Raw genomic sequence first — 56,132 nt, 5'->3', positions numbered from 1 at the left:
CCGGGGTACATGTCCGGCAGTGCGCCCATGTCGCATGCGCCCTGAACGTTGTTCTGGCCGCGAACCGGGTTAACGCCAACGTTAGGCTTGCCGAGGTTACCGGTCATTAATGCCAGGCTTGTCAGCGAGCGGACGGTTTCCACGCCCTGGTAGAACTGGGTTACGCCCATGCCCCAAAGGATGGTGGCCGTTTTAGCTTTGGCGTACATACGCGCGGCGGCGCGAATGTCTGCGGCGCTGATGCCGGTTATCTCTTCTACCGACTCAGGCGTATAGCCTTCGACGATTTTGCAATACTCATCAAAACCTTCGGTACGTGAAGCGATAAAGGCGCTGTCGTAGAGTTTCTCTTCAATAATGACGTGGCCCATCGCGTTGAGCAGCGCAATATTAGAGCCGTTCCGCAAGCGTAAATGCATATCGGCGATGCGCGAAGTTTCGATTTTTCGCGGATCGACAACGATAATCTGTGCCCCTTTCTGCTTCGCCTTAATCACACGATTGGCGACGATAGGGTGTGAAACTGCCGGGTTATACCCGAATACAAAGACTAAATCCGTATCCTCAATCTCGACGATTGAGTTACTCATCGCGCCATTTCCGACCGACTGGTGCAGACCTGCAACCGAAGGGCCGTGTCAGACACGCGCGCAGCAATCGACGTTATTGGTTCCAATAACGGCGCGCGCAAATTTTTGCATTACATAGTTGGTTTCATTCCCGGTGCCGCGTGACGAACCGGTCGTCTGGATGGCATTTGGGCCGTATTTTGCTTTGATAGCGCTCAGGCGTGAGCTGACGTAATCCAGGGCTTCATCCCAGGAAACGGCTTCCAGCTTGCCGCCGCGCTCGCGGCGAATCATAGGTGTTTTAAGGCGCGGAGTAAGAATTTTGGTGTCAGTGATAAAATCCCAACCGTAATAGCCTTTCAGGCACAGATCTCCCCGGTTAGTTTTTCCCTGAGCGCCTTCCGCCCTGACGATTTTGCCGTTATCCACCACCAGGTTTATTTTGCAACCCGAGGCGCAATAGGGGCAAACCGTGACGACTTTTTCCATCATGTTGCTCCAGTCAGTGCTGTAATTTGAGTACGACGACGGGAACGCCGTCGCATCCGTGCACCTCTGAATGCATTATCTATGCCACAACAAGTAAAGGGCTATTGGGCGGCTGTTTCGGGGCCGATGGGTTAAAAATATGACGAAAGCAGGCTCGTCGTCAGAAATGACGTGTCGAAGCCCCCGGCATTTGTGACAGTGATAGAAATTTCCACACGCGTTTGTGTTATTTATCCGGCGCGCAATCAACAATCGCTCACACTTAGAAGAACGCTCACCTCCGGAGAAAATAATGAAACCTGCAATCCTGGTGGTGGATGACGATACGGCCATCTGCGACGTACTGCGCGACGTGCTCAATGAGCACGTTTTTGATGTGCTGGTGTGCCACACCGGAAATGAGGCCGTGGAAACCGTTGCCGGGCAGCCTGCCATCGCGCTTATCCTGCTGGATATGATGCTGCCGGACACCAACGGCCTACTGGTGCTCCAGCAGGTACAAAAACTGCGTCCGGCGTTGCCGGTCGTGATGCTTACCGGTATGGGAAGCGAGTCGGATGTGGTGGTAGGGCTGGAAATGGGCGCGGACGACTACATCGCAAAACCGTTTAATGCCCGCGTAGTGGTTGCCCGAGTGAAAGCTGTACTCAGGCGCAGCGGGGCGCTGGCGCTGGAAAGCAGCGGCGCTAAAACCAGCGGCCTGCAATTTAACGGCTGGCGGCTGGACACCGGGCGCTGCCAGCTAATGAACGCTCAACAGCAGCAGGTTGATCTCACCCAGGGCGAATATGGACTGCTGCTGTCGCTGGTGCAGAACGCCCGCAAGGTACTTTCCAGGGAAAGGCTGCTTGAGCTAACCCATAGCGAAAGCCTTGAGGTGTTCGACCGAACCATTGATGTGCTGATTATGCGGCTGCGGCGCAAAATAGAGGTGAATCCTCACCAGCCCACGTTAATCCGCACAATACGCGGAGTCGGATATGTTTTTGCCGCTGATATTATTCATACAGAAAATAACTTAGCGTAATAAGATGGGTGCTTAAGGCGTTCCCGTATTCCCGGCAGGTCGGGCGGAGAAAATAACTCCGCCCGGTTAGTCTTACCGAATAGAGCAGGCAAGCTTGGCTATTATTTCCTGGTTGTCGTTTTTCATTTTCACTTCGCAAAGATCGCTACGTGATAATAAAGTTAGCGCTATTAACGTTATACAAATAATTAACAGGCAGCCGAAAACCAGTTCTCTGTGCTTCATGCCTTTTACTCCTTGCTTTGCAGCGGGTAAGAGGCTAACCTCAACTTGCTGGGTTGAGGGGTAGCCTCGGGTTAACGAAAGTTGCCCGGGGCTTTCTTTTATTCCCTCACTGATATTACTTTGCTCAGGACCGAAAGCCCTAAGCACCCACCTGCTAGTTTACTGTTATTCTTATTTAAATTGCAGATGTAATTTGTTTTGGCGAAATTACATTTTTATGAAACATAACTCGCAAAAAATAATTAATAGATAATTTAAATTAATCCCTTTACCTGTTTCACTCACGACTTATTTAATTTTGTTAAATAAAGTGGCGATATTCATTGCAGAGTAATATTTCCGGCAGCTGATCTTCGCTAAGTGAATTAAAGCGTTCGAGAGGCTCCAGAAAGCGGTTGTCGTGCTCGTCGTCGTTAACCATCGAAACCTCGCCGACCAGCACATCACCGTAGCCTGCCTCGCCCCAGAAACTGTGGTAAATCCCCGGCAACAGGCTGATGCTTTCCCCCGGAGACAAGCGGAGCTGGCTGCCTGCGGCGTGCGTCTGACGGCAACCGTCAATCACTACTTTGATGTCCGACTCTTCGGGTTGTTCAAATGGGTCAGAATTCCACAGTTCGACGATAAGATTCCCGCCGCCTCGGTTGATGATGTCTTCCTGCTTACACCAGTGGAAATGCATCGGCGTAAGCTGATTCTCACGGACGTGCATCACCTTTTCGGCGTAGGGTTTGGCATAAGGCGATCCTTCAGGCGAGCCGTTTCGCAGGGTAAAGAGTGTAAGTCCCATGGTGAGAAAGTCGCTGCCGCCGAAGGCGGTGATGTCCCAGCCCAGTTTCAGGTCGAAAACTTCCTGCCAGCAGAGAGGGTCGAGCTGTTGCCACTTTTGCGGCGTGAAGCTGGCAAACGGAGGAAGCTGAATGTCATGGCGCGCAAAAAATTGGCGAGTTTGATTAAGAAACTGATTAACCTCGGAGCGTTTCATCTGGCCTCCCTTTGATATGGCCCTCACCGCAAGCCAGGAAGGGTTACGGTGAGGGCAGGGGTAAGGGGAAAATTATTTCACCGTCCATCCTTTGTAAGTGCCGATGTTATTCTTATCAATCATCGTCACCGGGATCAGCACCGGGCCTTTCGGCGCGGGTTTGCCCTGCAGAATGTCGTAACCAATCTCTACTGCTTTCGCCGCCATCACCTGTGGATCCTGAGCCGGTGTGGCAACAAAAAGCGAGCCGCCGCCGCGTTTCAGCGCTTCTTCGCCGTCCGGGCTGCCGTCCACGCCGACGATGAAGAATTCATTACGCTGCGCCTGCTTAGCTGCCAGATCGGCACCGATCGCCGTCGGATCGTTAATCGCAAATACGCCGTCGATCTTCGGATTCGCCGCCAGCAGAGAAGTCATCACTTCGAGGCCGCCTTCACGGCTGCCCTTAGCGTTCTGGTTGGAGGAGAGGATCTTAATGTCCGGGTGTTTTTTGAACTCGGTTTCACAGCCTTCAACGCGGTTTTGCACGGCGGAAACTGGCGGCCCGTTGATGATGACTACGTTGCCTTTGTCTTTCAGGCGGTCGGCTATGTATTTACAGGCCATTTGCCCCGCCTGGGTGTTATCCGAGGTGATCGTCGCGTCGGCACCGTCTGCCGCTACGTCAACCGCCACAACCACGATCCCGGCTTCTTTCGCCCGCTTCACTGCCGGGCCGATGCCTTTAGAATCGGCGGCGTTCAGGATAATCATGTCCACCTTCGCGGCGATAAAGTTATCGATCTGCGCCACCTGCTGACCAAGATCGTAGCCGCTGGACACCAGCGTCACTTTCACGTTATCGCCCGCCAGTTTTCGGGCTTCCAGCTCGGCACCTTTGGTTATCTGCACGAAGAACGGGTTGGCCAGATCGCCCACCGTCACGCCGATCGACTTTAACTCTTTCGCCTGAGCGAACGGTGCGCCAGCGATCATCGCACCAGCCAGTAACGCGGTAACTATCGGTTTCAAACGCATGCTGTTTTCCTCACTCGTAGGGTTTTGTTGTTATGCACTTTGATGGTGACGGGTACGGTATTTATCGATCAGCACCGCTATGATGATCACCGCCCCTTTGATCACCAATTGCCAGAAGTAGGAGACGCCCATCAGCGTCATACCGTTATTGAGAGTGGCGATAATCAGCGCCCCCACCAGCGTGCCGGTGATGGTGCCAATGCCGCCCACAAAGCTGGTGCCGCCGAGGATAACCGCGGCAATCGCGTCCAACTCATAACCCATACCGAGGTTGCCGTTGGCACTATAGAGGCGCGAGGCGCTCATCACGCCGCCGAGTCCCGACAGCAGCCCGCTCATGCCGTAAACAAACAGCAGCACCAGCCAGACCTTGATGCCGGTCAGGCGGGCCGCCTGCATATTGCCGCCCACCGCGTAAATATGAACCCCGAGCGTGGTGCGGCGCAGAATAAACCAGCACACCGCAATAACCAGCAAGGCGATGACCACCAGCCACGGGATCGGGCCAAGATAGGCGTTGCCGATCCACTCGAAGTTAATATTGGAGTTGATAACCGTTGTGCCGTCCGCCAGCAGGTAAGCGGCGCCCCGCAGCGCGGTATAGGTGCCCAGCGTGACGATGAACGGCGGCAGCCCGGCCCAGGCCACCAGCATGCCGTTAAACAGGCCAAGCCCGGTTCCCATCAGCAGCGCGGCCGGAATAGAAAGCCCTTCCCAGCCCGGCATCAGCGAAACCACCATCGCGGTGACCGCCGTGGTGCCCAGAATCGACCCCACGGAAAGGTCGATGCCGCCGGTGAGAATAATGAACGTCATCCCTGCGGCCAGCACGATATTGATTGACGACTGTCGGGCGATATTGAGCAGGTTAGACTCGGTAAAGAAGTTTGGCGCGATAAACCCAAAAACGGCGATGATAAGCACCAGAATCGGCAAAATACCGACGGTTTGTAGCAAATCGCCAAACAGCGCCTTCTTCAGCGAGGCGGACTTAGCCGCAGGTTGGGTGCCTGAATTAGTCATGATGAACCTCTTTCTTATGGGCCTCGGTCACGCCGGTAGCCAGCGTCATAATATTTTCCTGAGTAATGTCGTGGCGCAGCAGCTCCCCGGCGATGCTGCCTTCCCGCATGACGTATACCCGGTCGCTCATGCCGACCACTTCGGGCAGCTCGCTGGAAATCATCAGAATGGCAACGCCCTGGCGTGCCAGCTGGTTCATGATGCGATAAATCTCGCTTTTGGCGCCGACGTCAACGCCGCGCGTTGGCTCATCGAGGATCAGAATACGCGGGCCGATGGCGACCCAGCGCGAAATCAATAGCTTCTGCTGGTTCCCGCCGGAAAGGCCGCCGGCCCTTACCTGAGCATGCGGCACGCGGATGTTGAGCAGGCTGATGGCGTCGTCGGAAATGGTTTGTGCTTTTTTACGGTCGAGCATGCCGAAGTGCGCGTCGCGCTCCAGCGTTGCCATGGTGATGTTGTCCTGCGCGGCGAGTTCGAGGAACAGCCCTTGCTCTTTACGGTTTTCGGTCAAAAAACCGATGCCGTGGCGAATCGCCTCGCGTGGAGAGTGAAGGTTGACCGGTTCGCCGTCGATCTCAATCGATCCGCCCGTTGCTTTGCGTACCCCAAAGATCAGCTGCGCCAGCTCCGAACGGCCTGCGCCGACCAGCCCCGCCAGTCCGACGATTTCCCCCGAGCGTACATGCAGGCTGACGGGCTGGACTTTCCCGTTGTCCGTCAGGTGATGGACGTTAAGGCGCGGGCTGCCAAGCGGAATATTGTGTTCTTTATTAAACAAGTCGCTAAGCGGGCGGCCAACCATCATGCGCACCAGCTCGCTGGCGTTGAGATTTTCACGCGTCAGGCTGCCGACATATTGCCCGTCGCGCAGCACGCTCACCCGGTCAGACAGTTCGTAGATTTCGGCCATGCGGTGGCTGATATAGATAATCGCCATGCCCTCATCGCGCAGCCGCAAAATAAGCTCAAACAGGCGGTGCGTTTCCCGTGAAGAGAGCGCAGCGGTGGGCTCATCCATCACCAGAATGCGGCTGTTGCGGTGCAGCGCACGGGCGATTTCGACCTGCTGCTGTTCGGCAATGGTCAGCTTCATTACCAGGTCGCTGGCTTTGAACTGTGCGCCAAGGCGGTCGATAACCGCCTGAGCCTGGATCAGCATCTCTTTACGCTGCACCAGCCCGCCTCGCGCCAGCTCGCTGCCGAGGAAAATGTTCTGTGCAACGGTCAGATTTGGGGCCAGCTGCATCTCCTGGTAGATAAGGGTGATACCGGCCTTCAGCGCGTCTTTTGGGCCTTTGATGGCATAGGGCTGGCCGTCAATCAGCACCTCGCCGCTGGTGGCGATATAGGCCCCGGCGAGGATTTTCATCAGAGTGCTTTTTCCTGCGCCGTTCTCGCCCATCAGAGCGTGGATTTCGCCGGGAAAGACCGTTAAGTCGACGCCTTTTAGCGCATAAAATTTGCCGAAAGATTTGGCAATATTGCGCATTTCCAGAATGGGGACTCTGCTCATAGCGCGCCGCCTGTTGTGATTATCGGGAGTTGCCAGTCAACCACACGCCGGTAAACACAAAATGTCAGCGGCCGTTCATAATTGTCATAGAGTTGAATAGTTAACCTGGATCACATTACCGGTGCGGGAATATTTATCAAAATCCGTGCAATGCTTAACTGGAGTGAATGCTTGACCCTCACCCCGGCCCTCTCCCTGAAAGGGAGAGGGGGAAAAGCGGCGCGCTAATCTTTCTCCACTTCGCCAGGGGAGAGGCAACCTCTTTTTTCCCCTCTCCCCTGGGGGAGAGGGTTAGGGTGAGGGGGCATAAACAACCACGGAGCCTCTATGACCCAACCCCGCACCGCCTTTTTCGCCAGCGCTCGTGGCCGCCTGCTGTTTTTCAATTTGCTGGTGGTAGCGGTGACGCTAATGGTATGTGCGATGGCGGTTCTCGGCTTTGAGCACGCCAGCCGTATTCAGGAGCAGGTGCAGGGGCAAACGCTGAGCGATATGTCGGGCAGCATGGAGCTGGCGCGTGATACGGCAAACGTGGCGACGGCGGCGGTACGGCTGTCTCAGGTTGTGGGCGCGCTGGAATACCAAAGCGAGGCCGCAAGCCTGAAGCAAACCCAGCTGGCGCTGCAAAACTCGCTTTCTCATTTAGCCAACGCACCGCTTGCCGCCCGCGAGCCGCAGCTGGTTAGCCGCATTATCGAACGCAGCAACGAGCTGGAAAGCAGCGTCACCAATATGCTGGTGATGGGCCATCGCCGCCATTTGCAGCGCAACCTGCTGCTGAGTGCGCTGTATCAAAACCAGAGCTATCTTGAGCATCTTCAGGAGATTAACGAGCGTGAAGGGCTGAATGTACCCGATGCCGACCTGCTGAAACAGATGGATCGCCTGCTGCTGGTAGCGATTCAATCTTCATCCCCGAGGCCCGCCGTGCGGCAGCTCAGCGAGGTCATGCGGCAACTGCCCGAGCAGGCGTCGTACCCGCTGGCGGACAAAATTCTTCAGCAGTTCAGCGCCGGTCTGCGCGAGCTGCCGCCGCTTTCGGCCCAGCTTGAGGAGAGCGACTTAGGCATCGCCTGGCATATGTACCACATCAAGGCGCTGGTGGCGTTTCTAAATCAGGACATCAACCTGTACGTGCAAAAAGTCGGGGAGGAGTCGCAGCAGCGCAGCCAGCAGAGCCATAAAGATTTGCAGTCTATTATCGCCTTTATCGGCCTGTTTGCCCTGCTGGCGCTGGTGATAACCGGGTTTGCAGGCTGGTATATCTACCGCAACCTTGGTTCTAACTTAACGGCGATTTCCCAGGCCATGACGCGCCTGGCAAAGGGCGAGAAAGAGGTGAGCGTGCCCGCCCAGCAGCGCCGCGACGAGCTTGGCGAGTTGGCCAGAGCGTTTAACGTTTTTGCCCGCAACACGGCTTCGCTGGAGCACACATCCCGGCTGTTAAAAGAGAAAAGCACCCTGCTGGAAACCACGTTCCATGCCATGCGTGACGGTTTTGCCTTGTTCGACAGCGAGGGTTTTTTGGTGGTCTGGAATCAGCAATATCCGCTGCTGCTGGGGCTTGAACCCCACCGGCTACAGCGTGGGCAGCACTATCTTGGCTTGCTCAAACAGGTGAGGCCGCTTCAGGAGCATATTCTGGGGAATCTCTCGCGGCCGCTGCCAAAACCGCAGGAGTTAAGGCTGGAGGATGATCGTACCATTGAGCTACGCTTCAGCCCGGTTCCAGGGCGGGGTATGGTCAATGTGGTGCTTGAGCGCAGCGAACGCAAAGCGCTGGAAGAGGCGCTGGTTCATAGCCAAAAAATGAAGGCCGTGGGGCAGCTTACCGGCGGGCTGGCGCACGATTTTAATAACCTGCTGGCGGTCATTATCGGCAGCCTGGAGCTGACCGCTACCGATTCACCTGATGCGGTGCGCATTTCACGGGCGCTCAAAGCCGCCGAGCGTGGCGCGCAGCTCACCCAAAGGTTGCTGGCCTTCTCCCGCAAACAGTCGCTTCACCCGCGAGCAGTGGCGATGAAAAGCCTGCTAGATAATCTTGACCCGTTGATGCGTCACTCGCTGCCCTCTCAGTTAACGCTAACGATTGAAGCCCAGCAGCCCGCCTGGCCCGCGTGGATAGACGTTAACCAGCTGGAAAACGCGATTATTAATCTGGTGATGAACGCCCGAGATGCGATGGAAGGGCGCAGCGGCGAAATTAAAATTCGCACCTGGAACCAGCGTGTGGTGCGGGGAGAAGGGCGCAAGCAGGACATGGTTGTGCTGGAGGTCGCAGACAGCGGCCACGGCATGACCGCGGAGGTAAAGGCTCAGGTATTTGAACCGTTCTTTACCACCAAGCAAACCGGGAGCGGAAGCGGGCTGGGGCTGTCGATGGTTTACGGCTTCGTGCGTCAGTCCGGCGGGCGGGTGCAAATAGATAGCGAACCGGGCAAAGGCACACAGGTTCGGCTGCAACTGCCGCGTGCGCCTTCTCTTGAGCTGGCGGAAGCGTTGCCCGCGCCGGGCAGGCTGGACGATATTTCCGACCAACTTGTGATGGTGCTGGAAGACGAGCCCGACGTGCGCCAGACCCTCTGCGAGCAGCTGCACCAGCTCGGCTACCTGACGCTGGAAGCGGGCGATAGCCAGCAGGCGCTGCGGCTGATGGCCGAAGTGCCGGACATCAGTATTGTTATCAGCGATTTAATGTTGCCCGGCGAGCTTAGCGGGGCCGATGTGCTCCACTCGGCCCGCGTCGCTCATCCCCATCTGAGCCTGTTGTTGATAAGCGGCCAGGATCTACGGCGCAGCGAGAAGCGGCTGCCCGACGTGGAACTCTTGCGTAAGCCCTTTACCCGAGCGCAGCTTGCTGAGGCGCTACATAAAGCGCGGGCAGGAAGCAGGAGCGGGCAAGCGTAGCCGCGCCCTGAGCGCCGTTAAACGACGACGATGAAGCATCAATAAAACACACGGAGTCGTGAGGCAGCGGGCGGCGCAAATGTTGTTTGATTTGTGCGACCAGCGCTTCGCGAGGGAAAGCGGGCATATCCATTACGCCGCCGCCGAGGATAACCGCGTCCGGGTCAAACAAGTTGACGCTGGTGGCGATAGCGCGTGCGGCGTGAGCCAGCAGGGCAATGACAAAAGGCTCCTGCTGCGCGTGGTTAAACAGCTCGCCAATTTCATAGCTGCGCGGGCTGGCATCGTACCAGCGCTTAAGCGCAATCCCGGAGCAAACCGTCTCCAGGCAACCTGCATTACCGCAGCCGCAGGTTAACTGCATATCGCCCTGCGGAATATGCCCCAGCTCCCCGGCCACGCCGTGCGCTCCGGTCCAGGGCGCGCCGTTAAGCCAGATGGCAAAACCCATGCCGGTGCCGAGATAAGCGCCAAGTACCTGCTGGTGCTGAAGGCCATTCTGCGCGACGTCAAACGAGAGCTGCAGGTTCACATCACGTGAAAATTCAACCGGACAGCCGAGGGCATCCTCAAGCTTACCGGCCAGCTCACCAAGTTCTGCGGGGCTAAGCGGCAGGTTGGGCGTGGAAATAATCGTGCGCCTGTCTTTGCCAACCAGCGCCGGAAACCCCATCACCATTCCCCGGCAGCGGGCGTTCAGCCTGTCGAGCTGAGCCCCCAACAGTTTAGCTATTCCGCACACCACGCCGCCCGCGATCACTTCTGCGGTACGCAGCTTTTCGCAGTGCAGCACCTCTCCGGCTTCATCTTGCAGGCAGAGCCGGATATGGGTGGCGCCCATATCCACTCCGGCCACCACGTTAAGCGGTTTTGGCATGGGGCATAACCTCGTTTTTGGCCGCCAGGATCTGCTCGCTCATCACCTGCCAGGCCTCGTCGATATCCCGGGCGTGGTTAAACAGCCCGGAGGTACCAACGATAAACACATCTGCCCCGGCGGCCATGAGTCGTTCATAGGTTGCCGCGTTGCAGGAGCCGTCAATCTCAATCTCGTAGCTCAGCCCTTCGCGCTCGCGCCAGGCCTTTAGCTCGGCCACCTTTTCCAGCATTTCAGGGATAAACGGCTGGCCGGCAAATCCTGGATCAACGGTCATCACCGTCACCTTGTCTGCCTTATGAATATAATATTTCATCGCCTCGACAGGGGTTTCCGGGTTCAAAATAAGGCCGACTTTCATGCCGTGGCGGCGGATCTCTTCGATCAGGCGGAAGGCCTGGCCGTTAATGGTTTCCGGGTGCAGGGTAATAATGTCCGCCCCGGCCTGCGCCAGCTGGCTGATGTAATCCTGCGGGCGGGTCACCATTAAATGGCAGTCAAGCGGCTTGCTGGCAAGCTTCTTAACCTGGCCGACGAAGAACGGTGACAGCGTCAGGTTGGGGACAAAATGGCCGTCCATAATGTCGATGTGGAAGTAGTCCGCGTGCTGGTCAATAAAAGCGATCTGTTCCTGGAATTTCGCCAGATCCATGCACATCAAAGAGGGGGAAATTTTCACTATAAGCTCCTGTAATTCTATGGATTTCGGACGACAGAAAGGCGGCCAGCCTGCGAGTCCCCAGGAGCATAGCTAACTATGTGACTGGGGTGAGCTGATGCAGCCAACGCATCTGCCGTTCGAAAGACGACGAATTTACTTGCTGATTAACCGATCCAGGGCCACCGCGGCGATGATCAGCCCCCCCATCACCACCAGCTGGTAATAGGTTTGTACCTGGAGAATATTGAGGCCGTTGTTGATGGTGCCGATGATCAGGCCTCCTATCACCACCGAGAAGATGCGCCCTTTGCCGCCGAAGAAACTGGTGCCGCCGATGATGGCGCTGGCGATGGCATAGGTTTCAAAGCCCATCCCCGCCAGCGGCTCGGCCGCACCGAGGCGTGCCGTCGACACCACGCCAGCCAGTCCGGCGCAGATGCCGGAGATGATAAACACCACCAGCATGTGAAACTTCACGTCGATGCCGGAGTAGAAGGCCGAGTTTTTATTGCCGCCGAGAGCGTAAATATTGCGGCCAAGACGTGTTCGGGTGGTCAGGAACCAGAGAATGGCCGCGACTATCAAAGAGAAAATAACCGGCACCGGAATGCCCAGCGGCGTGGCGGCAAAGAAGTTCACGAAGCCAAACGAGAAGCCATAAACCGAGTTGGCATCAGAGATAACCAGCGTAATACCGCGGAAGATGGCGTTGGTGCCGAGCGTGATGATGAACGGATGCAGGCCGGTCCAGTTCACCAGGCAGCCGTTAATCGCCCCCAAAAGCCCGCCAACCAGTACGCCGCCGATTAATGCGGCCAGGAATGGGTCAACGCCCGCCAGCATCAGTTTGGCCGTCACCATGCCGGACAGCGCCAGAATCGCGCCCACCGACAGATCAATACCCGCCACTAAAATCGCAAAAAACTCGCCCATGCCAATCAGCACCGTGACCGAGCTTTGCACGAAGATGGCGCTGATATTGCTGGCCGTCAGGAAATATTCCGCCGACAGCGTGCCGAAGATACTGACGATGATCGCAAGGATGAAAAAGGTGCCGTACTTGTCCCAGAACTGCACGAAATTAAACGGCTTTTTCTCGCTTTCGTCGCGCTTCATTCTTGTGGTAATGCCCATGCCATAATCTCCTCTTCGCTGATATCGTCGCGATTGCTCAGGATTTGCGTCAGTCGCCCTTCGCAGAACACGGCAATGCGGTCGCAGACGGCGATAATTTCGGGAAGTTCGGATGACACCATCAGGATGACTTTTCCGTCATCGGCCAGCTGGCGCATCACTTTGTAAATTTCAGCCTTGGCGCCCACGTCGATGCCGCGCGTTGGCTCATCGAAAATGAGAACCTCCGGGTTGCAGCACAACCACTTGGAAATCAGCACCTTCTGCTGGTTACCGCCGGAAAGTTCGGTGATATTTTGATCTACGCTGTGGCACTTCAGCGCCAGCAGCAGCCGCTGTGCTTCGGCGGTTTTACGCTCCTCGGCTTCTCTGAATAGCCCCATCGCGCCTTTGTAGCCGCCGTGCTTGAGGCTGCGGCTGATAGCCATATTTTGGGCTATCGAAAAGTTGGCGAAGAAACCGTTGTCGCGGCGGCTTTCGGTGATGTAGCCCATGCCTTTTTTCAGCGCATCCATCGGCGAGCGGGGCGAAATATTGTTGCCGTTAAGCAGAATTTCCCCGGATGAGCGTTTATCCACGCCAAACAGGCAGTCCATCAGCTCGGTACGCCCGGAGCCGACCAGCCCCGAGAAGCCCAGGATTTCGCCCCGGTTGACGCTGAATGAAATGTCTTTCACCTTTTTACGGTCGCGGCTGGTGACGTTTTTCACCTCAAACACCGTGTCGCGCTCAACGTTTCCGGCGCTTTCTTTTATGGCGTTGAAGCGGTTTTGCAGCTCGCGTCCCACCATCAGGCGTACGATATCGTCGTTGGAAACGTCGCTGACCATGCCGCTGCACACGCTGCTGCCGTCTTTCATTACCGTGTAGCGGTCGCAGATGCGGCGGATCTCTGCCAGCTTGTGGGAGATATAAACAATCGCCGCTCCCTCTTTACGCAGCTGATTCATTATCAGGAAGAGATAATCCACCTCTTTATTGGTTAAAGAAGAAGTGGGCTCATCCATAATAATGACTTTGGCATCAAGCATTAAGGTCTTGGCTATTTCCAGCATCTGCTTATGGCTTATGGATAAATTTGCTACCTTTTCATCAAGGCTGACTTTTAACCCCACGCGCAATAACATCATTGCGGCGCGAATACGCATTTCATTCCAGTCCACAACATTGATGCCAAAAACTTTTTTGGTCGCGTGGCGGCCAATATAAAGATTCTCCAGCACGGTTAATTCATCAATAACGCTGAGTTCCTGATAAATAATGCCAATGCCGAGTTTTGCTGCCAGCTTATGGTCGAGTTTATCGTAATTAACTTCATTAATAACAATAGTGCCTTTGCTCGGCTCATGAATACCCGACAGGACTTTCATTAAGGTTGATTTACCTGCACCATTTTCCCCGAGTAAAGCATGGATCTCGCCGGGGAATATTGTTAAATCAACCGATTTTAATGCGTGAACCGGACCAAAGGATTTGCCGATCCCCGCCATTGCAATGTATGGCGTGACCATGACGAGCCTCAATCATTTTTAGCGAAGGTTTCCCCTCACCCTAACTCTCTCCCCTGTGGGAGAGGGCTACCTTTTTCTCCCTCTCTCTGTGGGAGAGGGCCGGGGTGAGGGCATCAGGCCACAACTATTTCGTTACCAGCACCGAATCCACCAGGCTGAACTGCGGCGCTTTATCCAGCGTAATCACCTTGCCAGTTTTTGCCGCGTCAACCAGCAGCTTCAGGCCCGTGGCGCCAATATCCGCCGGGTTCTGGGCGACGGTGGCGGTCATCTGCCCGGCATCAATCATTTTGCGTGCTTCCGGGATGCCGTCGGTGCCGACTACCAGCACTTTCCCGGCTTTTCCGGCATTGGCAACCGCCTGGGCAACGCCCATTGCCATCGTGTCATTCGCGCAGTAGAAGGCTTTCAGGTTTGGGTTGCGTTGCAAAACGTTAGTGGCAACGTCGAGCGCTTTGATACGGTCCCAGTCGGCAGGCTGGCTGGCGACCAGCTTTATCTGACCCGCTTTTTTGAAGGCGTCGCTGGCACCTGTGCGGCGCGCTTCACCGGACGCGTTGCCCGCTTTACCTTCGATAATCGCCACTTCGCCGCCCTGGGCGCCGAGCTTGTCGATGATAAAGCCTGCACCTTTTGCCCCGACCGCGACGTTATCGGTGGTAACAAATGCTTCCACATTGCCGCCGGCTTTTTTCAGGTTATCCATATCGATCTTTTCATCGAGGTTGACCAGATAAATGCCTTTTTTCCAGGCGTTGGCAACCGGCACTACCAGGTTAACGGAAGAGAGCGGTGCAAAGGCGATGCCTTTATATTTTTTATTACCGAGATCTTCGAAAAGCTGTAGCTGGGACTGAAAATCACCTTCCGAAGGCGAAGCAAAAATATCGACGCTGACGCCCAGCGTTTTTGCTTCATCTTCTATCCCTTTTTTCATATCGACCCAGTAAGGGTTGGATAATGTTTTTAATATCACCGCATAATCGGCCGCTGCAAAAGCGCTGGTGGATAACATCAGGCCCATAGCAGCGCCGCTGAATATTTTCAGATATTTATTCATAATAATATTCTCAGTGTAGGGTACAGTCAGATCCCGTGATAACGGGATCTGTTATTTTTACTTCAGTGCGCCAGGTGAAAAGAAATCCACAATAGCGCCGGTCTTTTGCATATTTAAAGTTGCCTGCTCAATGTTTTGCTGGGCTACAGAAACAAAAAGTGCATCTAATAATGTTAGTTGTAATATACGCGCGGAAGCGTTTCTGCCCAGTAAAGGCGTCTCTGGTGCTGGCGAACAAATAATAAAATCAGCCAGGCGTGCAATCGGCGAATGGTAGCTGTGGGTAATACAAATAATTTTGGCCCCATTTTTTTTCGCCAGTTCCACCGCCGCTTTTAAATCGCTGGTGCGCCCGGAATGGGAAACCACCAGCACCACATCACCTTCTTTTAGCAACGACGCCGACATCATCATGATGTGCGCGTCCTGGTAGGCCTGGCAGCGCACGCCGATGCGCAGAAATTTGTGCTGAATATCGTCGCAGATGGCGTTTGAACCACCGACGCCGTACAAATCACGCTGTTTTGCCTTCGCGAAGTAGCGAGCCGCGCGGTGGATCTCGTCCACGTTAACGATCGACTGCCCTTCCATAATGGTACGCAGCGTGATGTTAAACACTTTGTTGACCACATCCTGCGGCGCTTCATCAAATGCCAGTTCGGTTGGCAGTACCTGCTCCGACTCGGAAAAATAGGCCACCAGCGCGCTGCGAAGATTACGAAACCCGCTGAACCCCAGCAGTTTTGAAACCTTAACGATCATTGCTTCCGACACGGAAAGCGCTTCGGCAACGTCTTTTATTGCCGGGGCATCACTCAGGTTGCCTGGCTTCAGCAGCCAGTCGACGATGCGGCTTTCGTTGTCCGTCATCCCTTCCTGCTTCATGCGCAGCCAGGGAGCGAGGCCGATGCCGTTCGGCAACTGTGAATCAATTTCAGACTGACTCATCATGTTCTCTTGATGTCCATAAAGTGAAGGCACAACTATAACATCACAGCGTGGACAGAAAATATGCTATCAACTTCACAAAAATAATTAATTCATAAAGTTTAATTTGTTGTGAAGTTTTACCGATCAAATAAATTAAAGTAACTACATGAAAATAAATAATTTAATTTGATTTTGATGGTGATTGAAGCGCTGGGTGAATCACGTTTACTGGCAAAAATACCATTGCGCTGTAAAGCTCATCGGTGTAGAAATGTCCACGAACCCGGCGATTTTGCCGATAAATTGGGCAGTGAACCGGTCCTAAATCACAGAAGTTGCCGGGTTCGTAAAGTTACCCTAACTGTGAGGCTGACGATGAAAAAAATTGCGTTTGGGTGCGACCACGTAGGTTTCCTGCTGAAAGAGGAGATAGTCGCGCACCTGCTGGAGAAGGGGATTGAAGTGGTGGACAAAGGAACCTGGTCCGGGGAGCGCACCGACTATCCGCAGTACGCCAGCGCGGTGGCCGGGGCCGTTGTGAGCGGTGAGGTGGAAGGCGGAATTTTGATTTGTGGCACCGGCGTGGGTATTTCCATTACCGCTAACAAATTCCCCGGCATTCGCGCGGTGGTATGCAGCGAGCCTTACTCGGCGCACCTTTCTCGCCAGCACAATAACACGAATATTCTGGCCTTTGGCTCAAGAGTGGTGGGCCTGGAGCTGGCAAAAATGATTGTGGATAGCTGGCTTGCCGGGCAGTTCGAGGGCGGTCGTCATCAGGCCAGGGTGGAGGCGATTAGCGCCCTTGAGCAGCCGCGAATTTGAGATTCCTCCGCTACTTCACCCTGCGGCCGCTGTCTAACCTGAGGCCAGTCCAACTCAGAGACTGACCTCATGAAAAAATATACAACGGCGCTGCTGTTCGGCGTGCTTTATCTGGCGGCGCCTTTCGCTCAGGCGGATGTTATCGATGATGCTATCGGCAATATTCAGCAGGCGTTTAGCGACGCGTACAAACCAGGCGGCGACCGCGTTTACCACGACGATCGCGATGACGACGATCGGCAGGTTCGTGCGCTCAGCCGTCAGAATGAAGAACGTTATCGCCAGCTGGAATCCCGCCGCCGTCAGCTTGACGACCGTCAGAACCAGCTCGATCATGAACGCCAGCAGTTGGACGATGAAGAGCGCCGACTTCAGGATGACGAAGACCGCTAATCCAGCACTATCTCCAGGCCGTCAAACCCCGCCTCAAAGCCCGCAGGCAGGTTATTGCGCATCAGCCATTCGTCGAACTGGTGGCTGATGTGTGTCAACACCACCCTCGGGCTGCCTATTTGCTCATTCAGCGCTATCACCGTCGATAAATCGCAGTGATTTTTTGGCGCTTCCGGCCTCGGTTCACGGCTGCAATCGATCACCACGACTTCCGGGCGGTTGGCGGCAAGAAACTTGAGCGTTTTCTCCGGCAGCCCGGCGGTATCGCTGAGCCACGCCAGCCTGCTGTATGCCGTTTCAAAGAGGTAGCCGAAGGTCAGCTTAGAGTGGATAAGCGGCAGCGGCGTTACGCGCAAAGCCTGGAGAGTAAAGGCGACAAACGGCTTGACGGTGTGGCTGAAGTCCAGCATACCGGGGTGCTTAAACAGATCGTCGCAGCCCTGCTCGTCGGGTGGGCCATAGACGGGGATTTTATCGCCCACGCCCCAGCGCAGCGGAAATAGCCCCTGCACATGGTCCATATGGTAGTGGGTGAGTAAAAACTGCTGAAATTCACCCGGCTGCCAGCTATCCATCAGGCCGGGCAGCCCGGCGTCCAGCAGCGTGACGGCTTCGTTATATTTCACGACCGCGCTGCACGGGCGGCGGCGGTGAGCGGGATTGGCGCGCGCGCGTGAACAGGCCGCGCAGCCGCAGCCCCAGGCGGGGACGAGCTGCGCTCCGCCGGTACCGCTAAGCGTTAACTTCAGCGTCATTGGGGGTCTCCACCGGTTTGGTAAACCGCAGATGAGTTGCGCGGTAGCCTTCCCGCTCGTAGAAGCGGTGCGCGTCTTTACGGCCGGTGCTGGTAGAAAGCTCGGTCAGCTCCGCAGCGGCTTTTCGAGCCTGCGCTTCGGCCCAGGCCAGCAGCTGTTTGCCCACGCCGTGCCCGCGAGCCTCCTCCATGACAACCAGTTCCTGAATCTCGCCGATGCGGCGGCCATGATGCAGATGATATTGCAGATGCAGGCTAATCATGCCCAGCGCTTTGTCGCCCAGCCACGCCAGCTGATAATAAATATTTGGGTCGCGCAGGTTCTCGGCGAAGCAGGCGTTAAAGCCAGGGCGGTCGGCTTTGGCCTGCTTTAACTCGCAGATCATGCGGTAAACGGTATCACTGTCTTCGATAGCGGCGGCTTTTAACTTAACAACATCAGACATGGCGAGGCTCCTTGCGGTGAAGAGGGATGACGTTCGAGCGGTGCCGGGCCAGCAGCCGCATAAATAATTCGGCTGACTGTAGCAGACTCCCGTCGTTGTTGAGTACCAGACAATCATCCCCCTCCGGCGCGTAAAGTGCCGCCCGTTGCAGCCGCTGCTCGATTTGCTCCGCATTTTCCCGCCCACGCTGTTCCAGGCGATAGCGCAGAACGTCGGTAGAAACTTGCAGGCAAATCGGCACCAGCGCTTCCGCATAGCGCTCCCGAGCCTGTTGTAAATGCTGCCGGGAGCCGTTAACCACCACATCAAATCCGGCTTCGAGCCATATATCCATCTCCACGCCGACGCCGTATGACTGGTGATGCGCCTGCCAGCTCAGGGCAAACAGACCCTGCTGCTGGCGCTGGTCAAACTCTTTCGCGCTTAGCGCGACGTGGTTTTCGCAACCTGCGTCGGCGGCGCGCGTGATATAGCGATGCGCCACCAACAGTCTTTCGTGCTCCTGCTGGCGCAGAGCGCTCAGCAGGCTGTCTTTGCCGGAGCCGGACGGGCCCATCAGCCAGATTAGTTTACTCATCAGAACACCCGAATTCCCTGGCGCCAGACGTGATCGACGTGGATGTGGTCGCCGTGCATATGCGCCAGCACCAAATCCGCCCGCTTCCCTTCCGCCAGCGTGCCGCGGTCGTTCAGATTCAGCGCCCGTGCCGGGTTGCGCGTCACCAGGTTCACCGCCTGAGCTAACGTGAAGCTATTGCCGTCGTCGTGCGCCACGCGGAATGCCGCATCCAGCAGGCTTGCCGGATAGTAATCTGAGGAGAGGATGTCCAGCAGCCCGGCCTGCGCCAAATGGCTGGCCGCCACGTTGCCGGAGTGGGAACCGCCGCGCACGATGTTGGGTGCGCCCATTAATACGCTCATGCCGTGGCGGCGTGAGGCTTCGGCTGCTTCCAGCGTGGTCGGGAATTCAGCAATGACGCTGCCAATTTCATGCGACTCAACAACGTGTGCCGAGGTGGCGTCGTCGTGGCTGGCAAGCGCGATATTGCGGTCGCGGCAGCGGGCGGCAATGGCCTGACGGTTTGGCTGCGACCAGCGTGCCGCCAGCGTCAGTTGCTCTTCCTCGAAGCGGTCCATCTGCTCGTTCGTCAGGTGATATTTGCCCTGGTAGTAATCGCGGTATTTCGACAGTTCGGCGTACTGGCGCTGGCCCGGCGAGTGGTCCATCAGCGACACCAGGGAAACCAGTTCGCGGTCGACCAGCTTGTCGAACAGCGGCAGCGTGGTGTGGTGCGGCAGCTCGCAGCGCAGGTGCAGGCGATGCTCGGCGCGGTTGAGGCCGCGTTTTTGCGTATCCTCTACGGCGTTGATCATTTTTTCCAGGTTTTCCAGCCTGTCTCCGCCGTCGCGCACGTCGCCAATGGCTACCGCGTCCAGCACGGTGGTGATGCCGCTGGCGACCATCAATGCGTCATGACTGCTCATTGCCGAGTGTGCCGGCCAGTCAACTTTTGGGCGCGGGGTAAAGAATTTATCCAGATTATCTGTGTGCAGCTCAATCAGCCCCGGCAGGAGCCAGCCGCCGCCGCCGTCGTGTGCGCCCGGCAGCTGGCTCTGGGTTTCGGCAAAGTTGCGAATCACACCGTCGGCCACTTCCAGCGAGCCACTGACCACTTCATCTTCCAGTACCAGGCGAACATTATTGACTATCATGTTGAGGCTCCATCGCTGTCATCTCATGCAGGCGGTCGGCCACCTGTTCACGCACTGCTTCGTCGTGGAAGATGCCGACGATGGCCGCTCCACGCGCTTTTGCCTGCTGAATTAAAGCCACCACGGCGGCGCTGTTTTTGGCGTCCAGCGAGGCGGTTGGCTCATCCAGCAATAAAATGGGGTAATCGACGATAAAGCCGCGAGCGATGTTGACGCGCTGCTGCTCGCCGCCGGAAAAAGTGGACGGTGCAAGGTGCCACAGGCGCTCAGGCACGTTCAGCCTGGTCAGCAGTTCGGCGGCTTTTGCCTCGCATTCTTCACGCGGTACGCCCAGGTCCAGCAGCGGCTGCATCACCACTTCGAGCGCCGAAATACGTGGGATCACTCGCAGAAACTGGCTTACCCAGCCGATGGTCTGGCGGCGTACCGCCAGCACTTGCCGCGCCGGAGCCTGCACGATATCCAGCCATTCGCCGTCGTGCTTCACCCAGATGTGTCCTTCATCCGGCAGATAGTTGGCGTACAGCGAGCGCAGCAGAGTGGACTTGCCGCTGCCCGAGTGGCCGTGCAGCACCACGCATTCTCCGCCTTCAACTTCCAGCGAGGCGTTTGCCAGCACCGGCAGGCGAATGCCGTGCTGATGGTGCAGGACAAATGTTTTGCTCAGGTTTTCAACCCGTATTCTGGTCATAGCGAGTACCTAATTCTGAAGGACGGAAGACACCAAAAGCTGGGTATACGGGTGATGCGGATCGTCCAGCACGCGGTCGGTCAGCCCACTTTCCACCACTTTGCCCTGCTTCATGACCAGCAGGCGGTCGGCCAGCAGGCGGGCAACGCCCAGGTCATGGGTGACAATCACCACGGCCAGGTTCAGCTCCATCACCAGGCCACGCAGCAAATCGAGCAGGCGGGCCTGCACCGACACATCCAGCCCGCCGGTTGGCTCATCCATAAATACCAGCTTCGGGTGGGTGACCAGGTTGCGGGCGATTTGCAGGCGCTGCTGCATGCCGCCGGAGAAGGTAGTTGGCAGATCGTCGATGCGTGAGGCCGGGATTTCTACTTCTTCAAGCCAGCGCTGGGCGGTTGCACGGATATCGCCGTAGTGGCGCGCGCCGGTTGCCATTAAGCGTTCACCGATATTGCCGCCGGCAGAAACGTGACGACGCAGGCCGTCCATCGGGTGCTGGTGTACCACGCCCCATTCGGTGCGCAGCAGGCGGCGGCGGTCGCCTTCAGACATCTCATACAGCGAGCGGTCGAGGTAAATCACTTCCCCTTCCTGCGGCGCGAGGCGGGCGGAGATGGCTTTTAGCAGCGTGGTCTTGCCGGAGCCGGACTCGCCGACGATACCCAGCACCTCGCCGGGCCACAGGTCAAAAGACACATCCATAAAGCCTTTGCCGGGCGCATAGAGGTGGGTCAGGTTATTCACCGAAAGTAACGGGCTGGTCATGACTGAGAGGCCTCACTGTTCTGGCGGCAGTAGTCGGTATCGGAGCAAACGAACATGCGGTTGCCCGCGTCGTCGAGCACCACTTCATCAAGGTAGCTGTGGCGTGAACCGCAGATGGCGCACGGCTCTTCCCACTCCTGGACCTGGAAGGGATGATCGTCAAAGTCGAGGCTTTCTACGCGGGTAAACGGCGGCACGGCGTAAATACGTTTTTCGCGGCCTGCGCCAAACAATTGCAGCGCGGGAGACATATTCATTTTCGGGTTATCAAATTTTGGGATTGGCGACGGGTCCATCACGTAGCGATGGTTCACCTTCACCGGGTAGGCGTAAGTGGTGGAGATATGGCCAAAGCGGGCGATATCCTCATACAGCTTCACCTGCATCACGCCGTACTCTTCCAGGGCGTGCATGGTGCGGGTTTCCGTCTCACGCGGTTCGATAAAGCGCAGCGGCTCGGGGATAGGAACCTGGTAAATCAGGATCTGGTCTTCCGTCAGCGGCGTTTCCGGGATGCGGTGGCGGGTTTGCACCAGCGTCGCGTCTTCCGTGCGTTCGGTGGTGTTTACGCCGGTTACGCGTTTGAAGAAATTGCGGATAGAGACGGCGTTGGTGGTGTCGTCCGCGCCCTGGTCAATGACCTTCAGCATGTCGGCTTCGCCAATCAGGCTGGCGGTCAGCTGGATGCCGCCGGTGCCCCAGCCGTAAGGCATCGGCATTTCGCGGCCGCCAAACGGCACCTGGTAACCCGGGATCGCCACCGCCTTAAGGATGGCGCGGCGGATCATGCGTTTGGTTTGCTCGTCCAGATAGGCAAAGTTATAGCCGCTTAGGTTAGCCATTTGCTCGCTCCTTTATCAGGCGGTTAAGCAGCTCCAGTTCGGCCTGGAAATCCACGTAATGAGGCAGCTTGAGGTGGGAAACAAAACCTGCCGCTTCGACGTTATCCGCGTGGGATAACACAAACTCTTCGTCCTGCGCCGGCCCGGCGACGGTTTCGTCGTAGTCGGGAGCCTGGAGCGCGCGATCAACCAGCGCCATCGCCATGGTTTTGCGCTCGCTCATGCCGAATGCCAGACCGTAACCGCGGGTAAAGTGCGGCGGTTCGTCATCCGGGGCGACAAAGCCGTTAACCATTTCGCATTCGGTCATCAGCAATTCGCCGATGTTCACCGCAAAACCCAGCTCTTCCGGCACGATTTCGAGATCCACATAGCCGCTGCGGATCTCGGCGGCAAACGGGTGGTTACGGCCATAGCCGCGCTGGGTAGAGTAGGCCAGCGCCAGCAGATAACCTTCGTCGCCGCGCACCAATTGTTGCAGGCGTGAAGAGCGCGAGCAGGGGTAAACCGGTGGATCACGGGTAATATCGTCGGGCTGCGCTCCGTTATCTTCTTCGGCTTTCGCCAGCCCCTGTTTAGCCAGCATGCTGAAAACATGCGGTGAGGGAGCGCTTTGCTCATCTGCGGTATCCAGCTCGGGCGCTTCGCCGTTCGCCAGCAGCGTGAAGTCCAGCAGCCGGTGGGTATAGTCGTAAGTCGGGCCGAGTAACTGGCCGCCCGGAACATCTTTATAGACGGCGGAAATACGGCGTTCGAGGCGCATTTCCGCCGTATTCAGCGGCTCGCTAACCGCAAGACGCGGCAGAGTGGTGCGGTAGGCGCGCAGCAGGAAAATCGCCTCAATCATATCGCCGCTGGCCTGCTTGATAGCCAGCGCCGCCAGTTCGCGGTCGGCGATACCGCCTTCGGTCATCACGCGGTCAACGGCCAGGCCAAGCTGCTGCTCAATTTGCGCGACGCTGAGTTCTTTTAGCGTTTCATCGCCGCGTCGATTCTGCTCCTGCAGGGCATGGGCGGCGGAGATTGCCTTCTCGCCCCCTTTGACGGCAACGTACATCAGCACACCTCCACATGGGTGGTCCGTGGGATCGCCAGCAGACGATCGCCGCAGGTTAAAATCAGGTCGATGCCCAGCGGGAACGGGTGCGGGCGCTCGGTCAGCTCGTGCAGCACGCATTCAGGAAGCTGGGGGGCAATCATCCGCTCTTCGTTGATCCCGGCTCCGGTCAGGCGCAACATGCGGCCGCCGCTGAGGCTGGAAACCTGCAGGACAAGCGTGGCGCTGGTGTCGGGAGCAATATCACAACCCTGAGCCAGCAGGTTCAACTGACCGGAAGAGATGGCCTCGCTCGCCACGGCAAATTGCGCCTGCTCGGGCTGCTCGCACAGCGGGGCGTTGGTATGGAAGCGAATATTCTGGATGGCAGATTCGTTGCTCAGCGCGTCGTCTATCCACACCGGCGTGTCGTTGTCGGCAAGGGTTAACAGCACGCTGGTGGTGGCAACGTTCAGAGGCTGCCAGCCCTGCTGTAGCGAGGTTAGCGCGACAATCACACCCGGCTCGCTCATCGCTTTTAGCAGGCGACGAAAACTCTGCTGGGCATCCTGCACAGGGAGGGTAAAAGCGGTCATTAGTGTCATGCGTTATCTCCGCGAACCAGCGTGAAGAAGTCCACGCGGCTGCTGTTAACTTCGGCGCGGCGGGCGGCAAGGCGTTGTTCACGATTGGCCGCCAGCGGTGCGATGAGGGTTTCTTGTAACGTCTGAAAGTGAGCGGATTCCTGCATCAGGGCGTCGATAACCGCGCAGCATTCGGCGTGTTTCTTGTCGCGGCCCAGCAGGTAGCTGTAGCCGTAGGTGCCGCTTGCCAGCTTCACCACCGTGCGGGTCAGCGTGGCGTCGCCGGTAAAGAAGCGCTGGCCGGTGCCGCCCATTCGAGCCTGAACCTGCACCAGGCCGATTTCCGGGGCGCGGATAAGCGTGTAGTCCGGGGCAATGTTCAGGCTATCCCAGCGCGCCTGTAGCTCGCTGGCCTGGCTGTGGGACAACACCGCCATCCACGCGCGGCGCTGTTCGGTGTTGAAATGGCTGGCGTCCATTTAGTGCTCCATGGTGAGTTCAATCATGTCGGCGCGGGTCAGGCTGACGGAGTATTCCGCCGGGCTGGCTTCGCCTTCACGATGGTTAAGGGTGCGTACGCAAAGCAGCGGAGCCATGTTGGGGATTTCCAGCAGGCGGCTCTCTTTAGCCTGGGAACGGCGGGCGCTGATGCGGGTTTGGGCGCGGGTTAAAGGCGTGCCCAGCTGGTCGTGAATAAAGTCATGCAGCGAACCGCTGTGGAAGCTTTGTAGAGCGGGCCACCAGTTCAGCTCGGAAAAATAGTGGTCGATGATGCACACCGCGATACCGTTGACCCGGCGCAGGGTGCGCAGGTGGATAACGTTATTGCCCTCTGCAAGGCCAAGCGCGTCGGCTACGTCCTGAGACGCCGGGCGCAGTACCGCCAGCAGGCGTTCGCTGGTCGGGTGGCTGCCCTGGTCAAGCAGGTTTTGGCTAAAGCGGGCCTGGGCGTTTAGCGGGTAGTCGAACGGCCGCATCAGCACCAGGACACCAACGCCCTGGCGGCGCTGAACCCAGCCCTTGTTCACCAGCTCATCGATGGCGCGGCGCAGCGTGTGGCGGTTGACTTCGTAGTAGGCGGCAAGCTGGCTTTCTGCCGGCAGATAGTCGCCGCAGCGGTAGTTGTTGCGCAGCTCTTGCTCGAGCCGGGCGGCAATTTCTTGATAGCGGGTTGGGTAACTGGTCGGATGTCTGGACAAGTGCATCGCGGGCCTCCTTCAAAAGTTGCCTTATGGTGCAGGGGGAAAGTGACGGTTTTGTTAACGATTAGTTTCTGTCCGATGAAGAGTTAAAGTCAGCCGCCGCGGGCTTGAGTAATCAATCAGTTATCTGAATCACCGGAGAATGGAGGGAAAAAATGGAATGATGGAATAATAAATAGAGCATTTCTGGCATGATATATTCTATATCCTGGCGAATCGTAGTGCTTTCATTAAATAAATTTCACTATCACTTAAATAATAATTCCTCTGCTTAATACACTAATAAAAATGTGCAGGTTGAGAATCATCCTGGCACCTTTTCATTGTTGCGGAATAAATGTGCAAGAAAGGAATAAATAAATTAACATCAAAAAAATGAATAAATAATGGCTGTTGATTTGCCTGGTTTTTTAATCCTGAAGAGAAAGAAAAGGCCCGGAGTTTCGGGCCTGAGATGAATAACAGAATAAACTATCTTTCTCTTTCGACATTGACCATCCACGGAATGCCGAACTTATCCGTCAGCGAGCCATAGCCCTTCGCCCAGAAGGTTTCGCTCCACGGCATTGTGACCTTGCCGCCCACGGCCAGATTCTCGAACCAGCACTTTCCTTCATCAACATCATGCGTGGCCAGGCACAACGCATAGCCGCTGTGGCGGGACTTTTCGCCGCCCATATTACCGTCGCTCATCATCAATTCGTTGCCGGCAATCCGTAAATTGGCGTGCATGATACTGTCGGCTGAATACTCGGACGCGCCGCTGCACTCTTCCGGGTTACCCGCTTCTTTGGGCATTTCTCCAAAGGTGATTTTGAACGTCAATTCGGCGTTCAGGGCCTGCTGGTAGAAGGCAATAGCCTCGTTACAGCGGCCGTCTAATGAGATGTAGGGTGCTAAAGACATCGCTAAATCCTCTGCGTTGAGAGTACAGAAGAAGTGTAGGTGGTGCGGGAAAGGTAAGCCAGGCGGGGGCAGGCAGCAAAACGCTGCCTGCGGTGCAGAAATTAATTCTTCTTCACAAACTCGGATTTCAGCTTCATAGGGCCAAAACCGTCAATTTTACAATCAATGTTGTGATCGCCTTCTACCAGGCGGATGTTCTTCACTTTGGTGCCAATTTTCAACATCGAAGAGCTGCCTTTGACCTTCAGATCTTTGACTACCGTGACGCTGTCGCCATCGGCCAGCAGATTGCCGTTGGCATCTTTAACCACCAGCTGGTCGCTCTCTTCGCCAGCGGCGTTCGGGTTCCACTCATGAGCGCACTCCGGGCAGATAAGCATACTGTTGTCTTCATAGGTGTATTCGGAATTGCACTTCGGGCAATGAGGGAGCTGCATTATCTGATCCTCAAGGTAAGATAAATTAATGATAAATAGCGATTTGACGACGAAAGCGTACTGAATCGCGAAAAAGTGCCGGGATTATACATCAAAACCCTACATTTGCAGGGATTATTGCGACCCTTTCAGGCCCGCTGAGCCACCATCCTGCTGTTAATACGCAAAAATCATGTCATTCAAGAAAATAAGCGCAAAATTTAACTTAAAGTTCGGGCTTTAATTGCCGTTAAATAAGGCTAATTTAACTTAGTTTCATTCAGCTACGGGCCGCTATGCCAGCGTGGGCTGCTGCGCTATACCTGTTTGAAAAAATAAAAAAAAGCGTATTGCGCTGACACCTCCTGTCACTTGACAGGGGTATGGTTGGGCCTATGGATGTACCGATACAGAGGCAGGAACCGATGAGAATGAAAGGCGCAAAAGTAAAAGTTGCAGATCGACTGGCCGAAATCGTCTTAAGTCTTTATCAGGGGGAAACCCTTTCCGCTGATATTATCCGCCAGCGTTTTGATGTAGATATGCGAACTGCGTATCGTGATTTGAACCGGCTTGGTGCTATTCTGGAGGACGTCGGCGAGGGGAAAAAGCGTCTCTCTTCGCATTTAAAAGGACAGTTTAACGTAAACGACCTGTTACGCATTACCAAGCGCGTAGGGCTTGCTGCGTTTTATCCGTGGTACGACATAAAAAGCCATAATCACTTTATTACTCTGCGGGCTATTCCAGATTTATTGGTTGTAGGGTATGAATATGAAAATAGTCCTCAGCGAAAAGCTATTTTTTATCCATTAATTGATAACCAGGATGACCCTGGGGGCGAAAGGGTAAAAACTGAAGTATTGTTACAAGTTTCGGCTCAGGCAGCCGAACATTTCAAACAACGCAAGTTATTACCGTTTCAAAAGACCATCAGGGAACTCGATAACGGAGAGTTGCTTCTTGCAAGCCATATTGCTTCGCCCGAGCAATTATTTCCGCTGGTGCAGTATTGGATACCGCATCTCACCATTATTTCTCCGCAGGTCTGGCAAAGCGACTTAAAAGCCAGGATCGCGGCATGGTGTAATGTTAATTAATAAATTATTTTCCTCACGTAATTATAAAAACCGGTATTGCCAGGATTACAAAAAAAGTTTGGCAGAGATAAACCGGGTAATTTGAGTTAAGGAAACATTTTTTATGCACACACAAACTGTTTTTGAATTGAGTCAGGAAGCCGAGCGGCTATTGCAATTAGCGCTGCAAAATCTTAACGCGCTCAAAGTCGCTCCGCTGGCTTTACAGAATGAAAAAAACAACCCTGTGGCCAGTGTACATCCATTGAAGTTTAGCCCACGCGGTATCGAATTACAGAAAGATATGCTGCAAAACGAAAGGCGCAAAATAACCCAGCATGAAATGGTGCTGGCTATTGTGGGCACCATGAAGGCAGGGAAGTCGACCACCATTAATGCCATCGTTGGTACCGAGGTATTGCCCAACCGTAATCGGCCGATGACCGCGCTGCCAACGCTGATTCGCCATACGCCGGGCCAGCGCGAACCGGTGCTGCATTTTCCGCACGTTAAGCCGATTGAAAGCCTGATGGCGGAACTACAGGAAAAGCTGCTGACGACCGACCGCGAAATGCTGGCGGGCAAGCTGGAAATCGACCGTGATATGGATGCGCTAATCGCCCGTATTGCCAACGGCACCGGATTTGAACGCCACTATCTTGGCGCTCAGCCGATTTTTCACTGCCTGAAAAGCCTGAACGATCTGGTGCGGCTTTCCCGGGTGCTGGACGTTGCGTTCCCGTTTAAAGCCTATGCTGCGATTGAGCATGTGCCGGTTATCGAGGTGGAGTTTGTGCATCTGGCCGGGCTGAAGAATGGCCACGGGCAACTGACCCTGCTGGACACGCCGGGGCCAAACGAAGCCGGGCAGCCGCATCTGCAAAAAATGCTCAGGGAGCAGCTGGCGCAGGCCTCTGCTGTACTGGCGGTAATGGATTACACCCAGTTGAAGTCCATCTCTGATGAAGAGGTACGCCAGGCGGTGCTGGGCGTCAGCAAGTCGGTGCCGCTGTATGCTCTGGTGAATAAATTCGATCAAAAAGACAGAAATAGCGACGATGAAACCCAGGTCAAGGCGATGATTGCCGGGACGCTGATGAAGGGCAGCATCGACCCGGACAGAGTATTTCCGGTTTCCAGCATGTGGGGCTATCTTGCCAATCGCGCTCGTTACGAACTGGCTACCCATGGCCGCCTGCCGGACCCGGAGCAGCAGCGCTGGGTACAGGACTTTGCCGAAGCGGCGCTGGGCCGACGCTGGCGCAGCGCGGATTTAGCCGATATAGAACACCTTCGCCATGCGGCCGATCTGCTGTGGGAAGACTCTATGTTTGAGTCGCCGATTGAAACTATTTTGCATGCCGCACATGCCAACGCCTCTTTGTATACATTGCGCGCCGCGTGCCACAAACTGCTTGATTACGCCGACGGAGCCGAAAGCTATCTGAACTTCCGCTGCCAGGGATTACAGGTAACCAACGATAGCCTGCATGAGAATATCCGGCAGCTTGAAGAGGATATGCAGCTGCTGCAAAGCACGCAGCAGTCGGTAAGCCTGGTGATTCAGGGGCAGGTATCCGGGGCGCTCGCCAGCATCGCGTCGTTCGTGCAGCGCTTTGAAACCCAGATCCATGCCGATCTGGATGAATACTTCCAGACCGGGCGGCTCGGGGAGGGAAGGCGGCATCCACTCTACCCGCAGGCGCTGACCCGTAACGCGGATTTTGCGCCGGGTAGCGAAAAATTAATGGGCGAGGATGAAAGCTCTGCCCGCCTGCTGTTGCATAAAGTTCGCGCCTCCAGCGAGAGTATTTTGCTGGCCGCTCAGGAGACCTTAACCGGGGAACTTGGCACCCTGCTCAGCAACCTGGAGGCGGGCTTGTGCCATACGTTGCGGGAAGCCCTGAAGCCTGTAGAGCAGCGGGTAAGCGACGGGCTTTCGGTGGCGGGATTCCGCGCGCAGATAAGCCTTCCTGCGTTTAATGCCAACCAGCTCAGCTTTGATGCCCGGCAGGCTTTTAGCAATGTTATCGACCATCAGGAAGTGCTGATGTCGGAAATGCAGCCGCAAAGTGGGATGCGTGGCGTTCTTGCCCGCTGGCTGAACGGCGTGGACTGGGGCTGGGAAGATTATGCTGCCACCCACAGCCGCTATGTTATCGATCTGATCCGGCTTCAGCAGAAGCTTCACGCTCACGTTTCCACCATTCTGGCGCAAATTAACCAGGCGATTACGGCGCAAATCGACATTTCCGTAACCGCCGGTATGGCGACCTTTTTTGCCGACTTTTCCCAGGCACTGGATGCTATTCGCAGCAATTTGCAGCAAAGTCTGGCGGCGAGGCAGCAGAATGATACGGTGCTGATTTCCCTGCAGAGCCAGCTCGAACAAAGCGTCAGAACGGCTCGCTATATTCACGAGGATACCCGCCTGCTGCGGGACGATATCCAGACGCTTTTCACAGCGGAGCAATAATGAGCAGTCTATTAATGGAAGGGCCGGTAAGAACCCTCGGATGTATTAGCGAAAAATTTGCCGTCGATTTTGCACTGAGTATTGATGTGGCGCGGCAGCCGTGGCAAAGCCAGCAAAGCAAAGATTTTTATCAGCAGCTTACGGAGCTGTTCATGGGCGGCGAGCGCCTGCGCTCCGGGCTGGCGGGCATGCCGCCGCAGGATGAGCTGGAGGCCTCGCTGGCAAGGCTCGGAGTATTGACCGCCGACCGGGCAAAGAGCTATCTCGCCAACAGCCAAATTAGCGAGAGGATTGGGCAGCTGGAGCCGGTTTCTGCCCGCACGGCCCATCATTCTGCTGCGGCGCGTGAGCGACTGCTGGCTTTACGCCAGCAGCTTTCTTTGCAGCTAAGCAAAATGGAAGCGGAATTCCGGCAAACGGATCTGGTGCGCCAGGGCAAGGTTCACTGCGAGCAGATATTTACCCGCTGGCGTAGCGGGCATTATTTCTCGTTCTCCCCGGCCGCACGCTGCTACGTTGCGCTGGAAGAACTGCGCTGGGGAACCTTCGGCGATGCCGTGAGCCACGGAAGTTTGCCGCAGAAAGAAGAGCTGATTGAGCACCTGCGCAGCCTGGCGATTGGCCGTCTTGCCGAGGATGTTAACGCCTCGGCACGTACCCGCCATTATTATCATGACTGGCTGGCAGCCCCCACTTCACCGGGCCTGCTGGAGCATAAAGACGCTTTAATCTGGCTCGGCGATGGGTGCGATACGCAGCGGCAGCCGGTGAGTTATTCCATCACGCAAAGCTGGCAGGGCGTGGCGCTGGGTATGCCGCGTATCTGCTCGGCTATGCGCCTTGCCAGCGCGCTGGTCGACGAAGTGTTCGGCTAGCTCATTTCACATTCTCAGGGACGAGATTGTTCCATTTCTCCGGCGTTTTCCGTCATCCATTCGGCAAGTGAATCGAGCGTAGGGCGCAGAGATTTTCCCAGCGCCGTAATCTGGTATTCCACGCGCGGCGGGACTTCGGCGAAGACCTGCCTGACTACTAATCCCCGTGCTTCAAACTGGCGCAGCTGGCGCGTCAGCTCTTTCTGGGTGATGGGGTGAACCGCTCGCTGTAAGTCGCTAAAGCGCACCGCCTCGTCTATCACGATCAGGCGATAAAGGATCGGGATTGCCCATTTCCCCGAAACGAGATTCACGAAGCTCACCATCGGGCAGCTGCTGCCTGCCTGAGGCAGGGGCGAAATATTTTTTGTCATGCTCGCTCCTGTCGCGCGTTAATGCGCTCAACTTGGTGCTTTAGTATCCATTTGGTGCCTACTACCCAAAGGATACTATAGCGGAAATAATGGCTTCACCAATGATTAAAGAGGTGAAGATGATGGGCAGACTAAACGGCAAATACGCTTTAATTACCGGCGGTACCAGCGGCATTGGCCTTGAGACGGCGCGGCAGTTTATTGCCGAAGGCGCAACGGTGGCGATAACCGGGCGTAGCGAGCGGGGCCTGGCCGATGTCAAAGCGCTGCTGGGCAATGTGCATATCATCAAAAGCGACGCTGGCGATGTTGCCGGGCAGCAGAAGGTGGCCGACGAGCTAAAGCAGCTTTGGCCGCAGATTGACGTGCTGTATATCAACGCCGGAGATGTGACCCATCATCCTCTGGAAGAGTGGGACGAAGACGCCTATGACCGGCTGATGAATACCAATCTCAAAGGCCCGTTTTTCCTGCTTCAGGCGCTTCTTGCGCAGCTTGCCAACCCTTCGTCGGTGATTGTTTGTGGCTCGGTTAGCGCCCGTATTGGCCTGCCGCAAACCAATGCTTATGCGGCGAGTAAAGCGGGTCTTCTCTCCCTGGCGCGTACGCTCTCAGGGGAGCTGCATCCGCGAGGCATCCGCGTTAACGGGCTTAGCCCCGGCCCGACCGAAACGCCCGCTCTGGGCAAGTTAGGAAACGGCCTGGGAGCAGATGCCCTGAGAGACGAGATCCGCGCTCTGGTGCCGATTGGCCGCCTGGGCACCGCGCTGGAACTGGCGAAAGCGGCGGTATTCCTGGCTTCCGATGAGTCGGCCTTTGTGGTGGGCACGGATTTGCTGGTCGATGGTGGCGTGGGGAATTTATAAGGGAGTAGGCTCAGGCCTTCCTCAACCACGCGACGTAGAGTTTTAGTGCGGTTGAGGAAAGGCGTTATGTATTCAGCTCGTTGAGCAGGCGAATATTCAGATAAAGTTTTTCGCGACCAGAGTTCATCTCCTCCAGCACGCCGATTTCAACCAGCTGCTTCAGGTAACTGGAGGCCGTCTGGCGCTGTGCCAGCCCTGCATCAACGATGTTTTCTATGCGGCAATAAGGCTGCATAAACATCACCTGGATGAGTTCCCAGGAATAAATCTTCGGCAGCTTCTCGCGAACATACTCCGTGGTGCTCGTCATCAACTCACGTACGACGCCGATTTTCCTGGTCGTCCATTTTGCCATTTCGAATACTGCCTCCAGCATGAATAAAATCCAACCCTCCCAGTCCTGTTTTGCCGTCACGTCGCGGAGCAGGGCGTAATATTGCGAGCGATTCTCCAGAATAAAGCGCGAGAGATAAAGTACGGGCAATGTGAGCAGTTCAGTCTGGATAAGGTAAAGGATGTTCAGAATGCGGCCGGTACGCCCGTTACCGTCGGGGAAGGGGTGAATGCACTCGAATTGGTAATGCGCAATTGCCATCTTTACCAGCGGGTCCAGATCGTCTTCCTGATGAAGAAACTTCTCCCAATTCGTGAGCAAACTGCGGATAACTTCCTCACCTTCAGGCGGCGTATAAATCACGTTCAGATTCTGATCGCGCAGTACAGTGCCCGGCGTCTTACGCACATCTGTCTCTACCGCGCGCAGCGTGGTGCAAATCTGAATCGCCGTTGTGGTGCAGAGCGGATAAGTTGCAAGATGGCTCACACCTTCGTACATGGCTGTGCGGTAGCGCAGGGCTTCTTTCGTGGCAGGGTCGGCCTGCCCGGCACGGTCAACGTACTGGAAGAGCTGGTCGCTGGTGGTGACAATATTTTCAATTCGGGATGAGTCCTTTGCCTCCAGCATCGGCAGGATATTAACCAACAGCCCCTGGTCCGGGAGCAGTTGCCCCGCAGCTTTAAGCTCTGCCAGCGCTGCCCTGGCATTAATGCAGGCTTTAAGAACCGCGCGGGTTTCAATTTGCTCAAGCTCAGGGGGCAGAAAAGGGAGTTGATTGAACGGCTGCTTCGGGTGCCAGGACATGTTTAAAAAACCTTATTTTTTCGACATGTTCACAGTATAGGTACGCCGCATCGACACATCAAGGCAACATGTACATTTTTTCCCATTTTTTAAACATGTCATCGAAATATGTCGATGGCATCGACATGTTTTGGCGATATATACATATTTTCAATTTTTTTAAACATATCGAGAGAAACGCGTCGTGCGGTTCTATATCTGTGACGACACCGCCATTCTTGCCAATAAAAGCGCCCAGGTGGACGCGTAAAAGCTGAAAAGTAACAGTCTTATTTCTTTGTTTATTAAATATAATTCTTTTTAAATCACACATTCCCGCCAAAAGTACCAGCCGTTAAAAACGAATCTGTGTTGCCCCTCTCTTGTGGCTTTTTTAGCCACTACCCAGAATATATTTTGCCGCGTGTTGCGGACACCGCGTTGATTCTCTGAGGGAAAAGTGATGAAAAAAATCTTCTTATGCTGTGCCGCCGGTATGTCTACCAGCATGTTAGTGGAAAGAATGAGGCAGTCTGCGAGCAGTCGCGATATTGAGGTGGAAATAACCGCCGTGCCTGTTTCGGACTTTGAGCAGATAGTCGGCGAGGCGGACGTTATCCTGCTGGGGCCGCAGGTCAAATTCCAGCTGCAAAGCCTGAGCGCCGCTGCTGCGCCTCACGGCGTGCCGGTTGCCGCCATCGATATGATGCAGTACGGCGCGATGCAGGGCGACAAAGTGCTCGACCATGCGATTTCGCTGCTGAAAAGCGCATAACGGGAGGTCTGATGGATTACCGATTTCCTGAAAATTTCTGGTGGGGCACCGCGACCAGCGCCACGCAGTCTGAGGGCCGGGTTGAGGGTGACGGCAAGGGCGATAACATCTGGGATCACGCCTCGCACCAGTTTAATGAGCGCTTTTATAACGGCGTGACCTCCGACGATACTTCAACGTTTTATCAGCGCTGGAAGGAAGATATCCAACTGGCGAAAAATATCGGCCTTAACTCGTTCCGCACCTCGATTTCGTGGTCACGCCTGATCCCGGACGGCGACGGAGAAGTAAATCCGCAGGCGGTACAGTTTTATAACGATGTGATTAACGAGCTTACCCGTCAGGGGATCGAGCCGTTTATCAACCTCTACCATTTCGATATGCCGATGGCCTTGCAGGAAAAGGGCGGCTTTGAAAATCGCGAAGTGGTGGATGCTTTTGCCCGTTATGCCGGTATTTGTTACCGGCTGTTTGGCGACCGAGTGCGCTACTGGTTTACCTTCAACGAGCCGCTTATTCCTGCGGAAGCGGGCTATCTGCATCCCCGCCATTATCCCTATGTCACCGATTTCCGCCGGGCGACTCAGGTGCTTCACCATATCGTTATGGCTCACTGCAAAGCGGTTGCCGCCTGGCGAGAACAAAATCTTGAGGGCCAGATAGGCATCATTATGGACGTGATCCCGGTTTACCCGCGCAGCGATAGCGAGGAAGACCGGCATGCGGCGGAGATGGCCGACCTGTTCTATACGCGCAGCATAAACGAGCCGATTCTGCTCGGGCGCTACCCGGACGAACTGATTGCCCTGCTGAAAGAGCATGATTTGATGCCGGAGTTTCTGCCGGGCGACTGCGAGCTTATTGCCGCAACTCGCGTTGAACTATTGGGGATTAATTACTATCGCCCGCGGCGAGTTAAGGCGCGTGAAACGCTGCTTGAGGAACCTCACGGCTTTGTGCCAGAGCGTTTCTTTGAAGAATACGTGATGCCGGGGCGGCGCATGAATACCTCGCGCGGCATAGAGATTTATCCTCCGGCGCTCTACGACATTGCGATGCTGGTGAAAGAACGTTACGGCAACCTGCCGTGGTTTGTCTCTGAAAACGGCATCGGCATTATGGACGAAGAGCAGTTTATGGTGGACGGTGAAGTACAGGACGATTACCGGATTGAGTTCCTGCAGGAGCACCTGAGCTGGCTGCACCGCGCCATTGCGGATGGGAGCCATTGCCTCGGGTATCAGATGTGGACCTTCATCGACTGCTGGTCCTGGCAGAACGCTTATAAAAATCGCTATGGTTTCTACCGTCTCGAGCTGGCAACGCAGCAGCGTTCGCTGAAAAAATCCGGGCGCTGGTTCCGCGATGTCATTGAGAATAATGGGTTTGAGGGGGCTGACCATGTCTAGCTTTGACAGGCTGGCCGAAAAGTTGATGCCGGTGGCTAACGCTATCGGCAACCAGCGGCATATGCAGGCGATCCGCAACGGGCTTATCTCTATTTTACCGCTAACCATCGTCGGGTCTTTCTTCGTTATTTTGCTGAATATCCCAATCAAGGGCTACATGGACTTTATCGCGCCGTGGCGCGATATGCTGGATGTGCCGTTCCGTTTCACGGTTGGGCTGATGTCGCTGTACGCGGCCTTTACCATCGGATCTTTCCTCGGTAAGAGCTACAAGCTGAACGACATTACCAGCGGCCTGCTGGCGATGCTGGCGACCCTGCTGATGATTGTGCCGGTGAATATTAAACAAGGCGTGACGGTCGCCGGGGAGGCCGTTGCCGGGCGCTATATTCCTATCACTTCCCTTAGCTCGCAGGGGCTGTTTGGGGCGATCATTTCTTCTCTGATTGCGATTGAGATCTATCGCTTTATTAAAGTACGCAATATAGAAATCAAAATGCCAGCTGGCGTACCGCCGGTCGTTGCCAGCTCGTTCTCAGCGCTGTTCCCGACGCTTGCCGTGGTGCTGATTTTCTGGATACCCCGCCATTTCCTGAATGTTGATATTAACGCCATCATCAGCTACATCATCATGCCGCTGAAGGGCTTTATGACCGGCACAAACCTGTTTGGCGGCATCGTAACTCAGCTGTTTATTGATGTGTTCTGGGTGCTGGGGATCCACGGCCACGCGGTGATGGGGCCGCTGATCCGTCCGCTGTGGGATCAGGCGATTGTCCAGAATATGGAGTTGTTCCAGTCCGGCGTTAGCGCTTACGACTTGCCGAACATCTTTACCGAGCAGTTCTTCCAGTGGTATGCGCAAATGGGCGGCACCGGCTCAACGCTGGCGCTGGTGGTGTTGTTTATTCGTTCGCGGGTGATTTACCTGAAACAGCTGGGCAAACTGTCGTTTATTCCCGGCCTGTTTAACATCAACGAGCCGATGATTTTCGGCGCGCCGATTGTGATGAACCCGATCCTTGCTATCCCGTTTATCCTCGCGCCGATGGTGAATACCGTGGTGGTGTATCTGTTTACTATCAGCGGGTTAATTCCGCGCATGATGGTGAAACCACCGTTTACCGTCCCGGCTCCGCTGGGGGCATTAATAACCACTAACTGGAACCTCATCGCCTGCGGGCTGGTGTTTATCTGCTTCTTTATCTCGCTGGCCATCTACTACCCGTTCTTTAAGGTTTACGAGAAGAAGATGTTGGAAACCGAGCTTCAGCAGCAGGAAGAGGAGAAGGCTAAGGCGCTGGCCGAGGCGAAGTAAATTTGCTGCTGCCCCTCTCCCCTCAGGACTGAGTGCTCTTTCATCTTCTCTCCCCAGAGTGGGAATTCAGGACAGCATTGTTTTTTATCCCCTCTCCCTTTTAGGGAGAGGGTTAGGGTTAGGGTGAGGGTAAAAATTAGAATGCCGTTTCCAGCTCATCCAGCACGTTATACTCGTCGTCCACCAGCAGCAGCGCCTTCCATTTATCAAACGTCAGGCAAGGGTGGGAGGTGCTGAACACCAGAATATCGCCAACCTGCACATCCATGCCCGGTTTTAGTTTCAGCATCGCGTGCTGATCCATAATGCCGGTTGTTTCGATGGTTTCTGCCGGGGAGGCCAGCGCTTTGCCCTCGCGGTAATGGGCGACAGGCTGCGGCAAGCCAGCATCGAAGGCGCTGTCTCGCTTGCCGAAGTTCACAATCGCACGGTCGCTTTCCGGGACAGACTGCACCATCGCTACCAGTTCCAGAGCTGAAGTTAAGTCCCCGCCGAGATCGCAGGCAACCTGGTCCCGAGCCATTAACTGTTCCTGCGCTTCCTGATAAATACCGGCGTCGTGGGTGATGTAGCAGCCAGGGCGAATTGCGATGCGGCAGTTGGCCGGTTTTTCTGCGGCCAGCCAGATGTTGCACACAACGTCATACCAGACCGAGCCTGCGCCGGTTAGCAGGAATTCACCTTCTACATAGCGTTCCAGATTACAGGCCAGCGCGGCGGCATCACGCAGCAGTGCTTCGATTTTCGGCTGAGGGTTTTCGCCGTGCAGCACGCCTTCGTACATCTCGAGGCCCCGCAGGCGCAGACCCGGCAGGTCGGCTAATTGCCCGGCCAGGGCCAAAGCTTGTTCCGGGCTACGGCAGCCACAGCGGCCGCCGGGCACGCCAAGCTCAATCAGTACGTCCAGCGTTTGTCCCTGCTGGCTAAAGAAGGCCGACAGTGCGCGGGCGTTAGCCTCGCTGTCCACACAGCACAGGTAGTCAACGTCGGGGTACTTCTTCTTCAGCTGTGAAATCAACGCCATATTCGCTTTGCCAACCAGCTGGTTCACCATCAGAACGCGGTGGATGCCGCTAACCATGGCAATGCTCGCCTGCCAGGCGCTGCCGACGCCAATTGCCCAGGCTCCGGCTTTTTGCTGCTGCTGGAAAATCCACGGCGTCATGGTGGTTTTACCGTGTGGGGCGAGCGAAACGCCGCGTGCATCCGCATAGCTTTGCATCCAGCGGATATTGCTTTTCAGGGCTGATTTTTTGATGACGGCTGCGGGCAGGCAGACGTCTTCATTCAGGATATTGGCGGGGGGGTTAATGAGGGCTGACTTATGGGGTACAAGGTTAATTTCCTGGTATTTCATAACACACTTCCTCCGGGGTTATTCTTTCTTTCAGATTAAGTATCAATTTTAATGTGTTGTTAAATATATTATTTTTAATTTTTACCATTGATAAATGAATAAAAGTATCATTGATTTATCGGTGTTTTGTTTAGTTTTTCACTGTTTTTCCGGCTTGTAAATGGTTAACTTGCACGCAGATTATTATTGGCGTGAGGCGCAGATGAAGTTTGATTATCTCTTCAGGAATGTCACCGTTATTGACGGCTCGGGCGGGGCGGAATATCGCGCCGACGTTGCGGTATTGGGCGACCGTATTGCCGATATTGCCCCGTCCATTACCGGCGAAGCCGAATGTGAAATTGACGGCGGCGGGCGCGTGCTGGCTCCCGGCTTTATTGACGTTCACACACATGACGACATCAACGTTATTCGTTTCCCTGAATATCTGCCCAAAATTAGCCAGGGCGTGACCACGGTGATTGTCGGCAACTGCGGTATCAGCGCGGCTGGAGCGACTATCAAAACGCAGGTCCCGGACCCGATGAACCTGCTCGGCGAAGCGGAACAATTTATTTACCCGACCGTTGAGGCATACTCCCACGCGGTTGAGCAGGCGCGCCCGGCAATCAACGTTGGCACGCTCGTCGGCCATACCGCATTGCGTAACAACCAGATGGATGACCTGTTCCGCACCGCTTCGGCGGATGAAATCAGCGCCATGCGCAAGCAGTTAAAGCTGGCCTTGCAGCAGGGCGCTTTGGGGCTTAGCACCGGCCTGGCGTACGCCAGTGCGTTTCAGTCCTCTACTGAAGAAGTGATGGCGCTGGTGGAAGAATTGGCGGCAGAAAAGGGTATTTACACCACTCACCTGCGTTCTGAGTTCGAACCTATCCTTGATGCGCTCGATGAGGCCTTCCGTATTGGCCGCCACGGCAACGTGCCGGTGGTGGTGTCGCACCACAAATGTGCCGGAGCGAAAAACTGGGGGCGCACGGTTGAGACCCTGAAGCTGTTCGATAAGGTACGCCAGCAACAGGATGTTTCCTGTGACTGCTACCCGTATTCGGCGAGTTCTTCGACGCTGGATATGAAACAGATAACCGACGAGTTCGACATCATCATTACCTGGTCCGGGCCTCACCCTGAAGTGGCGGGGCAGACCCTGAAGCAGATTGCGCAGAGCTGGTCGATGTCGCTTCACGAAGCGGGAAAATTACTGATGCCCGCCGGAGCAATTTATTACAACATGGACGAACAAGACGTGCGTCGCGTGCTGAGATACCCGGTAACGATGGTTGGCTCCGACGGGCTGCCCAACGACCCGATGCCGCATCCTCGCCTGTGGGGCGCGTTCCCGCGCGTGCTCGGGCACTACAGCCGCGATGAGAAATTGTTCCCGCTCACCGAAGCAGTCCATAAGATGACGGGCATGTCGGCGGCGCGTTTTCAACTGCCCGAGCGCGGGCTGGTGAAGCGCGGTTATTATGCGGATCTGGTTTTGTTTGACCCGGCTACGGTCCGTGATGTGGCGAGCTTTAGTCATCCGAAGCAGCCTGCGGCAGGTATTGAAGCCGTCATGGTTAACGGCGTGATGAGCTATGGCGCCGGGCAACAGGTAACTGGCCGCGCGGGAAGGTTCCTGCGTCGGCAGGCATAATTTATGAAAAAGGAGCAACGATGAGCATTAAACGTTATGGCGTTGGCGCCAGTACCGGAACCGGCGGGCAGAACCTGCCGTTTGCAAAAGCCGTTGAAGCGGCAGGCTGGCTATATGTTTCCGGCCAGACGCCGATGAAAGACGGAGAAGTGGTTGAAGGCGGTATTGTCGAACAGTCACAGCTGGCGATTCAGAACTGCGTGGATATCATGACCGAAGCGGGCTACACCCTGGCCGACGTGGTACATGTGAAGGTTTACCTGACCGATGCCCGCTATTTTCAGTCATTTAATAAGGTGTTTCGCGACTTCTTTGGCGGCCACCCGCCGGCCCGCGTTTGCTGCGTAGCGGACCTGGTGGTGGACTGTAAAGTTGAAGTGGATGTGACCTGCTACCGGGCTGACCGGGGCTAAGACTCTAATCCCCAAGCGGCTGGCGATCCACGCCGCCGCGATGGCTGTCCAGCGCCAGCTTGATGCGGCGCAGCCGGTCTTTAGCCTGGCTTTTGTTGGACATCGCCAGTTCGGTGGCCAGCACATCAACCATCGCCAGCATCGCATAGCGCGAGGTGCTGGGCTTAAAGATGTAGTCGTTTTCTCTGACAACCAGCGGCAGCACGATATCTGCCTGCTGCGCCAGCGGGGTTTCCTGCGGCGTAATCGCGATGACCTTCGCGCCATACTGGCGGGCAATCGCGGCGCTTTCCACCACTTCCGGCGTGTAGCCGCCCAGCGATAACGCCACCACCACGTCGTTAGATGACACCGAGGCTGCCATCATTCTGACCAGCAGTCCGTCGCTCTGGCTGACGACCGGCAGGCCAAGACGGAACAGGCGAAACTGTAATTCCTGGGCGCAAATCGTTGAGCCCCCGCCCATCCCCAGCGCCAGTATTTGGCGGGCATCGCTAAGATACGCCACCGCTTTTTTCAGCGACTGAGGGTCAAGCACCCGGCGGTTAATCTCCAGCACGTTGATGATGGTTTCATAAATTCCCTGTACGCCTTCGAGATCCGGCACGTCGAGAATAAAGCGCTGCCCAACCGCCAGCGACTGAGCCAGTTTTACCTTCAGCTCGCGCACGTCTTTACAGCCAATGGCGCGGGCAAAGCGGGTTATCGAGGCCTGGCTGGTTTCCGTCAGGCGGGCGAGCTCGGCAATCGGCAGCGTCGCGGCAGACTGCACATCGTCCAGAATAAACTGGGCGATGCGCTTTTCGGTGGCCGTCAGTTCGACAAAACGGTCGGTGATGCAGGAAATGATGTCGATGGTGTAGCTCATGGCGCAACCCTGATACTGGCGAAAAGAGAGAAGATACTTTGTACCATAAAAGTGCCGTCAGGGTTGCTGCGTGATGGCCTCCATTCGGCTCTGTTTCATGGTGGCCCGAATAAAAGCGGCGATAAATACCAGCGCGGAGAGCACTACGATGGTAGGGGCGGGCGCACTGTCGATAAAGAACGAGAGATAGACGCCAGCGAAAGAAATCACGATAGCCAGCGTCACGGCGACCAGCATCATCGACAGGAAAGTGCGCGTCAGCAGCGAAGCAATAGCGCCGGGCGCGATAAGCAGCGAAATAGCGAGAATGATCCCCACGGCTTTCAGCGCCGCAACAATGGTCAGCGAAACCAGGCACAGCAGGCCATAGTTGAGTAGCTTGACGTTGAGGCCGGAAACCTGGGCCTGGATAGGATCGAAAGCGTGCAGCAGCAGGTCCCGCCATTTCAGGGCTACGACCAGCGCGGTAAGCAGCACAATGGCGCCAGTTTGCAGGATATCGCTGTAGCTTACGCCGAGCATATCACCGAACAGAATATGGTCGAGGTGGATGTCCGGCTTGAGGTAGACGTAGAGCACCAGCCCCGCGCCGAACATGCCGGAGAAGACGATGCCCATAACCGTATCGCGTTTGATGCGGCTGTTATCCTGCAAATAGCCGGTGGCAAAGGCGCAAAACAGCCCGGCAACAAATGCCCCTACGCCGAGCGGCAGGCCCACCATCCAGGCGATAACCACGCCGGGGAACACCGCGTGGCTCATGGCGTCGCCCATCAGCGCCCACCCTTTGAGCACCAGGAAGCAAGAGAGCAGCGCACACGGGATAGCGACCAGCGTGGTCATCACCAGGGCATTGATCATAAAGCCGAATTCAAAAGGAGAAAGCAGGGTGTCTAACAGGCTCATGGCGTTTGCTCCAGGCTCAGGCGCGCGCGGCGGCGGTTAGCCAGCAGGCCGTGTTTAGGGGCGAACACGAAGGTTAGCAGGAACAGCAGGGTTTGCAGAACCACGATAATGCCCCCCGTTGCGCCGTCAAGGAAGTAGCTTATCCAGGTGCCGAAGGCGCTGGTCAGGGTTCCCAGCGTGACGGAAATCACCAGCAGCTTAGGAAAACGGTCGGTCAGCAGGTAAGCCGTCGCGCCCGGCGTGACCACCATGCAAATCACCAGGAATGCGCCCACAGTTTGCAGCGCAGCTACGGTTGTTGCCGAGAGCAGAGTAAAGAACAAGCCCTTCAGCCAGAGCGGGTTAAGGCCGATGGAGCGCGCGTGGTTCTCGTCGAAGAAGGTGACCATCAGGTCTTTCCATTTCAGCAGCAGAATAGCCAGCGAGACGAAACCGATAATCGCCAGCTGCACGATGTCGGACGGCGCAATGGCGAGAATATTCCCCAGCACAATGGTCTGAATATTTACCGAAGTGGGGTTGAGCGACACCATAAACAGCCCGAGGCCGAAGAACGACGAGAAGATAAGGCCGATGATGGTGTCTTCCCGCAGGTGCGTGCGCTGGTTCAAAAACAGCATGGTGCCTGCCGCCAGGCCGCCGGAGAAAAACGCGCCGATAGAAAACGGCAGACCCAGCATGTAGGCCCCGGCCACGCCGGGAACGATGGAGTGGGAAAGGGCATCGCCGATAAGCGACCAGCCTTTCAACATCAGGTAGCAGGAGAGAAAAGCGCAGACGCCGCCAACCAGCGCCGAAACCCAGATGGCGTTGAACATGTAGCCATAGCTGAACGGCTCAAGCAGAACTGACATTACGGCTCCCCTTTTAGCGCCGCGCCGCGGATAAATGGCCGCTCGTCATCGGTTACCACGCTGGTTTCTTTCCCGGTCAGCGTGACGTGGCGCAGCACGCCGCTGAATGCCAGTTCAAGATTTTCCTGAGTAAAGGTTTCTGCCGTTGGGCCGCAGGCCAGCACGGTGCCTTTAACCAGCACGGTATAGTCGCAATAGTCGGTTACCGCGCCGAGATTATGGGTGGAGACCAACATGGTGCGGCCTTCATCACGCAGTTCACGCAGCAGGCTGATGATTTGCTCTTCGGTTTTCACGTCCACGCCGGTGAACGGCTCATCGAGCAGAATCACCTGGCCGTCCTGGGCGATGGCGCGTGCCAGGAATACGCGTTTTTTCTGGCCGCCGGAAAGCTCGCCTATCTGGCGTTTACGGAACTCGCTCATCCCGACCCGAGCCAGCGCTTTTTCTACCGCCAGCTTGTCTGTTTTGCCGGGAATACGCAGCATCCCCATATGGCCGAAGCGGCCCATCATTACAACGTCCTCAACCAGCACAGGGAATGTCCAGTCAACGTCCTCGGACTGAGGTACATAGGCAACGAGGTTATTTCGCAGTGCCTGGCGAGTGGGCAGACTCAGTATCGAGATGCTGCCGCTGGCGAGGCGCACGAACCCCATAATCGCTTTAAACAGCGTGGACTTCCCGGAGCCATTAACCCCGACCAGCGCGGCAATGGTGCCGGTCGGAATTTCAAAGCTCGCCGCCCTCAGCGCCGTGTGGCCGTTACGGTAGGTGACGCTGGCGTCCTGGACGACAATTCCTGCCCGGCGACTCATTTTTTTAGCCCTTCATTAATGCCATTGACGATGGTGCTGGTGGTCACGCGCAACAGGTCAATATAGGTCGGTACCGGGCCATCTGCGGCGCTCAGAGAGTCGACATACAGCACGCCGCCGTATTGAGCGCCCGACTCTCTTGCTGCCTGGCGAGCGGGCTTATCTGAGATGGTGCTTTCGCTGAAAATTGCCGGAATGTGGTATTTGCGAATGCTGTCGATGACTTTGCGCACCTGCTGCGGCGTGCCCTGCTGGTCGGCGTTGATGGGCCACAGGTAAAGCTCTTTCAGGTCAAAGTCGCGGGCCAGATAAGAGAATGCGCCTTCGCTGGTCACCAGCCAGCGCTTGTCGGCGGGAATTTTTGCCAGCTCTGCGCGCAGCGGTTCGATAGTTTGTTTGATTTTCTGCTTATAAATCTCTGCATTGCGTGTATACACTGCGGCATTATCCGGGTCGTATTTGACGAAGGCATCGCGGATATTATCGACGTAGATCAGCGCATTTTGCGGCGACATCCACGCGTGCGGGTTAGGTTTGCCGTTATAAGGCCCTTCGGTAATGCCGGTTGGCTGGATGCCGGTGGTTACCACGACTTCGGGAACGCCTTTCAGGTGCTGATAAAACTTCTCAAACCACAGCTCAAGGTTGAGGCCGTTAGTCAGGATCAGCTGCGCGCCCTGCGCCCGGCGAATATCTCCCGGCGTGGGCTGGTATTCGTGGATTTCAGCGCCCGGTTTGGTTATGGACTCTACCTCTGCGGCGTCTCCGGCGACGTTTTTTGCCATGTCGGCAATAATGGTAAACGTGGTCACCGCTTTAAATTTTGCCTGCGCCAGCGCGGAGCCAGAAAGCATCATCAGCGCCGTGCCGGCCGCCAGTATTATCTGTGTAAGTCTCAATTTCCCGGGCATCGTCTTCCCTCACGAGTGATTATTGATTCAGCGTTTATAGCACATGCTATAAAACATAGCTGTTGCTATAGCTAAATGCAAATAATTATCATTTGTGTGATTTGAGTAAGCGGGTGCTGCGGGAAAAAGACCCTCTCCCTTTCGGGAAGAGGGCTGGAGGAGGGGCTTATAAACCTAAGGTGTCAAAATCAGATGCGTCATGGCGCTCGGCCAGTTGAACATCGCCCCAGGTGCGGTTAACCACGCGGCCACGTTTTACCGCAGGGCGGTTGGCGACTTCATCGGCCCAGCGACCAAAGTGCTTGTAAGACGCCACGTCGAGGAATTCGGCGGATTCGTACAGGCCACCCTTCGCCAGCGAACCATACCAGGTAAAGATGGCAATGTCGGCGATGCTGTATTCATCTCCGGCGATAAAGCGGTGTTTTTCGAGCTGCTTGTCGAGCACGTCCAGCTGGCGCTTGGCTTCCATCGCAAAGCGGTTGATGGCGTATTCAATTTTTACCGGTGCATAGTGGTAGAAGTGGCCGAAACCGCCGCCCAGGTACGGAGCGGAGCCTTGCAGCCAGAACAGCCAGTTCAGCGCTTCGGTGCGCCCTGCGATATCTTTCGGCAGGAAGTGGCCGAATTTATCTGCGAGGTAAAGCAGGATGTTGCCGGACTCAAATACGCGCAGCGGCGGAGTGACCGAGTGATCAAACAGCGCCGGGATTTTTGAGTTTGGGTTCACTTCCACAAAGCCGCTGGAGAACTGGTCGCCTTCGCCGATGCGGATCAGGTGTGCGTCGTATTCTGCGCCGCTAACGCCCAGCGCTAGCAGCTCTTCCAGCAGGATAATGACCTTCTGGCCGTTTGGCGTGCCGAGCGAGTAGAGTTGCAGCGGGTGTTTGCCTACCGGCAGCGTTTTTTCGTGGGTCGGGCCGGAAACAGGGCGGTTGATGCTGGAGAACTGACCGGCGTCGGTCTTGTTCCAGGTCCAGACTTTTGGTGGCTGATAGTTGTGTTCGGACATGTGGTTTTCTGCCTTCTTCTCAGGTTAGTTATCCTTCGATAATTACCTGGAAGTGTAGCAGGAGGGAAGAGCAGGCCGGGCAATACCGCCAGAAAAGCGAAAGCCCGGCGCTGTATCAGGCGGGTTTTAACCCCGGTTCAACAAGACCGTAAACCTGACCGTTAAGGCTGGGTGAACGAGCCAGTTCCGCGGCGTGGGCGGCAACATCTGCACGCATAACAAGACCGTGGATTTCGGTGTGCTGGCTGCGAACGGCTTTGCCCGTTGGTTCACCGTGAAGCAGGCCGCCGGGGCGCAGAATGGCGAAGTCCAGCGTGCTGGTTTGCAGCCAGCTTTCTGCGAGGGATTTTTCCCGTACGGCCTGGCCAAATGCTGCTTTTGCGCGGTCGGATAACCAGGGCCAGCTTTCACCGCAGCCAAGCGAGGTGACCAGCACCATACGCGAAATACCCGCTTTTTCGGCGCAGTCGATAACCGTGCGGTGGGCAAGATAATCCTGCGAGCCGCCCATGGTTGAAATCACCGTGGCTTCCGTTCCCGCCAGGCGGCAGGCCTCTTCCACGCGCGCTTCATCGCAGGCGTCGCCGAAGACAACTTCAGCTCCGGCGTTACGCAAGTTTTGCGCGGCTTCTTCATTGCGCACGAGTGCAATAACTCTGCGCCCTTCGCTAAGCGCCAGCATCGCGGTTAAAGCCCCAACCCCTTTTCCACCTGCTCCAAAAATTAACCACGGCGTCATGCAGTACTTTCCTTTAGTTTTTGAGCCAGCATGCGGAAGGCTGCAAGCTGGCTGGTTAACAACTGGCGATGTTCGTCGCGGCCAATAAATATTTTCAGCATCGCGCTCTGCGCCTGATTGAAGAACAGAATCGAAGCGGTGTCCATCCCCATGAACTGGCGTTCGACCAGCGCGATGTGGGTGCAGTTTTCCGCTTTGATATGCCCCGTCATGCCTTTCTTCCCGCGCAGGTTAAAGTAACCGTGGCGGTGGAAGCCAGAAGGAAGCTCGCCGGAGAATTCAAGAATAACATCTGCGGTGTGAACCAGCGTGGTGACGCTGCCCCATTCGGCCACCGCATCCCACACGGTATCAAAATATTCGCCGCCCACCAGCGCCAGCGGGGGCAGCTGCTTGACTACATCCAGCAGCGTGGTGCTGTATTGGGCGGCGATGGATTCCAGGGTGCCGTCCGGCTGCGTTTTTAAATATTCTTCGAGGGAAACGGGATTCATTGGGTAACTCCTTGAGGTTTTTGGTCCGTATTTTCAGGCGTATTGAGCGCGGGGAGCAGTATTTGCAGAGACTGAAAAATATTGCTGGCCCAGAAGCGGCCTTCGTCCGTCAGGCGCAGACAGGTGGAGCTGTCGCGCGTTAAGCCCGCCGCGTGCCATTGGGTTAACAGCGGCTGAAGCTCGCTGGCGCGAGCGGTCAGTTCATCAAGCGGCACGCGGGCGGTTTCGATGCCGGACTGTAGCCGGTGCCGCCAGCGATAGCCCGGGTCCGTTGTGTGGGTCATCATCATGAGTGGTTTTTTGCCAGCGGCAACGGAGGCGTGCCAGGCTTCCAGATTGCGTTCGACCATCCACGAGTAGCCGTTTACCGAGCCACCTGCACCGGAGCCAAATGCCAGGCAGTCCGCACCCTGTTTGATCAACAGGTTGTAGAGATTCCGTTCGCGCGTGGTGCGTGCCCAGTGGCTGTTGCTGATGCAGCGCCAGCCCGCATCATCCATAAATTCGCAGCCCTGAAGATAGAGGTCGCGGCGTTCAGAAGGTGAGGGAAGCGCAACCCGGCCGTTCTCCACCGCTTTGCCAAGCGGCGTTTGAGGCAGCAGGTTGAGAGCATAGAGATCGACGCCGTCGAGGCCGATGTCTCCCGCAATAGCCAGATCCTCTGCCCACAGTTTTTGATCTTGCCCCGGCAGGCCAAACAGCAGATCGCAAACTACCGCGGCGCGATCGCGCTTGCAGAGGTTTTCCATAAAACGCCTGGCGGTTGGGCCGTCTGACGTGCGCGCCATTTTTTTGCGTATTTTGCTATTAAACGACTGAATGCCAATAGAGAAGCGGTTGGCTCCTGCGTCCAGGCAGGCATCTATCCGCTCATCGTCAAAGTTCAGCACCCGGCCTTCAATGGTAATTTCGCAGTCAGGGGCAAGCGGCAGGCTGCGGCGTAGGGCGGTGATAATGCGGGCCAGATCTTTGGCTGACAGAGCGGAAGGCGTACCGCCACCAAAATAGATTGCGTGGATCGGCGCGGACTGATGCAGGGGGCTGCTGGCCTCCAGTTCTATTTCTCGCAGCAGGGCATCCGTGTAGCGGGCACAATGATCTTCTTCGTAACGGTTCTGATAAAAACCGCAGAAAGTACAGTGCGTTGCGCAGAAGGGGATATGCAGGTATACCAGCCGTTTTCCTGCGGGCGCGGGAGTATTGATAACGTTCTGCCAGGCCTGCTCAAGCTGTTCTTTGGCTATGGGCATTGCACCGCGCCACGGCATGGTGGCGTGACGATCTTTAAAGGGCTGGCCGCCGGGCAATGCGAAGTGGGATTTGAGATCCAGTTCAGGTTTCATTATTAACATCGCTCATATTTTCAAAAAATAACTCACCGTTCTGGCCGGGCTCCGGCCAAAACTGGTGATGCAGCTGTTCCACGGCTTCTGTGATTCGCGGCCCCATCCCTAAAATCAACGCCTGGTCGATAATGACTATGCGCTTATTTTTCCAGGCGGAGGTGAGCGTGATCCCGGGGATGGCTTTCAGCGCGTTGGGGTCGCCTTGCGTCATTTGAGTGGTAGCCACAATCACGTCCGGGTTCGCGGCGATCATCGCTTCGGTGCTGTAGCTCTGGTATTGGCGATGCCGGGCAATATTATTGGCGCCCGCCATCTTCAGGATGGTATCCGCGACGCTGCCTGCACCCGCCACTTGGGGAAGGCTGCCTCCGGCGGAGAGAATGAACATGGCTCTTACGGGGTGACTTTTTTGCGCGCTACTTTTTGCAATGGCATCAAGCCGTTGCTGTAGATTAGCGATCAATACCTCGCCCTGCTGAGGGCGCGCCAGGGCATTGGCAAGTGTCTGAATGTTGGCGTACATCTGGTCAACCGTGGCCGGAATACGCGGGAGAGTCAGAACATTTAGCTTTAGCTTTCGAAGCTGCTCAAAGACGATTTGTGGCTTCGCATCTTGCCAGGTAATAAACGTGGTGGGGCGCAACGAGAGGATAGATTCGCTGCTTAACTGCATCCAGGCTCCGATATGGGGCAATTTGTCGGTTTCCGGCGGCCAGGCGGTTGTTTCGTCCACGCCGACGACATTCTGGCCTGCACCCAGGGCGAAGATCAGCTCGGTTAGTGACCCCCCGGCGACAACAAGTCGTTCGCTGGCGCCGGCAGAAACTGAAACGGCAAGCGCTAACAGCAGGGCTGCGATGTTTTTGCTCATCAGAACTTCCACCCAAAGCCGGCTGCCGCATTAAAGCCTGCCGCCGGGATCGCTTCCTGAGCGGTCTGATAGCGTTTATTTGTCAGGTTATTTAGCGCAAGGTTAACTTGATACTGGTCGTTCGAACCAAATTCCGCGTTGAATGCCAGGTTTAGTGTTGCCCAGCCTGGATAACGTTTTTCGGCATCGCTGGTGCTGTCTCGTGCGCTGGAGGCTGCGCGAATAAACGCGTCCGACGTTAAGTTAAAAGCATTGAGCAGCAGCGTATGCTTCACTCCGACACGGCCATTAAGGCCTGGCTCGCCGGTGTTCCATGTTTTTAACGAGCTGCCTTCATACTGGCGACGCAAGATATTGCCACTCACGTAAGGAGACACTGCCCAGCCGTTGTATTCCGCACTCAGCTCCATGCCATACGTTTTGGCCCGATTTATATTGTCGTAATAGCGATAATTGCTGCGAGAACCGCTGGTATTGCCCTGGCAGACTGCCTGCCCGTTGCAGGCCAGAGAGGCTATGTAGTCTTTTGCTTCTGAGTAATAGACGGCGCTGTCTATCATCCACATATTGCCTTTATAGCGGGCGCCCATTTCGTAGTTATTGGAGTGTTCGGCGTTGAGGCCCGGATTGCCGTAAGTTACGCCGCCGCCTGCTGAGGTCTGCATAAACTGCTGCGTCAGGGTCGGGAAGACATAGCCCTGAGCAAAGGCCGCACGCAGTTCAATATCTTTAAATCCTGAATAATTCAGGCTGGTGGAGGTGACAAACTGGTTATCGCTGGTGGTCTGGCCGTTTGCAATCCTGCTGGTTGCTACGCCATTTTCAACCTTCTGAGAGTGGCTTTTCACCAGTTTTGACGACAGCCAGTACTGGCGGGCACCAAGGGTCCAGGTCCAGTCGTCCGCAAATTGCCAGGCATTTTGGGCGAATAACGATGTGTTGCTTTGCTCTGACTCATCCTGGGATTGGGTGCGGGTTTCGATATCAAAGAATCCCGTTTTTGCCGTCTGGCGCGTGTAGCCCCGTGAGGTTTGGGTAAGCTTATCGTGTTGATATTGTGTGCCTATCACCAGATCATTATTCGCCGGTAGCGAGAAGTTGCTTTGCAGCGTGACCCCCTGGGTGTACTGCTTGTCGTTGGTATGCGTCTGGTTTCTGACCGTCAGCGCTTTAATCATCGGCGACGGGATCGCCTGCGTAGTGGCGACTTCGTTTTCAAACGTGCGGGCGATAGTCTGGCTATACGCATCGAGATGGATTTTTTTCAGGTAGTCGCCGTCGGCATCAAAATCGTAAAACAGCCCTATTTTTTCACGCGTCATATCGGGGATCTTGACGCTGAAGGCATCAAACTGGTTATCGGTATCGCTATACCAGGTTTGGGTGGAGAGGCGGTAGCGATCGAGCGAGAGGCCAATTTTATGACGATCGAAGTTGTAGCCCAGCCAGATGCCCTGGCCGTTGTTGCGGAAGTTGGTATTGTTCAGGCGGCCATCCGGCGTATCACGGTTGCCTTGATCTGAATAGCTTCCGTTGATTCGATAATCGAAACGGCCAATACTTCCCCATGCCGCAGCGGACTCCTGCCAGCCAGCTGTCGACGAGTTGTAAGTCGCTTTTACTATCCCGCCCAGCGGCTTGTCTCCGCCTTTTTTGGTGATGAAATTCACCACTCCGCCGATGGCCTGGGAACCATAGAGTACGGAGTAAGGGCCTTTAACGACCTCAATGCGTTCAAGTGCCGACTCATCAATCAGTAAGCCTGCGCCATAGTCCTGCCCGGCTCGCTGGTAGGTCACCTGCTGGCCGTCAATGAGGATTAGCACACGCGATGAGGCTTCGCCGCGGATACGTATTTGCTTGCGCCCCGCGAGGGCGTTATCGGTAATTTCCACGCCGGGAATATCCCGCAGATCGTCGGCAACCGAAACGCTGGTTGAGTTTTCCAGCGCTTTGCTGTCAATCACCTGAATGGTTGCCGGGCTGTTCCACAGGTTGAGATCCGAGCGGCTGGTGCTGACAATCATCGTTTCTTCAGATGGGGCGTTCACCTGAGCCGGTGTCGCTACCGTTGCCGAAACAGAGGTGACGACAAACAGCGGTAAGGTAGAGAAAGCGAGCCTGTCTTTACGTGTCCCTGGCATAATCATCCATCCATATAAATGTTAATGATAGTTATTATCGTTCGTGTTTATATCCAGGAGTGCCGACGATATCCACCGTTTAACGTGCAAATCATATACAACTTTGATTTTGGTCAAAATTGCCCCCCGGCCCGGCGGTTTCTGATTCAAAATCAATTGAAAATACAGGGATTAAATACGGGGTGAAGGGAGAGAGGAGGAGTGAGTTGCCCGAAACCTTTGGCTAAAAGCGATGCCATTCTTTGTTGTACATTTCATTACACGCCGATACCAATCACTCACTGAAGAGTTTTGTCGGCAGGCCTATAGTTCATTTCAACGGCCCCGCAGTGGGGTTAACACTCAAATAAATTCGAGGATGTCGAAATGAAAAAAGTATTAGCTCTGGTTGTTGCCGCTGCTATGGGTCTGTCTTCTGCCGCTTTCGCTGCTGACACTACTGCTACCGCTCCGGCCGCTGCTCCGGCAACTACCGCCGCTGCGCCTGCTGCCGCTAAAGCACCTGCTGCAAAAGTAACGCACCATAAGAAACACAAAAAAGCTGCCGCTCAGAAAGCCCAGGCTGCTAAAAAGCACCATAAAAAAGCCGCGAAGCCAGCGACCGAGCAGAAAGCTCAGGCTGCTAAAAAGCACCACAAAAAAGCGGTAAAACCCGTTGCTCAGAAAGCACAGGCCGCTAAAAAACACGTTAAGAAACACCACAAAGCTGCTGTGAAACCAGCTGCTCAGCCAGCAGCATAAGTTTAACGGGGCAACCCCGGTAGCTTAAAGCGTTAACACGAACACCCGGCTTGCCGGGTGTTTATTTCTGGAGTGCAGATAATGTTGCGACGCTACAGTTTCGAGTTAATCCTCTCCCTGCTGATAACCTGCGGCGTTATCGCGCTGAATTTTTGGCTTAGTTAGTTCCACCCGCCGTCTCTGTTCTCGCCTTTGGCCTTTTTGGCCGCCAATAAGAATGTTAACCCATGCTCTCTTCCCAGGGTTGTGCGAAAAAATACCTGACCGCCTTTAGCGTGGACCTGTGATTATTTGGCCTCGCAAGATAAATCAGATATGTGGGCTGGAAGGATTTGATATAATGTGGAATTACAAAAAATCTAATTCATAGATTATATTGAGATTTTTGCTACACTTTTGAGATGTTGCTATAAGAAAGTTGAGATGGTTAAACATCATGGCTCAATTTAATCACTTTGAACTCTCGCTTCTGAACCCTAGTTTTGACTCCCCTTTGGTCGATGCGCTGACGGAACTGGAGTTACTACGGCATCTGAGGCTGGAAACGGATGTCCACCCTATTCTGTTTGCGCAGTTGAAAGCCGTTTTCCACATGCTGGAGAGCCTGGGTTCTGCGAGGATCGAGGGGAATCACACGACACTTGCCGACTATGTTGAAAGCAAGGTTGAAGGAACACAGAGTTCCACAGACCAGCTCAAAGAAATCAACAATATTGAAGCCGCGATGGAGTTCATTGACGAATACCTGAGCAATGGCGATGAGATAACGGAATATTTTATCCGCGAGTTACATAGCCTGGCAGTTGTGGGGCTGCAACAGGAGGGCGATAAAACGCCCGGTGCATACCGACAACATAACGTTAGTATCGCCCAGTCCGATCATTTTCCTCCGGATCACATCCGTGTTCCTGATTATATGGTGGAACTGACCGCTTTTATTAATCGTGCCGACAAGCCAAAGTATGATCTGATGAAGATTGCACTGGTACATCACCGTTTTGGCTGGATACATCCATTTGGTAATGGCAATGGCCGCACGGTCAGATTGCTGACGTATGCGTTACTGATCAAATATGGTTTTAATGTTCAGGCGGGTGGCAGGGTACTTAATCCGACAGCGGTATTCTGTAACGATCGCGAACGTTATTACGCCATGCTTTCGTTAGCCGATAAGGGAACCGATCGGGGGCTGGAGGAATGGTGCTTATATGTCCTTTCGGGGATCTCATCTGAGCTGAAGAAAGTCGATCAACTGACAAATAATGCTTTCCTGAGCAAAAAAATCCTGTACCCGGCTATCGACTTTTCGCTGGAGAGAGGACTGATAAATTTGCTGGAATCGAAAGTTCTGAAACGTGCAGTTGAGCTGGGGACGATAAAAGCAGGCGATCTCCGCACCGTTTTACCTGACCTTAAACCGACGCAGGTGACCTATCAGCTAGGTAAGCTGATTGAGCGGGGATTACTCCAGCCTGTAGAAGAAGGTGCTCGCATCTATACGGCGAAGTTTTCGAACTCATATCTGATTCGTGGGGTGATTAAGGTACTGAGGGAAGAAGGTTTTATTCCTGATTTGTGAGATCAGGGGATATCTGACTGATAATTTCTGTTTAAGTCTTCTTGGCCAGATAACGTAAATTTTAGATAAAAATCTAAAAGCAAAAAACCAGCCCGTAGGCTGGTTTCTTTAAATAGTGGTGCCCGGACTCGGACAAAAACGTCGGGAACGTTTTTGAACAGCGCTTGCGCTGACCCAAAGGGCGAGTATCAGGATGAGATGAGTACAAAAACGTCGGGAACGTTTTTGAACAGTGCTTGCGCTGGCCCGAAGGGCGAGTATCAGGATGATACGAGTAACCGAACTTTAGTTCGATGAAGAGTCCAGACGCCAGAAAGCAAAAAACCAGCCCGTAGGCTGGTTCTTCTAAATAGTGGTGCCCGGACTCGGAATCGAACCAAGGACACGGGGATTTTCAATCCCCTGCTCTACCGACTGAGCTATCCGGGCAACGGGCGGCATTAAACCGTAAAGGCCGTTAGGCGTCAACGGCTTTGTCATAAAAAATAGCTGAAACCATGCTGATTGGCTGCTTTTCATTCAGAGCGGCTAAAAAGTGCAGCTTCAGGTTAAGGCACCGCCCTGGCGGCACAGCGCAAAGCGCAGAATGTCTTCTGCCAGCGTGCGAGCTGTGTCTATGTCTGCCTGGCTACGTTTGACCAATAGCTTGCTCAGGCAGCCTTCTAATACTAACTCCATCTGGTGCGCAACCATGGTCGGGTCGTCCACTTCCATCTGGGTTAGCAGCTCGTGAGTGTACTCCCAGGCCGCCTTTTTCTGCTGATCCGCGAGCTGATGGATCGGATGCGTTGGGTCAGGGTAGAAAGTGCAGGCGGCAATAAACAGGCAGCCGGGGTAGCGCTGGTTATTGACGCATTCGGCCAGCGCCTGGTAGCGCCTCAGCAGCTTCTGCTCAGGAGACATTTCCTCATCCAGCATCAGTTGGCGGCGCCAGATATCTACCTGCGAGCTGAGATAGCGCAGGGCGTCGTACAGCATGGCTTCGCCGTCCGGCCAGAACTGACGGATCTTGTCGACAGGATAATCGGCCTCGGCCGCCACCATCTCCAGCGTCGTGCTGGCTATACCTTCTCGTTCAAGGACATGCAGGGCGTGCTCTAAAACTTCTTCGCGTTGCACGGTCTTCTCCTTACGTTTCCCAACGGGTTAAGTGTTGTTTACTGCCTGCGATTGTGCAAATGCTCGCTAAACGCCTTTGCATCCATAAAGCCGGTTACGCGGTCCGCCGGTTGCTCCTTGCCGTTGGCGTCAAAGAACAAAATTGTCGGCAGGCCAAGCACCTGTAGATGCTTCAACAAAGCCTTATCGGCGGCGTTGTTTGCCGTCACGTTGGCCTGAAGTAAAACGGTGCCAGATAGCGCGCTTTGCACCTGAGGATCGCTAAAGGTGTATTTTTCGAACTCTTTACAGGCCACGCACCAGTCTGCGTACAGATCGAGCATTACCGGCTTGCCTTTAGCGTTTGCCAGCGCCTGGTCCAACTGTTCAACGGTGGAAACCTGATTAAAGCTAAGGTGCGGAGTATTCTGCGTGGCCGCAGGTGCACCAAACGCCCAGTCCTGTAGCGGGCGAACGCAAACCAGGGCGGCGCCAAGTAGGGCGATTTGCAGTACACGTAGCCACGATTTTTTCGCACTTAGGCTGGTAATAAACGCCCAGCTAAAGAATGCCACGCCGAGCAGGCTCCAGAGGCGCAGGCCCCAAATGTCGCCCAGTACACGCTCCAGAAGGAAGACCGGCAGGGCGAGGATCACGAAGCCAAACGCGGTTTTAACGCTTTCCATCCACGGGCCGCTTTTCGGCAGCAGCCGGTTGCCAAAGACGGTGATGAGGATCAGCGGCAGGCCCATGCCGAGAGCATAGAGGTAAAGCGTGCCGCCGCCGAGCCACATGTTCCCGCTCTGGGCGATGTAGAGCAGGATGGCGCTGAGTGGCGCAGTCGTGCACGGCGAGCAGATAAGCCCGGCCAGCGCGCCCATGGCAAAGACGCCGCCTGCCGAACCGCCCTGTTGACGGTTGCTGATAAGCGCAAGGCGGGTCTGAAGCGAGGAGGGCAGTTGCAGAGTAAACAGGCCGAACATCGAGGCGGCCAGCAGGATAAACAGCGCAGACAGGCCGATAAGCACGTAAGGATGCTGTAGCGCGGCCTGGAATTGCAACCCGGCAGCGGCAACGACCAGGCCGAGGGCGGTATACGTCAACGCCATGCCCTGCACATAGACAAAGGCCAGCAGCAGCGCTCTGGCGGTTGAAAGCCGCTGTTTACCTCCCAGCACGATGCCGGAGATAAGCGGGTACATCGGCAGCACGCAGGGAGTAAAGGCGATGCCGATCCCTATCAGAAATGCCCATAGCGAAGAGAAGGGAAGCGATGAAGGTGCGGAGTTGTCTGTGCCCCTCACCCCGGCCATTTCCCCTTCAGGGGATAGGGGGGAAGACATTGCAGAACCCGATTGAGCCAGGGGAGCTACCGCACTCAGCGGCACAACGCGAGTTTCCGGTGGATAGCAGAACCCTGCTTCGGCGCAGCCCTGGTAAGTCACGCTTAGCGTTGAACCTTTGCTGGCGGAATTTATCGTTACCGGCAGGGAAAGCTGGTCGGTAAAGATCTCCGTTTTTCCGTAGAACTCGTCTTCAT

56 protein-coding genes and 1 tRNA gene (2 of these 57 only partly in view) are annotated in these 56,132 nt (G+C 55.5%); 15 read left to right on the top strand and 42 right to left on the bottom strand.

All coding sequences use genetic code 11. The features are described from left to right. Positions 1-1,058 carry the start of a formate dehydrogenase subunit alpha gene (gene fdhF, locus FOC35_RS07250; protein WP_083478377.1) on the bottom strand. Its footprint begins 1,090 nt before the window's first position, so only the first 1,058 of its 2,148 coding nucleotides appear in the window; the start codon lies at positions 1,056-1,058; its stop codon lies beyond the left edge, outside the window. Positions 1,059-1,350: 292 nt separating this feature from the next. Here fdhF and FOC35_RS07245 point away from each other — a divergent pair, with 292 nt between their 5' ends. Next, positions 1,351-2,085, top strand: a complete 735-nt coding sequence (locus tag FOC35_RS07245) for a response regulator (protein WP_172568558.1) — start codon at positions 1,351-1,353, stop codon at positions 2,083-2,085. Between the two features lie 72 nt (positions 2,086-2,157). Here FOC35_RS07245 and FOC35_RS22935 read toward each other — a convergent pair whose 3' ends face one another. The 5 genes from FOC35_RS22935 to FOC35_RS07220 all read right to left on the bottom strand — a co-directional run bounded on the left by FOC35_RS22935 (position 2,158) and on the right by FOC35_RS07220 (position 6,851). Beyond that, on the bottom strand, positions 2,158-2,310 hold the full coding sequence (locus tag FOC35_RS22935; RefSeq protein WP_071704069.1) for a Hok/Gef family protein: 153 nt from the start codon (positions 2,308-2,310) through the stop codon (positions 2,158-2,160). Between the two features lie 301 nt (positions 2,311-2,611). Continuing rightward, complete coding sequence (locus FOC35_RS07235; RefSeq protein WP_172568557.1) at positions 2,612-3,295, bottom strand: D-lyxose/D-mannose family sugar isomerase; 684 nt, start codon at positions 3,293-3,295, stop codon at positions 2,612-2,614. A 72-nt stretch (positions 3,296-3,367) separates the two neighbouring features. Further along, a complete protein-coding gene (locus FOC35_RS07230) occupies positions 3,368-4,312 on the bottom strand; it encodes an ABC transporter substrate-binding protein (protein ID WP_172568556.1) in 945 nt (314 codons plus the stop codon). Positions 4,313-4,342: 30 nt separating this feature from the next. Then, positions 4,343-5,335 carry a ribose ABC transporter permease gene (locus tag FOC35_RS07225; protein ID WP_016517477.1) on the bottom strand — a complete coding sequence of 331 codons (993 nt, stop codon included), beginning with the start codon at positions 5,333-5,335 and terminating at the stop codon, positions 4,343-4,345. Next, positions 5,328-6,851 carry a sugar ABC transporter ATP-binding protein gene (locus FOC35_RS07220; RefSeq protein WP_172568555.1) on the bottom strand — a complete coding sequence of 508 codons (1,524 nt, stop codon included), beginning with the start codon at positions 6,849-6,851 and terminating at the stop codon, positions 5,328-5,330. Before FOC35_RS07220 ends, FOC35_RS07225 begins: the two co-directional genes overlap by 8 nt. A gap of 327 nt (positions 6,852-7,178) precedes the next feature. On the opposite strand from FOC35_RS07220, the gene FOC35_RS07215 reads away from it, so the two are divergent. After that, positions 7,179-9,761 (top strand): ATP-binding protein, encoded by a 2,583-nt coding sequence (locus FOC35_RS07215; protein ID WP_172568554.1) that lies wholly within the window; start codon positions 7,179-7,181, stop codon positions 9,759-9,761. Here the strand turns inward: FOC35_RS07215 and alsK are convergent. From alsK to alsR, 6 genes are all read right to left on the bottom strand, one after another. After that, complete coding sequence (gene alsK / locus FOC35_RS07210) at positions 9,694-10,638, bottom strand: allose kinase (RefSeq protein ID WP_172568553.1); 945 nt, start codon at positions 10,636-10,638, stop codon at positions 9,694-9,696. The genes FOC35_RS07215 and alsK overlap by 68 nt on opposite strands. Continuing rightward, entirely contained in the window at positions 10,622-11,317 is a 696-nt protein-coding gene (gene alsE / locus FOC35_RS07205) for a D-allulose 6-phosphate 3-epimerase (RefSeq protein WP_172568552.1), read from the bottom strand. The genes alsK and alsE overlap by 17 nt, the downstream gene beginning before the upstream one ends. Before the next feature lie 135 nt (positions 11,318-11,452). Continuing rightward, entirely contained in the window at positions 11,453-12,433 is a 981-nt protein-coding gene (alsC, locus tag FOC35_RS07200) for a D-allose ABC transporter permease (protein ID WP_172568551.1), read from the bottom strand. Continuing rightward, positions 12,412-13,944 (bottom strand): D-allose ABC transporter ATP-binding protein AlsA, encoded by a 1,533-nt coding sequence (alsA, locus tag FOC35_RS07195; RefSeq protein ID WP_172568550.1) that lies wholly within the window; start codon positions 13,942-13,944, stop codon positions 12,412-12,414. Before alsA ends, alsC begins: the two co-directional genes overlap by 22 nt. A gap of 124 nt (positions 13,945-14,068) precedes the next feature. Then, positions 14,069-15,004, bottom strand: a complete 936-nt coding sequence (gene alsB, locus FOC35_RS07190) for a D-allose transporter substrate-binding protein (RefSeq protein ID WP_172568549.1) — start codon at positions 15,002-15,004, stop codon at positions 14,069-14,071. Between the two features lie 57 nt (positions 15,005-15,061). After that, the gene (alsR, locus tag FOC35_RS07185) at positions 15,062-15,952 is read right to left on the bottom strand and encodes a D-allose utilization transcriptional regulator AlsR (protein ID WP_039897815.1); all 891 of its coding nucleotides are present in this window, start codon (positions 15,950-15,952) and stop codon (positions 15,062-15,064) included. A 357-nt stretch (positions 15,953-16,309) separates the two neighbouring features. Here alsR and rpiB point away from each other — a divergent pair, with 357 nt between their 5' ends. Next, a complete protein-coding gene (gene rpiB / locus FOC35_RS07180) occupies positions 16,310-16,759 on the top strand; it encodes a bifunctional allose-6-phosphate isomerase/ribose-5-phosphate isomerase RpiB (RefSeq protein WP_172568548.1) in 450 nt (149 codons plus the stop codon). Between the two features lie 69 nt (positions 16,760-16,828). After that, positions 16,829-17,152 (top strand): DDRRRQL repeat protein YjdP, encoded by a 324-nt coding sequence (yjdP, locus tag FOC35_RS07175; protein WP_172568547.1) that lies wholly within the window; start codon positions 16,829-16,831, stop codon positions 17,150-17,152. Here the strand turns inward: yjdP and phnP are convergent. The 13 genes from phnP to FOC35_RS07110 form a co-directional block, all read right to left on the bottom strand. Continuing rightward, on the bottom strand, positions 17,149-17,907 hold the full coding sequence (gene phnP, locus FOC35_RS07170; RefSeq protein ID WP_172568546.1) for a phosphonate metabolism protein PhnP: 759 nt from the start codon (positions 17,905-17,907) through the stop codon (positions 17,149-17,151). The genes yjdP and phnP overlap by 4 nt on opposite strands. Further along, on the bottom strand, positions 17,885-18,352 hold the full coding sequence (phnO, locus tag FOC35_RS07165; RefSeq protein WP_172568545.1) for an aminoalkylphosphonate N-acetyltransferase: 468 nt from the start codon (positions 18,350-18,352) through the stop codon (positions 17,885-17,887). Before phnO ends, phnP begins: the two co-directional genes overlap by 23 nt. Continuing rightward, positions 18,345-18,932: a ribose 1,5-bisphosphokinase gene (gene phnN / locus FOC35_RS07160; protein ID WP_227318494.1), complete on the bottom strand. Its 588-nt coding sequence runs from the start codon at positions 18,930-18,932 to the stop codon at positions 18,345-18,347. Before phnN ends, phnO begins: the two co-directional genes overlap by 8 nt. Next, positions 18,929-20,065: an alpha-D-ribose 1-methylphosphonate 5-triphosphate diphosphatase gene (gene phnM, locus FOC35_RS07155; protein ID WP_172568544.1), complete on the bottom strand. Its 1,137-nt coding sequence runs from the start codon at positions 20,063-20,065 to the stop codon at positions 18,929-18,931. The genes phnN and phnM overlap by 4 nt, the downstream gene beginning before the upstream one ends. Beyond that, complete coding sequence (phnL, locus tag FOC35_RS07150) at positions 20,052-20,756, bottom strand: phosphonate C-P lyase system protein PhnL (protein WP_172568543.1); 705 nt, start codon at positions 20,754-20,756, stop codon at positions 20,052-20,054. The genes phnM and phnL overlap by 14 nt, the downstream gene beginning before the upstream one ends. A gap of 9 nt (positions 20,757-20,765) precedes the next feature. Continuing rightward, positions 20,766-21,524: a phosphonate C-P lyase system protein PhnK gene (gene phnK / locus FOC35_RS07145; RefSeq protein WP_016517493.1), complete on the bottom strand. Its 759-nt coding sequence runs from the start codon at positions 21,522-21,524 to the stop codon at positions 20,766-20,768. Next, positions 21,521-22,366, bottom strand: coding sequence for an alpha-D-ribose 1-methylphosphonate 5-phosphate C-P-lyase PhnJ (locus FOC35_RS07140; protein WP_172568542.1), 846 nt, complete (start codon positions 22,364-22,366; stop codon positions 21,521-21,523). The genes phnK and FOC35_RS07140 overlap by 4 nt, the downstream gene beginning before the upstream one ends. After that, positions 22,359-23,423, bottom strand: coding sequence for a carbon-phosphorus lyase complex subunit PhnI (locus tag FOC35_RS07135; RefSeq protein WP_172568541.1), 1,065 nt, complete (start codon positions 23,421-23,423; stop codon positions 22,359-22,361). Before FOC35_RS07135 ends, FOC35_RS07140 begins: the two co-directional genes overlap by 8 nt. Then, positions 23,423-24,007 carry a phosphonate C-P lyase system protein PhnH gene (gene phnH / locus FOC35_RS07130; RefSeq protein ID WP_172568540.1) on the bottom strand — a complete coding sequence of 195 codons (585 nt, stop codon included), beginning with the start codon at positions 24,005-24,007 and terminating at the stop codon, positions 23,423-23,425. Before phnH ends, FOC35_RS07135 begins: the two co-directional genes overlap by 1 nt. After that, complete coding sequence (gene phnG, locus FOC35_RS07125) at positions 24,004-24,465, bottom strand: phosphonate C-P lyase system protein PhnG (protein WP_172568539.1); 462 nt, start codon at positions 24,463-24,465, stop codon at positions 24,004-24,006. The genes phnH and phnG overlap by 4 nt, the downstream gene beginning before the upstream one ends. Beyond that, the gene (phnF, locus tag FOC35_RS07120; protein WP_172568538.1) at positions 24,466-25,191 is read right to left on the bottom strand and encodes a phosphonate metabolism transcriptional regulator PhnF; all 726 of its coding nucleotides are present in this window, start codon (positions 25,189-25,191) and stop codon (positions 24,466-24,468) included. Positions 25,192-25,659: 468 nt separating this feature from the next. Beyond that, a complete protein-coding gene (yjdN, locus tag FOC35_RS07115; RefSeq protein WP_172568537.1) occupies positions 25,660-26,094 on the bottom strand; it encodes a VOC family metalloprotein YjdN in 435 nt (144 codons plus the stop codon). A gap of 101 nt (positions 26,095-26,195) precedes the next feature. Continuing rightward, positions 26,196-26,531 (bottom strand): zinc ribbon domain-containing protein YjdM, encoded by a 336-nt coding sequence (locus FOC35_RS07110; protein WP_016517500.1) that lies wholly within the window; start codon positions 26,529-26,531, stop codon positions 26,196-26,198. Between the two features lie 410 nt (positions 26,532-26,941). Here FOC35_RS07110 and FOC35_RS07105 point away from each other — a divergent pair, with 410 nt between their 5' ends. The 3 genes from FOC35_RS07105 to FOC35_RS07095 all read left to right on the top strand — a co-directional run bounded on the left by FOC35_RS07105 (position 26,942) and on the right by FOC35_RS07095 (position 30,940). Next, entirely contained in the window at positions 26,942-27,610 is a 669-nt protein-coding gene (locus FOC35_RS07105; RefSeq protein ID WP_115586368.1) for a WYL domain-containing protein, read from the top strand. Positions 27,611-27,713: 103 nt separating this feature from the next. After that, positions 27,714-30,065 carry a clamp-binding protein CrfC gene (gene crfC / locus FOC35_RS07100; RefSeq protein WP_172568536.1) on the top strand — a complete coding sequence of 784 codons (2,352 nt, stop codon included), beginning with the start codon at positions 27,714-27,716 and terminating at the stop codon, positions 30,063-30,065. Beyond that, positions 30,065-30,940 (top strand): diguanylate cyclase regulator RdcB family protein, encoded by an 876-nt coding sequence (locus FOC35_RS07095; RefSeq protein ID WP_016517503.1) that lies wholly within the window; start codon positions 30,065-30,067, stop codon positions 30,938-30,940. The genes crfC and FOC35_RS07095 overlap by 1 nt, the downstream gene beginning before the upstream one ends. A 14-nt stretch (positions 30,941-30,954) precedes the next feature. Here FOC35_RS07095 and FOC35_RS07090 read toward each other — a convergent pair whose 3' ends face one another. Further along, complete coding sequence (locus tag FOC35_RS07090; RefSeq protein WP_072145784.1) at positions 30,955-31,314, bottom strand: helix-turn-helix domain-containing protein; 360 nt, start codon at positions 31,312-31,314, stop codon at positions 30,955-30,957. A gap of 122 nt (positions 31,315-31,436) precedes the next feature. On the opposite strand from FOC35_RS07090, the gene FOC35_RS07085 reads away from it, so the two are divergent. Then, positions 31,437-32,180 carry an SDR family oxidoreductase gene (locus FOC35_RS07085; protein WP_172570335.1) on the top strand — a complete coding sequence of 248 codons (744 nt, stop codon included), beginning with the start codon at positions 31,437-31,439 and terminating at the stop codon, positions 32,178-32,180. Between the two features lie 64 nt (positions 32,181-32,244). Here FOC35_RS07085 and fic read toward each other — a convergent pair whose 3' ends face one another. After that, complete coding sequence (gene fic, locus FOC35_RS07080; protein ID WP_172568535.1) at positions 32,245-33,321, bottom strand: protein adenylyltransferase Fic; 1,077 nt, start codon at positions 33,319-33,321, stop codon at positions 32,245-32,247. Positions 33,322-33,763: 442 nt separating this feature from the next. Here fic and FOC35_RS07075 point away from each other — a divergent pair, with 442 nt between their 5' ends. Genes FOC35_RS07075 through FOC35_RS07065 form a run of 3 tightly spaced genes read left to right on the top strand, consistent with a single transcriptional unit; the run spans position 33,764 to position 36,802 of the window. Then, a complete protein-coding gene (locus FOC35_RS07075; protein ID WP_172568534.1) occupies positions 33,764-34,075 on the top strand; it encodes a PTS sugar transporter subunit IIB in 312 nt (103 codons plus the stop codon). An 11-nt stretch (positions 34,076-34,086) separates the two neighbouring features. Then, positions 34,087-35,484 (top strand): glycoside hydrolase family 1 protein, encoded by a 1,398-nt coding sequence (locus FOC35_RS07070; protein ID WP_172568533.1) that lies wholly within the window; start codon positions 34,087-34,089, stop codon positions 35,482-35,484. Beyond that, the gene (locus tag FOC35_RS07065) at positions 35,477-36,802 is read left to right on the top strand and encodes a PTS sugar transporter subunit IIC (protein ID WP_039897820.1); all 1,326 of its coding nucleotides are present in this window, start codon (positions 35,477-35,479) and stop codon (positions 36,800-36,802) included. The genes FOC35_RS07070 and FOC35_RS07065 overlap by 8 nt, the downstream gene beginning before the upstream one ends. Positions 36,803-36,938: 136 nt before the next feature. Here FOC35_RS07065 and FOC35_RS07060 read toward each other — a convergent pair whose 3' ends face one another. Then, on the bottom strand, positions 36,939-38,159 hold the full coding sequence (locus FOC35_RS07060; RefSeq protein WP_172568532.1) for an amino acid deaminase: 1,221 nt from the start codon (positions 38,157-38,159) through the stop codon (positions 36,939-36,941). A gap of 202 nt (positions 38,160-38,361) precedes the next feature. On the opposite strand from FOC35_RS07060, the gene FOC35_RS07055 reads away from it, so the two are divergent. After that, positions 38,362-39,798: an amidohydrolase family protein gene (locus tag FOC35_RS07055; RefSeq protein WP_172570334.1), complete on the top strand. Its 1,437-nt coding sequence runs from the start codon at positions 38,362-38,364 to the stop codon at positions 39,796-39,798. Between the two features lie 20 nt (positions 39,799-39,818). Beyond that, the gene (locus FOC35_RS07050) at positions 39,819-40,211 is read left to right on the top strand and encodes a RidA family protein (protein ID WP_172568531.1); all 393 of its coding nucleotides are present in this window, start codon (positions 39,819-39,821) and stop codon (positions 40,209-40,211) included. A gap of 4 nt (positions 40,212-40,215) precedes the next feature. Here FOC35_RS07050 and FOC35_RS07045 read toward each other — a convergent pair whose 3' ends face one another. The 11 genes from FOC35_RS07045 to FOC35_RS06995 all read right to left on the bottom strand — a co-directional run bounded on the left by FOC35_RS07045 (position 40,216) and on the right by FOC35_RS06995 (position 51,174). After that, a complete protein-coding gene (locus tag FOC35_RS07045) occupies positions 40,216-41,079 on the bottom strand; it encodes a MurR/RpiR family transcriptional regulator (RefSeq protein WP_172568530.1) in 864 nt (287 codons plus the stop codon). A 57-nt stretch (positions 41,080-41,136) separates the two neighbouring features. Then, positions 41,137-41,985: a metal ABC transporter permease gene (locus FOC35_RS07040; protein ID WP_172568529.1), complete on the bottom strand. Its 849-nt coding sequence runs from the start codon at positions 41,983-41,985 to the stop codon at positions 41,137-41,139. Next, entirely contained in the window at positions 41,982-42,839 is an 858-nt protein-coding gene (sitC, locus tag FOC35_RS07035) for an iron/manganese ABC transporter permease subunit SitC (protein WP_016517516.1), read from the bottom strand. Before sitC ends, FOC35_RS07040 begins: the two co-directional genes overlap by 4 nt. Then, a complete protein-coding gene (locus FOC35_RS07030; protein WP_172568528.1) occupies positions 42,839-43,657 on the bottom strand; it encodes a manganese/iron ABC transporter ATP-binding protein in 819 nt (272 codons plus the stop codon). Before FOC35_RS07030 ends, sitC begins: the two co-directional genes overlap by 1 nt. Continuing rightward, positions 43,654-44,568, bottom strand: a complete 915-nt coding sequence (locus FOC35_RS07025) for a metal ABC transporter substrate-binding protein (protein ID WP_016517518.1) — start codon at positions 44,566-44,568, stop codon at positions 43,654-43,656. Before FOC35_RS07025 ends, FOC35_RS07030 begins: the two co-directional genes overlap by 4 nt. Before the next feature lie 166 nt (positions 44,569-44,734). Then, complete coding sequence (gene yghU / locus FOC35_RS07020) at positions 44,735-45,580, bottom strand: glutathione-dependent disulfide-bond oxidoreductase (RefSeq protein WP_172568527.1); 846 nt, start codon at positions 45,578-45,580, stop codon at positions 44,735-44,737. A gap of 115 nt (positions 45,581-45,695) precedes the next feature. Further along, complete coding sequence (locus FOC35_RS07015; protein WP_172568526.1) at positions 45,696-46,319, bottom strand: SDR family oxidoreductase; 624 nt, start codon at positions 46,317-46,319, stop codon at positions 45,696-45,698. Further along, complete coding sequence (gene hutX / locus FOC35_RS07010) at positions 46,316-46,813, bottom strand: heme utilization cystosolic carrier protein HutX (RefSeq protein WP_172568525.1); 498 nt, start codon at positions 46,811-46,813, stop codon at positions 46,316-46,318. The genes FOC35_RS07015 and hutX overlap by 4 nt, the downstream gene beginning before the upstream one ends. Next, positions 46,810-48,156 (bottom strand): heme anaerobic degradation radical SAM methyltransferase ChuW/HutW, encoded by a 1,347-nt coding sequence (hutW, locus tag FOC35_RS07005; protein WP_172568524.1) that lies wholly within the window; start codon positions 48,154-48,156, stop codon positions 46,810-46,812. Before hutW ends, hutX begins: the two co-directional genes overlap by 4 nt. Beyond that, the gene (locus FOC35_RS07000) at positions 48,146-49,030 is read right to left on the bottom strand and encodes a hemin ABC transporter substrate-binding protein (RefSeq protein WP_172568523.1); all 885 of its coding nucleotides are present in this window, start codon (positions 49,028-49,030) and stop codon (positions 48,146-48,148) included. Before FOC35_RS07000 ends, hutW begins: the two co-directional genes overlap by 11 nt. Beyond that, a complete protein-coding gene (locus tag FOC35_RS06995; RefSeq protein ID WP_216845782.1) occupies positions 49,030-51,174 on the bottom strand; it encodes a TonB-dependent siderophore receptor in 2,145 nt (714 codons plus the stop codon). Before FOC35_RS06995 ends, FOC35_RS07000 begins: the two co-directional genes overlap by 1 nt. Positions 51,175-51,540: 366 nt before the next feature. On the opposite strand from FOC35_RS06995, the gene asr reads away from it, so the two are divergent. Beyond that, positions 51,541-51,915, top strand: a complete 375-nt coding sequence (gene asr, locus FOC35_RS06990; protein WP_172568522.1) for an acid resistance repetitive basic protein Asr — start codon at positions 51,541-51,543, stop codon at positions 51,913-51,915. 436 nt (positions 51,916-52,351) lie between these two features. Beyond that, positions 52,352-53,494, top strand: coding sequence for a Fic family protein (locus FOC35_RS06985; protein ID WP_172568521.1), 1,143 nt, complete (start codon positions 52,352-52,354; stop codon positions 53,492-53,494). Positions 53,495-53,847: 353 nt separating this feature from the next. On the opposite strand, the gene FOC35_RS06980 is transcribed toward FOC35_RS06985, so the two are convergent. The 3 genes from FOC35_RS06980 to FOC35_RS06970 form a co-directional block, all read right to left on the bottom strand. Further along, positions 53,848-53,923: transfer RNA gene (locus FOC35_RS06980), tRNA-Phe, on the bottom strand. 114 nt (positions 53,924-54,037) lie between these two features. Continuing rightward, a complete protein-coding gene (locus FOC35_RS06975; RefSeq protein WP_172568520.1) occupies positions 54,038-54,613 on the bottom strand; it encodes a transcriptional regulator in 576 nt (191 codons plus the stop codon). A 38-nt stretch (positions 54,614-54,651) separates the two neighbouring features. Beyond that, positions 54,652-56,132, bottom strand: the 3' portion of a protein-coding gene (locus FOC35_RS06970) for a protein-disulfide reductase DsbD (protein ID WP_172568519.1). The gene runs 253 nt beyond the window's last position; only the last 1,481 of its 1,734 coding nucleotides appear in the window; the start codon falls outside the window, past its right edge; it ends in the stop codon at positions 54,652-54,654.

Source organism: Cedecea sp. FDAARGOS_727 (assembly GCF_012273235.1).
Taxonomy (GTDB): Bacteria; Pseudomonadota; Gammaproteobacteria; order Enterobacterales; family Enterobacteriaceae; genus Cedecea; species Cedecea davisae.
The sequence above is the reverse complement of the archived record's forward strand: the minus strand, read 5'-3'. Positions and strand labels throughout refer to the sequence as shown.

Coding starts and splice junctions, on each gene's coding strand:
- FOC35_RS07245 (WP_172568558.1), top strand. CDS start 1,351: ATGAAACCTGCAATCCTGGTGGTGGATGACGATACGGCCATCTGCGAC.
- FOC35_RS22935 (WP_071704069.1), bottom strand. CDS start 2,310: ATGAAGCACAGAGAACTGGTTTTCGGCTGCCTGTTAATTATTTGTATA.
- FOC35_RS07235 (WP_172568557.1), bottom strand. CDS start 3,295: ATGAAACGCTCCGAGGTTAATCAGTTTCTTAATCAAACTCGCCAATTT.
- FOC35_RS07230 (WP_172568556.1), bottom strand. CDS start 4,312: ATGCGTTTGAAACCGATAGTTACCGCGTTACTGGCTGGTGCGATGATC.
- FOC35_RS07225 (WP_016517477.1), bottom strand. CDS start 5,335: ATGACTAATTCAGGCACCCAACCTGCGGCTAAGTCCGCCTCGCTGAAG.
- FOC35_RS07220 (WP_172568555.1), bottom strand. CDS start 6,851: ATGAGCAGAGTCCCCATTCTGGAAATGCGCAATATTGCCAAATCTTTC.
- FOC35_RS07215 (WP_172568554.1), top strand. CDS start 7,179: ATGACCCAACCCCGCACCGCCTTTTTCGCCAGCGCTCGTGGCCGCCTG.
- alsK (WP_172568553.1), bottom strand. CDS start 10,638: ATGCCAAAACCGCTTAACGTGGTGGCCGGAGTGGATATGGGCGCCACC.
- alsC (WP_172568551.1), bottom strand. CDS start 12,433: ATGGGCATTACCACAAGAATGAAGCGCGACGAAAGCGAGAAAAAGCCG.
- alsA (WP_172568550.1), bottom strand. CDS start 13,944: ATGGTCACGCCATACATTGCAATGGCGGGGATCGGCAAATCCTTTGGT.
- alsB (WP_172568549.1), bottom strand. CDS start 15,004: ATGAATAAATATCTGAAAATATTCAGCGGCGCTGCTATGGGCCTGATG.
- alsR (WP_039897815.1), bottom strand. CDS start 15,952: ATGAGTCAGTCTGAAATTGATTCACAGTTGCCGAACGGCATCGGCCTC.
- rpiB (WP_172568548.1), top strand. CDS start 16,310: ATGAAAAAAATTGCGTTTGGGTGCGACCACGTAGGTTTCCTGCTGAAA.
- yjdP (WP_172568547.1), top strand. CDS start 16,829: ATGAAAAAATATACAACGGCGCTGCTGTTCGGCGTGCTTTATCTGGCG.
- phnP (WP_172568546.1), bottom strand. CDS start 17,907: ATGACGCTGAAGTTAACGCTTAGCGGTACCGGCGGAGCGCAGCTCGTC.
- phnO (WP_172568545.1), bottom strand. CDS start 18,352: ATGTCTGATGTTGTTAAGTTAAAAGCCGCCGCTATCGAAGACAGTGAT.
- phnM (WP_172568544.1), bottom strand. CDS start 20,065: ATGATAGTCAATAATGTTCGCCTGGTACTGGAAGATGAAGTGGTCAGT.
- phnL (WP_172568543.1), bottom strand. CDS start 20,756: ATGACCAGAATACGGGTTGAAAACCTGAGCAAAACATTTGTCCTGCAC.
- phnK (WP_016517493.1), bottom strand. CDS start 21,524: ATGACCAGCCCGTTACTTTCGGTGAATAACCTGACCCACCTCTATGCG.
- FOC35_RS07140 (WP_172568542.1), bottom strand. CDS start 22,366: ATGGCTAACCTAAGCGGCTATAACTTTGCCTATCTGGACGAGCAAACC.
- FOC35_RS07135 (WP_172568541.1), bottom strand. CDS start 23,423: ATGTACGTTGCCGTCAAAGGGGGCGAGAAGGCAATCTCCGCCGCCCAT.
- phnH (WP_172568540.1), bottom strand. CDS start 24,007: ATGACACTAATGACCGCTTTTACCCTCCCTGTGCAGGATGCCCAGCAG.
- phnG (WP_172568539.1), bottom strand. CDS start 24,465: ATGGACGCCAGCCATTTCAACACCGAACAGCGCCGCGCGTGGATGGCG.
- phnF (WP_172568538.1), bottom strand. CDS start 25,191: ATGCACTTGTCCAGACATCCGACCAGTTACCCAACCCGCTATCAAGAA.
- yjdN (WP_172568537.1), bottom strand. CDS start 26,094: ATGTCTTTAGCACCCTACATCTCATTAGACGGCCGCTGTAACGAGGCT.
- FOC35_RS07110 (WP_016517500.1), bottom strand. CDS start 26,531: ATGCAGCTCCCTCATTGCCCGAAGTGCAATTCCGAATACACCTATGAA.
- FOC35_RS07105 (WP_115586368.1), top strand. CDS start 26,942: ATGAAAGGCGCAAAAGTAAAAGTTGCAGATCGACTGGCCGAAATCGTC.
- crfC (WP_172568536.1), top strand. CDS start 27,714: ATGCACACACAAACTGTTTTTGAATTGAGTCAGGAAGCCGAGCGGCTA.
- FOC35_RS07095 (WP_016517503.1), top strand. CDS start 30,065: ATGAGCAGTCTATTAATGGAAGGGCCGGTAAGAACCCTCGGATGTATT.
- FOC35_RS07090 (WP_072145784.1), bottom strand. CDS start 31,314: ATGACAAAAAATATTTCGCCCCTGCCTCAGGCAGGCAGCAGCTGCCCG.
- FOC35_RS07085 (WP_172570335.1), top strand. CDS start 31,437: ATGGGCAGACTAAACGGCAAATACGCTTTAATTACCGGCGGTACCAGC.
- fic (WP_172568535.1), bottom strand. CDS start 33,321: ATGTCCTGGCACCCGAAGCAGCCGTTCAATCAACTCCCTTTTCTGCCC.
- FOC35_RS07075 (WP_172568534.1), top strand. CDS start 33,764: ATGAAAAAAATCTTCTTATGCTGTGCCGCCGGTATGTCTACCAGCATG.
- FOC35_RS07070 (WP_172568533.1), top strand. CDS start 34,087: ATGGATTACCGATTTCCTGAAAATTTCTGGTGGGGCACCGCGACCAGC.
- FOC35_RS07065 (WP_039897820.1), top strand. CDS start 35,477: ATGTCTAGCTTTGACAGGCTGGCCGAAAAGTTGATGCCGGTGGCTAAC.
- FOC35_RS07060 (WP_172568532.1), bottom strand. CDS start 38,159: ATGAAATACCAGGAAATTAACCTTGTACCCCATAAGTCAGCCCTCATT.
- FOC35_RS07055 (WP_172570334.1), top strand. CDS start 38,362: ATGAAGTTTGATTATCTCTTCAGGAATGTCACCGTTATTGACGGCTCG.
- FOC35_RS07050 (WP_172568531.1), top strand. CDS start 39,819: ATGAGCATTAAACGTTATGGCGTTGGCGCCAGTACCGGAACCGGCGGG.
- FOC35_RS07045 (WP_172568530.1), bottom strand. CDS start 41,079: ATGAGCTACACCATCGACATCATTTCCTGCATCACCGACCGTTTTGTC.
- FOC35_RS07040 (WP_172568529.1), bottom strand. CDS start 41,985: ATGAGCCTGTTAGACACCCTGCTTTCTCCTTTTGAATTCGGCTTTATG.
- sitC (WP_016517516.1), bottom strand. CDS start 42,839: ATGTCAGTTCTGCTTGAGCCGTTCAGCTATGGCTACATGTTCAACGCC.
- FOC35_RS07030 (WP_172568528.1), bottom strand. CDS start 43,657: ATGAGTCGCCGGGCAGGAATTGTCGTCCAGGACGCCAGCGTCACCTAC.
- FOC35_RS07025 (WP_016517518.1), bottom strand. CDS start 44,568: ATGCCCGGGAAATTGAGACTTACACAGATAATACTGGCGGCCGGCACG.
- yghU (WP_172568527.1), bottom strand. CDS start 45,580: ATGTCCGAACACAACTATCAGCCACCAAAAGTCTGGACCTGGAACAAG.
- FOC35_RS07015 (WP_172568526.1), bottom strand. CDS start 46,319: ATGACGCCGTGGTTAATTTTTGGAGCAGGTGGAAAAGGGGTTGGGGCT.
- hutX (WP_172568525.1), bottom strand. CDS start 46,813: ATGAATCCCGTTTCCCTCGAAGAATATTTAAAAACGCAGCCGGACGGC.
- hutW (WP_172568524.1), bottom strand. CDS start 48,156: ATGAAACCTGAACTGGATCTCAAATCCCACTTCGCATTGCCCGGCGGC.
- FOC35_RS07000 (WP_172568523.1), bottom strand. CDS start 49,030: ATGAGCAAAAACATCGCAGCCCTGCTGTTAGCGCTTGCCGTTTCAGTT.
- FOC35_RS06995 (WP_216845782.1), bottom strand. CDS start 51,174: ATGCCAGGGACACGTAAAGACAGGCTCGCTTTCTCTACCTTACCGCTG.
- asr (WP_172568522.1), top strand. CDS start 51,541: ATGAAAAAAGTATTAGCTCTGGTTGTTGCCGCTGCTATGGGTCTGTCT.
- FOC35_RS06985 (WP_172568521.1), top strand. CDS start 52,352: ATGGCTCAATTTAATCACTTTGAACTCTCGCTTCTGAACCCTAGTTTT.